Origin of the sequence: Lysinibacillus sp. RC79, from assembly GCF_041262405.1 — a bacterium.
In the GTDB taxonomy this organism is placed as follows: domain Bacteria; phylum Bacillota; class Bacilli; order Bacillales_A; family Planococcaceae; genus Lysinibacillus.
Genome location: NZ_JBGCCD010000009.1, coordinates 57,672 through 115,342 on the forward strand (window position 1 = coordinate 57,672; position 57,671 = coordinate 115,342).

Consider the following 57,671-nt stretch of genomic DNA (forward strand, 5'->3'; position numbering starts at 1 on the left):
GGTGATATTAAAACACTTTATAAAGCTCGCTCCAGTCAAGAAGCTTTCAAAAATGCTGAAGTCTTTTTTGAGGAAGAATATCTAGTAGATATGGCTATCTATCACTATCCTAAACCGATTATTGCCTGCCTTGATAGCATTGTCATGGGAGGTGGGATCGGTTTAACCTATGGGGCTACCCATCGAATCGTTACTGAACGGACAAAATGGGCTATGCCGGAAATGAATATTGGCTTCTTTCCAGATGTTGGTGCTGCCTATTTTTTAAACAAAGCACCAGGCTTTGTAGGATACTATTTAGCATTAACCGCTTCTGTCATCCAAGCTGCTGACGTTCTCTTTGCCAATGGAGCAGATAGCTATATGACGAGCGATAATCTACAAAAATTCCTTGCACGCGTTGAACAGATGGACTGGCATGCACAGGAAACAAACATAGCTTTAAACCAATTAATAGAGACATATTCAAGTAAAACATTAGGAAACAGTGAACTTGCCAGCCTTCAAAATGAAATAAATCAACATTTCTCAAAATATACAGTGGAAGAGATAATAGAGTCCTTAGACAATAACTCAAGCAAATTTTCACATGAAACAAAGCAATTACTTCTGTCTAAATCTCCATCTTCGTTAAAAATTACGTTAAAGCAACTTTTAGATGCGCGAGATAAAACATTAGAAGAATGCTTTGCGACGGATTTAATCTTGGCTAAAAACTTTTTAAATCACGAGGATTTCTTTGAAGGGGTACGTTCTGTCGTCATTGATAAAGATCGAAATCCACAGTATACCTTTAAAACATTAGCTGACTTTACAGATGAAGATATGGAGAAGTTCTTTCAAGATATCAGTGCGACAGTAAAAAAGTAAGAACGGTTAGATGTTATGTCAATAAACAAACACTGAAACCATCTACTATTTAATACGTAGATGGTTTCTTGATTGTAAAATATGAAGCATTTTAAAAGATGCAGACTTTACAAATATCTATACTTCGCTACTATACAAAAAGATAATGTCTAATCATTTTTAACACTTTGTCGAAATATAAAAACACTACTAATTATTCCAAGTCCACCAAATAACAAAATCCATTTTTTGTTGAAGGAAAGCCCATATATCAGAATTACACTACTAATAATTCCACTTGAAAATGCACTAAATGCCATGGAATTTTTTGTTGGTTTAGGGAATCGAATAGAGGTTCCCAAATTTTTATTTCCCCATTTACATGCTTCGTCCATGATAGTATGTAGCTTGTCTAACATCATTTTATCCCTCTTTCATTTTAATTATCAATTATGCCTCGGCATAATTGCGTCGGAATCGGCTTTGTGCAAGCACAAAGCACTCCTTTTTGATTTCGTGACATCCGCCGGAGGCTTTGGGCCAACGTGATGTTGGTCACTCAGTCGTGTGTTGTTGCTGCCGCTACGCTTTCGCACAGATAGATTGCCACAGGACGTGGCGTTCTTAGACTGAGTCCTCTATTTTTGCGGATGTTTTACACCCGCTGAAATAAGTTAAAATACGAAGAAAGAAAACAAAGCATTGGACAGAGCACCTAAAAAAGTTAACAATGCAATTGATAAACAAACCATTCCGGCAATCTTTTTCGTCTTTTGTTCTCTATTCTTTTTGGATATTAACATTAACCCTAAGATTAGTAGAACTATTGCTACAATGATATCAAACACTATAATAAAAGGTGCTGTTCCTTTTAGAAAGTCTATAATACTCCAAAAAAAAGTCATTGCTATCCTCCAATTTTATATTTGAAATAGAGCCTCTACTCAAAAATACTTGCTACCAACTGCTTAGTCATAAATTGAAATGCAGCAAAATGATCACAGTTCTTTGAAATTTCATCTTTACTTGCAATACTTGAAAGAAGTACAGTGAAAGTCGAAAATGCTAATTTTTCAGAAACCTTTAATTTAAGATTTGCTCGTTTGATTGCAGTACGAAAAAGATCGCTACTATCAAATGTTAGTTTTTCTTTCATTTCCTCCGAAAGCTTACTATAAAACGATGTGAAATCGGTCGTTTTTACGTCATAAAGAAATGGTTTACTTTCGTATTCATAGTAAAGCTCGAGTATTGCTGTTTCAAAACCGGACTTTTCAGGGCATTGTTCAATTCGTTTAATAAAATCCCCATAAATAGCTTCTTGAATGTCATACAAAACTTCAAAAAAAAGTTCTTCCTTGCTTGAATATAAATTATAAAAAGTACCCGTTGATATTTCTGTTTTTTTACAAAATGCTCCAATACTCGTTTCTTTATAACCTAGAGAAATCCAAAATGCCATACACTCATCTTTCAATTTACGTTTAATCAGAACTTTATCTTCTTCAGAAAATACTTTTTTTCCTCTTGCCAAAGGGAATACCTCCTTTGCGAATTATTTATATGAATATTCACATAATATATTCATAAGATACCATCAATTGGGATTCTTTACAAGGGATTAAAATATAATTCAGAAAAATTCCGGCAATAAGTCAACTATGTGGGGGAATCCAAACCAAGTAAACTCTTCAGATGTTTGGCTATTTGCTGATCCCAATATACTTACAATTCTTAGGTTCAATCTGTAATTCAGTAACGGCCTTTATTAAAGGTACAGGGTTGGGCTTATGCTTTTTACAATCGTAGAGCACTAAGTGTCAAAGTTTTTTTGAAAAATAGGTAAAAGCATATTGCAATTTTTATTAAATAAGAATAATATAAGCGTATAATTATATAATAATTTAATCACCTGTAACTGTTGGGTGTTTTTATTTTAAACAATATATAAGCAAATGATTATATAAGGAGATCAGATATGGAAAACACACTAATTGAAAAACAATTAAAGGCAGCAGCTGACTTGAACCGCATTAAATTACTTGCATGTATGAAGAACGGGGAGGTTTGTGTATGTGATTTTGTGGAGGTTCTAGGGATTTCACAGCCAGCAGTTAGTCAGCATCTTCGAAAATTAAAGGAGGCAGGCATTATTACTGAACGAAAGGTTGGTACATGGAAACATTATCGTTTAGTTGAAGATCAAACGCCACTTATGACAGGTATTTTAGAACAAATTGAGCCTGTAAAGGGATGCACTTGTGGCTCTGACTGTACACATATAGGGGAGGGAAATTAATGGGTAATGATTCTTTAACAAAACAGCTTTCATTTTTAGATCGCTACCTTACTCTTTGGATTTTTGTTGCGATGGGTATTGGCGTTTTATTAAGTATAACAATGCCAAATATTGGTGGAGCATTAGAATCCATGTCGGTTGGTACAACATCGATACCTATTGCCATAGGGTTAATTGTGATGATGTATCCACCTTTAGCGAAAGTTAAGTATGAAGAAATGTGGCGAGTATTTAAGGATTGGAAGGTACTTTTACTATCACTTTTTCAAAACTGGTTACTTGGACCATTCTTAATGTTCTTTTTAGCAATCATCTTCTTACGAGATTATCCAGAGTACATGGCTGGGCTCATTATGATTGGTTTAGCTCGATGTATTGCAATGGTAATCGTGTGGAATGATTTAGCGCGGGGAGATCGCGAATATGTAGCTGGTCTAGTTGCCTTTAACTCCATTTTTCAGATCTTAACATATTCGATTTTTGCTTACTTTTTCTTAAATGTATTACCTGGTTGGTTTGGTTTAGAGAATTTTAATGTGTCCATTTCAATGTGGGAAATTACGAAAAGTGTTCTTATTTACTTAGGAATTCCATTTGCTGCCGGAATTCTAACACGATGGATCGGTATCAAAACAAAAGGGAAACAGTGGTATGAAGAAAAGTTCTTACCAAAGATTTCACCACTTACTTTAATTGCACTGCTGTTCACCATTGTGATGATGTTTGCATTAAAGGGTGAAAAATTAGTCGAACTACCACTTGATGTTGTACGAATCGCTATCCCATTATTCATTTACTTCGTTGTGATGTTTGCTGTTTCATTCTTTTCTTCTCGTAAAGCAGGTGCATCTTATCCAGTAACAGCAGCCCTGTCGTTTACAGCCGCTAGTAACAACTTTGAACTAGCCATTGCTGTAGCTGTAGGTGTTTTTGGACTTCATAGTGGAGTAGCTTTTGCCGCTGTTATTGGTCCACTTGTTGAAGTACCAGTACTCATTGGACTTGTCTGGGTGGCCTTACGCTGGCAGAAAAAATATTTTAAAACTATTAAATTATAGGAGCACTAATATGACAAACACACTTTATTTCTTATGTACAGGGAACTCATGTCGCAGTCAAATGGCTGAGGGTTGGGCAAGAAAAGTATTACCTACTAATTGGACAGTCAAAAGTGCTGGTATTGAAGCACATGGAGTAAATCCGAATGCTATCAAAGCTATGGCTGAGGTAGGAGTTGATATTTCGAATCATACATCTGATCTAATTGATTTTGAAACATTAAACAATGCAACACTAGTCGTTACTCTTTGCGGAGATGCCGCAGATAAATGTCCAATGACGCCATCTCATGTTCGTCGTGAGCATTGGGGATTTGAAGATCCTACAAAGGCTTTAGGTACAGTAGAAGAGAAGTGGGCAGTTTTCCAAAACGTACGTGATGCTATTGGCAAACGTATTGAACAATTTGTAGCTGAGGAGTCGAAATAAAATGAAAAAAATTCATATTTATGAGCCAGCAATGTGCTGTTCTACGGGCTTATGTGGCCCATCTATTGACCCAGAGTTATTACGTATGTCATTTGTAATGAATAATTTAAAGAAAACAAATATAGAAGCTGAACGTTTTAATCTTACAAGCGAGCCCAATGCTTTTGTGGAAAATGAAGCCATCAATCAGCTTCTAGTGTCAGAAGGAATGGATGCCTTGCCTGCAACATTTGTAGATGGAGAATTACTTTGTAAAGGGAAGTATCCTACAAATGAACAATTTTCACAGTGGTCAGGACTTTCAGAAGAAGAACTATTACAAAAACCAAAAGTACGCTTTTCACTAAAAGGAGATGCGTAAAATGGAACGCTTTACAAGAAGTCAATTTCCTGATACACCTTTTCTCTTTTTCACAGGGAAAGGGGGCGTTGGAAAAACATCTGTTGCTTGTAGCTTGTCAATAGCACTTGCAGGTGAAGGAAAAAAGGTGCTACTAATTAGTACGGATCCAGCATCCAACTTACAAGATATTTTCGGTCAAACACTTTCTAATACCCCTACCAAAATTGAAAGCATAGACAATTTATTTGCGTTAAATTTAGATCCTGAACAAGCAGCACAACATTACAAAGAGCAAATGGTTGGCCCGTACCGAGGGAAACTGCCTGATGTGGTGCTACAAAACATGGAGGAACAACTTTCCGGCGCTTGTACAGTTGAAATTGCTGCATTTAACGAATTTGCATCACTATTAACAGATAGTTCAGTGGTTGAAAATTTCGACACAATCGTGTTTGATACAGCTCCAACAGGGCATACATTACGTCTATTACAACTACCTTCTGCATGGTCTACATTTTTAGATGATAACACTACTGGTACTTCGTGTTTAGGTCCATTAAAAGGACTAGAGCCACAACGTGAAATCTATAAAGAGGCAGTTGAACGTTTGAAAAATGCCAATCAAACGACACTAATGCTTGTGACACGTCCAGACGAGAACCCTTTAAAAGAAGCAGTACGTGCATCTCATGAACTGTTTGAAATTGGTATTCAAAATCAGATTTTACTAATTAACGGATATATGAAAAATGTTAGTTCTAATGATGAAATCGAGAAGGCATTCATTGCCCGCCAAACCGAGGCATTAGAGATGATTCCCAAAGAGTTAAAACAATTTGAACAATACTACTTACCGTTTGTACCATACTCATTATCAAGTATGGAGCGTATGCAGGCATGGATGACAGATCAAGATATCATACATGAAAATGAAGCAGATAAAGGTATGCGGATCCCTGAAGTTGAAGAAATGATTGCCGATTATTTAGAACGTAAACCGAAGCTTATTTTTACAATGGGTAAAGGTGGTGTTGGTAAAACAACAGTTGCTTCGTATATTGCCCTACGCTTAGCAGAAGATGGTATGCGCGTGCATTTAACTACGACTGATCCAGCAGCGCATTTAAATTGGACGTTCGGTGATGACAAAGTTAAAAATGTAACGGTAAGTCGTATTGATCCGAAGGTAGAAGTTGCAAATTATGAGGCAGAAGTGCTTGCAAAAGCAAGTGAAACAATGAATGAAGAAGGCTTAGCATTTGTGAAAGAAGACTTGGCTTCTCCTTGTACTGAGGAAATTGCAGTATTCATAGCATTTGCCAATGTTGTAGAAAATCATCAAGATGAAGTAATTATTATTGATACAGCACCAACTGGCCATACGTTGTTGTTACTAGATGCGACAGAAGCTTATCATCGTGAAATAAGCCGTTCGCAAGGTGACATCCCTCCAGCTGTTTCAAACTTGTTACCACGGTTACGTGATGCGAGTTATACAAGTGTAGCAATCGTAACACTTCCTGAAGCAACACCTGTTTTTGAAGCAACACGATTACAGGAAGATTTACAACGTGCTGGATTGTCTGTTGATTGGTGGGTTGTCAATCAGACATTTTCCTCTATTAAAACAACTAGTCCAACATTAATACAAAAACAACAAGCTGAAACAAAATGGTTTGAAGAAATCAAATCCGTAAGCAACAATCAATTCGTGGCAATTCCATGGGTAAAAACGCCACCAGTTGGAACAAAAGGTTTACATGAACTTAAAGGAGAGAAAATCAAATGAAAATGAGTCCAGAAGGTAAAAATTATTTAGAACAAGTATTAGCTGATTCTGCGGTGAAAACACTTCGCTTCTTCGGCATTCCGGGTTGCTGTGGTGTTAATTTAGGTGTGGGCTTAGAAGCACCAACAAATGAAGATGCTGTTGAGACAATTGAAGGGATCGAAGTTGCCATTCATCCTGATATTGCACCTCAATTAACTGAAGTCACAATTCATGCAGAAGAAGAGAATGGTGAACTAGGTTTAGTGTTAGTAGGATATTCACCAAAATCTTGCTAAGGTGGGATTTAAAATGAAAAGAGAAGATGATATTCGTGCAAATGTACGTGAAAATTATGCGAAAGTAGCCTTAAAATTAAACAATACACAAGGATGCTGTACACCAGCTTCTAGCTGCTGTAATCCGAATGACAATCAAAATATTTCCATTGAAGATATTTCGCAAAAAATGGGCTATACAAAAGAAGAGCTAGCTTCTATTCCTGACGGAGCTAATATGGGGCTTAGCTGTGGCAATCCACAAGCTATCGCGGATTTGAAGCATGGAGAAACTGTTGTCGATTTAGGTTCTGGAGGTGGTTTCGATTGCTTCTTAGCTGCACCAAAGGTAGGGAAAGAAGGTCAGGTAATTGGCATTGATATGACACCTGAAATGATCTCAAAGGCACGTCGTAACGCAGAAAAACCAGGCTTTGAAAATGTAGAATTTCGTTTAGGTGAAATTGAACATATGCCTGTTGCGGATCATACAGCTGATATTATCATTTCAAATTGTGTGATCAATCTATCCCCAAACAAACCACAGGTATTTAAAGAAGCCTACCGTATTTTAAAAACAGGTGGTCGTATAGCGATTTCAGATGTTGTGTTAACGGCAGCCTTACCAGAGAGTTATTTAACAGATATGAATTTATATTCCGGATGTATCTCTGGTGCTATTTCAATTGAAGAATATGAAATACTTTTAAAGGATGCAGGCTTTACAAATATCTCAATTGAACCAAAAGATGATTCAAAAGAATTTATCCGTGAATGGGAACCTAATTATGATTTAGAAAATTATATTGTCTCAGCTATTATTCAAGCCGTTAAATAGGTGATAAATAGCGATGACTGAACCGTGCTAGGTTTTAACGTAGGCATGTTAATTGCCTCACAACCTATTTAAAAACAAATAATTACGTCTAGCTTCATGCTAGACGTAAAAAATACACTATATATAAGAAAATGCTTATATTCAAAAATTTATAGAGAAGAAGGATTTATTTATGAAAACACTTAATGTTACATAAGGTCCAGCGTAGCTGTTCGATAAATACAGAGGTTGGAATATCATTTTTCTTGTTAATAGTTGATATTACTATACACACTCCCAATTCCGTGAAATACAATATATTCCAACCAAAAACCTCTCATAAATGTTTGCAATTACAATATAATGAAGAATCCATTTGAAGGATTTTCTGAATGAGAAAATCACAGTAAATACGAGTTACTAATTTGGTCTGAGGCAACTTATTTTTATGCTCTAAATTTATTTAGTTATGGTAAAAAAGGTTGTTGTAGACCCACTCGATATTCGTCTGATATCATAGTTGAGTATTGATTGAAGGAAGTAGATTAAGGGTATTTGAGGAGAATTTCTTCCCTCATTTTTAGTTATAAAAACTCTTAATCGGAGGAGAAATAAATGGTTAGTGAGAGAGAACAAATTAGTAAAAAAGTTGCATGGATTGCACTTGTATCAAACCTAATTCTAATGATAGGTAAAATCTTCTTTGGTCTTTTTGGGGGTAGTGAGGCTGTATTTGCAGACGGAATTCACTCTGGGGCAGATGTAGTAGCTTCGATTGCTGTGCTAGCAGTTGTAGGTATCTCTAATAAACCACCTGATAAGGATCATCCCTTTGGGCATGGTAAGGCAGAGGTAATTAGTGAAGCGATCGTTGGAATTATTTTAATATTAGTTTCACTATATATTTTAGTAGAAGCAATTTTAGCATTTTTTGAAGAACCCAGTGTACCACAGTATAGTGCATTGATTGCAGCCATAGTTTCTTACATAGCGAAAGAAATATTGTATAGATACTCCATAAAACAGGGGAAAAAGTGGAATAGTAAGGCTATTATAGCGATTGCGTTAGATCATAAAGGTGATATTGTTGCTTCCCTTGCAGCATTTATAGGAGTCCTCTTAGCGATTATAGGAAATGCAATTGGATGGACATTTTTATTATACGCGGACGCTATTGCAAGTGCTTTAGTAGCTTACTTTATTTTTAGAATCGCAATGGAATTAGTTAAACCTTCTGTTGATGTTTTAATGGAAAAAAGCGTGGATCAGGATCTTTTAGACGGTTATGAAGCCGCTATTCATGAATTTTATCAAGTAAAACGAATAGACAAAATCCGTGCAAGAGAACATGGTCACTATAAGATTCTAGACGTTCGTCTTTCACTTAATCATGATTTAACAATTAAACAAGGCCATGATATAGCTCGTGATATAAAAAATGAAATATTAAATAAATATCCAGATGTAGGGGAAGTCCTTATTCATATTAATCCTTACTATATGGAACCTGATCAAAACTAAATTACAAAATATTAAAAAGTCACCGGAGGATTGTGACCCTTAGTATTGATTTGAAGGTAAAGGGTTTAATTAGTATTACCTTACAATAGTTATGAGCATTAGAGGCGGTGTTAGGTATTAATAACCTCTATTCATGAAAGTAGCGCCGACAATAATTAAAAGAATGAATAGAACAACAATTAGCGCAAATGCTGAACCTGTGCCACTACCGTAGTATGACATAGTAATTACCCTCCTTTCTATAATTTATAATATGTATAGATGTCAAAAAGAACTGCGATATTTAACTTAGGATGCCTTAGTAAAATTTTTTTAAAAAGGTAAACATTATCAAAAACATAAAGTTAGGTGCTAACTATAGTCACATCAAACTAGCGTGCCTTTTTATTATATCTTGGGAGGTTGAGAATGATATTGAAAGAGAAAATATTAAAGGGTCACCGGAGGATTGTGACCCTAAGTATTGATTTGAAGGTGAAGGGTTTAATTAGTATTACCTTACAATAGTTATGAGCATTAGAGGCGGTGTTAGGTATTAATAACCTCTATTCATGAAAGTAGCGCCGATAATAATTAAAAGAATAAATAGAACGACAATTAGAACGAATGTTGAGCCGCCATTGCCGCCGTAATAGCCACCACCGTAATAGCAATTATTATTGTAATTACCCATATTACCGAAGTATCCCATGAAATTCCCCTCCTTTCTATGTCTATTGTATGTATACTTATAGAAAGCTAAGGAGGTATTCATCCTATTGGAAAAATTCATAGAATTAGGAGAGGTTGTTTTTTGTATAGTGAGCCGTTTAAAAAATAAAATATGATAGGTTAAAAATAATGTTAGCTAAAGGTCATATCCAATCGGGTATGGCTTTTTATTATGTATGGGACAATATTCTAACAGTACGATTAAAACATCATTACGTGTCTGATATTCTTTCATATGCATTGGATCTTTTACTTAATAGATTAGATAGCAATGGCTCACCAAAGTTAGGAAGGTCAATATCCCATTGGAATCGAGTTAATAACCACTTAACAAAAAAATCAAACTCCCTAAATCTTTATAAACTATAACTTGAAGAAAAAGAAATGTATTTGGAGAATGATTTTTGTGACTAAGCATATCCAACTTGATGAAAACGCATTTGTTAATACTAAATTACTAATTCAACAATTGGTTATTTGAACATTTATAACTAATAAATGTAACTATTAAAAATATAATAGCATATTTTTAATAGTTCTCATTGACAATGATTATCATTCTCTTTTATATTATTGACTACATTCATAATTTAATATTACTTTTGGAAAGAAGGCATTTTTATTAAAACACGTAGAATCATCTCAAAAATTCATTTATGGCTTAGTATGCTCGCAGGGGTTTTTATAGTACTGATTGGCTTAACAGGAAGTTTGCTAGTCTTTGAACCTGAATTAAACAGCATGTTGCATCCTGATTTGTATAAAGTAACAGAAGGAAAAAAAGTTACGTACCAGCAAGCCTTGAAGGTTGTATCAGAAGCACATCCAAAAGGTCAAATTGACCGAGTATATACTCCAAGTGAACCTAACGCTCGAGGAGTTTACTTATTCCGCCTTAAAGAAGGAGAAGAACAACTAAACATATTTGTCGATCCAGGAACAGGATACATAAATGGAACATTAGGGGATAAAGCATTATTCAACCTAATAACGGAATTTCATGAAAAGTTGCTGTTAAAAGATTTCAATGGTGAGAAAATCATCGGTATGATTGGATTTATTTTCTTTTTCATTACATTATCAGGATTATATTTATGGTGGCCAGGGATTAAAAAATGGGCACGTGGGTTTACTTTAAGACGTAATGCCAACCCGTATGTACGGCAATATGATCTACATAAAGTCATTGGTGGAGTTTCCATTCCGTTTTTATTGGTTGTTTCATTAACAGGAGCACTTTTTGCGTATGATGAAATGATTTTTGGTTGGTTTGGTGCAAAAGCAAAGACGATACCTCCAGAAGAGCAGCTTATCTCAAAAGCCCTTCCCAGTGGTAAGCTTCCACTTGATGAATTGTTCAGTAGGGCGGAAAAAGAAGTACCTCAAGGAACACTTATGCAAGTTAGAATGCCCAAAAAGGTGGAAAGAGGAACTCCAGAAGGCGCAGTGGAATTTCGTATCAGCGGTTCATTTGATCCAGGGAATGGAAATGTAAAAGTATGGTTAGATCAGTATAGCGGAAAAGTAGTGGGCAAGCTAGATCCACGTGTTAATAGTGGGCTTATGTATCAAACATGGCACCTTCCATTACATACCGGTAGTTTTGGTGGTTTATTTACTAAAATTTTGTATGCTATCGGTGGTCTTACTCCATCTATACTGATGTTCACTGGTGTCTATATGTGGTGGTATAAGAAAAAGAACAAGAAGAAACGGAAACAGAAAATCGATTCGAGAGCCGTAGCATAAACACATATATATAGGGATCTTTCATTAGATTAATACAAGTATAAAAGAAATTATATACACTCAATCATTTTAGAAATTCTTTAGTGTCAAAACCTTTTCAACTATTGATAAAGTAATGTACGAGAAAATACTGATATCCATAGAGCAATTTCTTTTGTCAAAAAACAAATATAAAAGAAGACCTAGAAGCATAAGATATCGCAGTCGAATGGAGAAAAAGTGAGGGTATCTACTTTAAAAATGTCTCATTTACTTTACATGATGTAGCATTAACCATTCAGCATTTTCGAAATAAAATAGTAAACTAAGTTAATAACAACATCTAATTATTGTAATTATGGGAGAAACATAGCCCATCAAATTTTCTATCAAAAACTAAACTGCAAATTTGCTTAAGAAGAATCCATTTTAAAATAGATTCTTCTTATTTTTTTATAGTAAAAACATTTGAGAGAACCACAATCTTATTTAAATAATAAAACAAAGACACTAAAGACTAAATTTTTTTGTCATTGAAGTATAGTTTAATCCTTGATACCCATGTACAGGTGTTTTGAGCAAACTTTATATTAATGAGGTCTGCCGACTGCTTAACATTACACTATTAATAATTTTGAATAAAACCAGATCTCATTGTTATTCACATTAGTAATCCATACATAAGTTGCAAACATCAGCACCACTAATTGATTCTAATGTTCATACGTGTGAAATAGTACGAGCACATAGAGAAGAAATATTAAGACATCCAGAAAAAGGTTTCTATATTGTCGGCGCAAAAAGTTATGAACGAACACCAACATTTTAAATGGCAACGGTTTATAAATAAGTCCGATCAATAACAGACTATTTAGCAGGCGAAAGGAAGCTTCGAAACGTGTGGAATTGGAGCTACCAAAAACAGGCCTATGCAGTAGTAACCTTTCTAATTGTGGATTTAAAACAAAGATGCGATGTTTAAAATAAAGTCGCGAAGCTTTGCCCCCTTTGGATATGTTATCTAAAGGGGGTTTTTGTGTCGAAAAGAAAAAGAACATCTAAAATCGATAAGTGGATTAAAGAGGGTCGAGGAACTGGTAGTGGGGCAGATTATCAGCCTTGGCTTAAAATTCAAGATGTTTCCTCATTAGGTCGGTCAACAAGATTGGTTTTAAAGTTCATTCTTTTTTTTGAGTACATTCCGGTTTAAGTTGTAATTATTCAGTAAAGGACACGCCATAAATAAAAGGTAGCGTATGATTCCCAGTTTTTCCATGAAAACGATATTTCTAAGATTTCATCTTTCGTAGGCTTTCGGTCCATATTACGTAATAATTTTATCGAATTAATAAGACCCACATCATCGATTGGGAAAGCTGTCTGGAACCTGAGACAGCGCATTAGAACATAATTGGCTGTCCAGGGACCGATTCCTCGTATTTTAATTAAGTTTTTTTCAGCATCTTTAAAGTTCATTGTCATTAATTTTTCCCTCGATAATTCTCCACCTGCCATTAATTTGGCAATCCCAATGATATATTCACTTTTTTTTACCGTCATTTTAATATCTGCTAGGTCGGTAGGTGTTAACTGTGCAATTCGATCGTACGATGGGAACACCCAATACTTTTTCCCATTCCATTCGATGGAATCGCCAAATCCTTCTACAAATTGCTTCTTTAAGGAGTACGCGAAAGCTAAGTTAATTTGTTGCCCTAAAACTCCCCAACATAAAGCTTCAAATAAATCGGGAATGCCGACAACTCGCAATCCATAGAATTTTCGGGTAGGCATTTTAAGTAATGGGTCTGCTTTTGCCATTTCATAAAATGGCGTTAAATCGTTATCAAGATCAAACCATTCATGAATATATTTTACAATCTCTTCCCGTTTCCAGTTTTCAATAGGTCTAGAATCATTTAGAAATTGAACAACCATTTGTTTATTATTGATTACGCTTACCTGTACTAAGGACCGAATTTCCCCGATGGCTATAACTTTTGTAATGATATCATTCTCTATTTCATACATGCATTCATTTTTTTCCCTTGTTAGATAGGCTAGGTTTGTATTCATGTCGAAATTTTCAGGTAGTGGGATTACAATATCATCATTGACTTCATACCATGTCACTTTTTCATTCTCCTCATCTTATTACGATTTTCTATTGCAATTTTACTTTATCACATAATAATCTTTACTAATTTTGTTATCTTGCTATTACATTCTAAACACCTTATTTTTTTCTATTTATGAGGTTATAGTGTTAGTTATCAAGAATGCTAAATAGGAGTGGATAAAAATGGCCCAAGATATAAGAACACGTGTCGAAAACTTAAATTGGGATTCAATTCAAAATGAATTAGATGAGCAAGGATTTGCAAAGCTTCCAGCGATTTTAACAAAAGAGGAATGTGAATTCTTCATAGAATTGTATTGTGAGGAAGAGTCATACAGAACGACAATCAATATGACGAGATATCGCTTTGGGAATGGGGAGTACAAATATTTTTCCTATCCATTACCTGAAATCATCCAAAGTTTAAGAGAGTCCTTTTATCTAGAATTGGCCAAAACAGCCAATCGATGGTTGGGTTATTTAAAGAAAACAGAACAGTTTCCAGATCATCTTCAAGATTTTTTGAACACCTGTGAAGAATATGAACAAACTAGACCGACACCCTTAATATTAAAGTATGAAAAAGGCGGGTTTAATTGTTTGCATCAAGATTTATATGGCGATATATTTTTCCCGTTTCAAGTAGTATTTGTATTAAATCAACGAGATAAAGACTTTTGCGGTGGAGAATCTCTATTAGTGGAACAAATTCCTCGTGCTCAGAGTAGGGGACATGTAATTACTTTAGAACAAGGCAGTGCGCTGATCTTTCCTACTAACCACAGACCTGTTCTAGGTAAAAAAGGATATTACAAAAATACGGTTCGTCACGGAGTAAGCACGGTTACTTCTGGAGAACGATACGGTCTTGGAATCATTTTTCACGATTCTAAATAAAATGAAACTTTGATCAGTGGGGGTTTTCTTCATCCCCCACTGATCATTAGTTAAACTAATCGGGCCTTTACGGGCTGTTCATCTCCCACCTAAACTTCTCCGATTTTTCTAAGTTTTGAGGTGGGAGTCTTACAGCCCGTTAATGCGGGATAAAAATTAAACTTCAATATCTTGCTATTCCATCCCCAGAATTGTACATTCTGAAATTATAGGGAGTATATTGTAAGGAGAGGTGAGATAAATGCCGGATAGTATCAATAACGGACAAAAAGAGAGCCATGATCATAGAATTTCGAATGATGTAGAAATGATAACAGATGAAAAGTGGCAAGCAATTATAAATAATGATACAGCGTACAATAATCAATTTTTCTACGCTGTAAAGTCGACAGGGATATTCTGTAAACCATCCTGTAAATCTCGCGTTCCGAAAAAAGAAAATGTATGCATTTTTCAAAACGTAGAACAAGCTCTCCGCGCAAATTTTCGCCCTTGTAAACGGTGCAAGCCCACTAATGAAAATCTGCCTGATAGCGAGTGGGTTGATTTAATTACCGAATACATTGATAAAAATTTCACAGAAAAATTAACGCTAGAATCGTTAGCAAATATTTGTCATGGGAGTCCCTATCATATGCATCGAACATTTAAAAAGATTAAAGGCATTACGCCGGTTGAGTATATACAACAAGTTAGAGTACACGCGGCTAAAAAGTATTTGATTCAGACAAATAAAGCGATTGGAGATATCGCTATATGTGTGGGTATGGCTAACGCGCCTTATTTTATTACTTTATTTAAAAAGAAAACTGGACAGACACCAGCACAATTTCGTCAAATGAGTAAAATGGAGGAAAAGTACAATGGAAACAAAGAATAAACCAACCCTTTATTGGTCTTTACTAAAGTTTAAGGATTGGAATTTTTATATTGCTTCAACTTCAAAGGGGCTTGTGTTTGTAGGTTCACAGAACAAACCATTCGATGAATTGTTCGAATGGGCTAAAAAACGCTTTCCAGGAAGTCTTCTTGTTGAAGATGATGAAAAGCTTGAACCCTATGTCGTTGAAATCACTCAGTATCTAGAAGGAAATCGGAAAACCTTTACTGTTCCATTTGAGTATGTAGGTACGCAATTTCAGCTAGCAGTCTGGAATGCACTTTGTGAAATTCCTTATGGACAGACGACATCCTATTCCGACATTGCAAATGATATAAAGAAACCAGCAGCTGTTCGTGCTATAGGCGCGGCTATTGGGGCCAATCCGGTATTAATTACTGTACCGTGCCATCGTGTAATAGGAAAGAATGGCTCATTAACTGGCTATCGGGGCGGATTAGAAATGAAGACACTGCTCCTGGATCTGGAAAAGCGAGCTTCATCTAGTAAAGAGTAATTATCGCCGTACAATGAATGGAGGTTCCGTCATGAAAAATGAATTATTTTATAAAAATCCGAAAACCATTCTGAATAAAGGGACTGGCTTTCTTTCTGGATATACTCATTCACTAAATCCTTATACAGGCTGTTCATTTGGGTGTTCCTATTGTTATGTACGCGAAATGCCTGTATCTCTTTTTCGAGAAGGGGAATGGGGAAATTGGGTCGATGTTAAAAACGGAGCTGCGAATTTATTAAAAAAGGAGCTCCATCGTGCTAAAGCCAAAGGGAATGTAACTATTTTTATGTCATCAAGTACAGATCCATATCAACCAATAGAGCATAAGGAAAAAGTAACGCGATCTTTACTAGAAGTTATGGTAGAAGATCCCCCTGACTTCCTATTAGTACAGACTAGAAGCCCACTTGTAAGTCGAGATATCGATTTACTGCAACATTTTAAAGATAAAGTTCGAGTAAGTATGACTATTGAGACAGATTCGGAAACGATACGTAAACATTTTACTCCAGAGGCACCCCCAATCCAGGCGCGCTTTAAGACATTGGAAAAATTAGCAGCTGCGGGAATACCGACCCAAGTTGCTATAGCCCCCATCTTACCGAGTGGGGAATATTTTCCTGAGAAATTGAAGCCATTCGTCGATCGGATATGTATTGATGACTACTTCAAGGGCGATGGCAGTGGTGGAAAACGCACAAGAAAACTTGGTATTGAGAAAAAATATGCCCAACTTGGTTTAGAAGAATGGTATGGACCACATGTAATTAATAAAGTATATAACCGATTTATTGAAATCTTTCCGGAAGATCACGTTTATGTGAGCCAGGCTGGGTTTGAGCCGTAAAAAAATAGGAAGTGATTTCATGTATAGATTTTTTGTTGCAAATACAATAAAAATAACTTAAATTTAATATATAGTTAACTATAAAGGAGTGTAATCAATGACAGTAAAATTAGCTAAGTGTAGTATAGGAGATTTAATAAAACTACAAGAAGTCAGTATCGAAACATTCAATGACACATTTAAAGATCAGAACTCACCTGAAAATATGAAAACTTATTTGGAGAAAGCATTTAATACTATACGGCTGGAGAAAGAATTGTCCAATCCAAATTCGGAATTCTATTTCATCTATTACGACGAAGAAACCGCTGGCTATTTAAAGGTAAATGTCAATGAGGCTCAATCAGAACAAATGGGGGATGAATCACTAGAAATTGAAAGAATTTACATTAGAAATAAATATCAAGGAAAAGGACTTGGAAAACATTTAATCAACAAAGCGATGGAAATAGCTGTAGCACAAAACAAAAAAAACATCTGGTTAGGTGTTTGGGAAAAGAATGATAATGCCATAGGTTTTTACAAGAAAATAGGTTTTATCCAAACTGGGGCTCACTCTTTTTATATGGGTGATGAAGAACAGATTGATATCATCATGACAAAAACACTTATATAAAATATTTATGGTAGAAACGTTGATATAACAACATTTCTGCATTCTGTTTTAGTCATTTTCTATTTTTCTTCATGGCTTCTGCCACTGCAGAAGCATTAGGATCCTCTTCTTTAAAAAGCTTGCTTATAATATTTGCGTAATCAGTAGCATTACGATTTTGATTTAATTTATAGGCAGCTTGAACTTCTTTTATTTTAATTCTAAATCCTTTTGAAGCCTTATTAAAGGCAATTAATCAAATAATGGGAGATAACGTGAATATTTATGGTGCTAGTAGTGGATTACATATTCTACTGAAACCAAATAATAGTATGTCCGAAGGTGACTAATAGAAAGAGCAAAAATGGAAGGTGTAAAGTTATATCCAACGTCAATTTTTTATGCGATCCCCAAAAAACAACCAGCAAAAGTTTTGCTTGGGTTTGCTAACTTAGATGAAGAAGAATTTGATCAATATTGAGTTGTAGAATAGCTATTCAATACGCTAGAGCAATTACCATCAATCGATGTGCAGGACACCGCAGCATTAGATGCGCTCATGCCCAGATCAGAGAAGATTAGGACTAACTTTAAGGTGCCGAAAAAATAATGATTTAAATTATGATACAATTGCGCCCCCTGAACACAACAGGTGGGTGCTATTTGACGCTTACCTTTATTCTTTCTTGCTATAATATTGTGCTGCGGATGAATCCTCATCATTTGGTATAATAAAGAATAGATTTTTTGGAACGGAGCGATTGATATGAATGGAGCGCAAAAAGCGTTTTTTGAGGAAAAGGAGCGTTCACTTGGTGTTCGTCTAAATGATGTGCAGACGCAGGCGGTGTTGCAAACGAATGGCCCGCTGTTACTATTGGCATCTCCCGGTTCAGGAAAAACGACGACGATTATTATGCGTATTGGCTATATGATTGAGGCGCTTGGTGTGAATCCTTCTCGCATAAAGGCTGTCACGTTTAGTAAGGCATCGGCTGGTGATATGAAGTCACGTTTTGCAAAGTTTTTCCCGCATTTGCCACCGGTTGATTTTTCGACGATTCATAGTTTAGCATTTCAAGTTGTGCGGCAGACACTTGAACGTCAGGGCATTTCGTACGGCATCATTGAAGAATCGGACAAGCCTGGTGTTGTTTCAAAAAAACGAGTGCTTCGCGAGATTTTTGAACAATTAAATGGCTCAAAAATTACCGAAGATCAGTTAGACGAGCTACTGACGTACATAACGTTTATCAAAAATAAAATGCTGCCAGAACAGGAATGGGCAATTGCAGAAGTAAAGGTACCAAGAAAAGTCGAGATTTTACAGCGTTATGAGGAATATAAACGCACAGGTAGTGACCGTTTGTTAATTGATTTTGACGATATGCTATTAATGGCGAATGATATTTTCACGAAAAATCGAGAGGTGTTGGCGCAATACCAACGCCGCTACGATTATTATTTAACGGATGAAAGTCAGGATACATCGCCAGTTCAACATGCGATCATCGCGAAGCTCGTCGCAGTCCATCAAAATTTATGCGTCGTTGCAGATGAGGACCAGGCCATTTATAGCTGGCGCGGTGCAGAGCCAGATTATTTGTTGAATTTCCGAAAGATATATCCGGAGGCGCATGTTTTACTTATGACGCAAAACTATCGTTCATCTGCAACGATTGTAGAGCCAGCCAATATATTCATTCAGCGAAATAAAAAGCGTTATAACAAACAAATGTTTACGGAAAATCCTGCAGCAGAGCCAATCTCGTTTAAAATCTTAGAGAATTACAATTTACAGGCCAAATATATAGTAGATCAGTTAAAAAATCTGTCTAAGCGCGGCTCCACGGCAATTTTATATCGAAATAATACGTCAGCCATTCCACTTATGGACGCGTTTGACAGAGCTGGTTTGCCTTTCTATATGAAAGATTCCACGATTCGCTTTTTCTCGCATTGGGTCGTGGAGGATATTATGAACTTCATGCGTCTAGCGTACAATACAAAAAATATCACGGTATTTGAAAAAGTTTACAGAAAAATGAATGCTTATATTACATCAACGCAATTGAAGGCGCTACAGAAAATGCAGGAGGATGGCTGTGTATTCACACAGTTGTTAGAGCATGTTGAGTTAAAGGATTATCAGCCTGAATATATTAAGCGGATTCGCAAAACGTATGATAGCATTCAATTTGATAAAACTACGCCAACAGCCATGCTAGAGCATATTCGTTATGACTTTGGTTATGAGCGTACCTTAAAGAAAATGAGTGAGAAACTCGGTTTTAATTATGAAAATTTATTAGATATTGTGAATGTACTTGGTTTAATTGCTCGTCATACGCCGACGATGACAGAATTTGCGGGCCGTTTGAAGCAGCTTGAAAATTTAGCACGTTCGTCTCATATAAAAAATGAATTGAATGCAATTACACTGACAACATTGCACAGTTCAAAAGGCTTGGAATTTGACCGTGTGTATTTGATTGACTTGATTGAGGGGATTTTACCTAGTGAGGCAGAAGAAGAAATCGAGGAAGAAACACGACTCTTTTATGTCGGTATCACGCGTGCGATTCGCCATTTGGAATTAATTTCGTATAGTAAGCGCTTTAAAACAAGTGTGGTGCCATCGATTTTCATTAAGGCGTTAAAACAAATCGTTTCACCGCAGGAATTGCCAAAGAAAACGCCGGAAAGTCCGAGGAAAGCACTGAAGCAATACAGTAATGAGCGGACGATTACAACCGAGTCAGTGTTAATCGTTGGCTCAAAAGTAAAGCATGTGATTTTTGGAAAAGGGGAAATATTAGCCGTTACGAGAAGCACGATTGAATTGTCATTTGCTACGGGGATTAAGCAGTTTTTGACGGATACATGTTTACAGCAAGGCTATTTAGAAAAGATGGAAGATTAAATGAAGCGTATTCGGGATTTTTTCGAATACGCTTTAGAATTAGCTGAAAAATGTGGACTACTCTGAAGTTAGTTTAATATCAAATATTGCTTATGAAATATTTATTATTTATGAAAAGTGAAAGGCTTTAATAAAAGTGTCTAGAAACATCAGTTGTAACCACTCAATCGAGTGGTTACTTTTTTTGTGCATAAATGCAATAATCTTGGGTTGGTTCAGCTGATTAAAGAATTGTTGTTTGAAAGGAAGAATAAAAAACAGTTAGTAGTATATAAACGATTATTATCTTTTTCATTTTTTAATAGACCTTTTTACGTTTTCGATTTGTATTGTGATATCGGAGGTGGGGTAGTTCGATAGGTTTTTCTATTATTTCTATTTATAAAATGGTTACGACAACATTTGGAATAGTTTCAAAGTAACCAATGGCTTTAAGTGCTTACTTTGTGAATGTAGTCAAAGCAGGAGCAATTAAAATATTCACTAAGCCTAGTTTTACTTGTGGTGATAATCTTTTCAATACAATGTTGTTTTAGTACTTTATATTTAAAAAGATTTCGATATGGACCGTTGGAAGGTATACACAGAAAATGGACTAACTTGTCAGTCAAAGACGGTAACAAAACAAATGACCAGGTACTCATTAAAAAGTGAGTACCTGGTTTTTTGTGCCTATTCATCATAAGTTAAACGTTTTGATTATGCTAAAAAACTACACTCCAAATAGAATGTAGTTTCAATGTTTATTATTTTATTTTCACTTCATTTAAATAGAAATCATACAATTGATTGATGGAACCACTTGACAACAAAGGAACAGCTTTTTCAATTTTATTTCTTTCCCAATCAAACCAACGTAATTCTAATAATTTATCTATTTCTGAATCTGAAAAACGTTTTCTTATTTCTTTTACAGGGTTTCCGCCGACAATAGTATAGGGAGGAACATCTTTTAAAACAACAGATCCTGCTGCAACAATCGCGCCTTCACCAATAGTAACCCCAGGCATTATCATAGCATTCATACCAATCCAAGCATCACTTTTAATAACAGTATCTCCCTTAGGTTCATAAGAGCGTTCTATTTGTTCTGTAAATGGGTATACCGTTATCCATTCAGAATGGTGATTATGATTACCACCCATTAAAATGATAACACCGCTTGCGATACAAACATAGTTTCCAATAATCAATTTATCCAAATGCCAACCAAAATCATTAATAGGATTAAATAATTTACGTGACTTGTCATCGCCCCAAAGATATCTAACGCAGCCATCTTCGAAATTTTGATTACCATAATAACCTGAGTAGTATGAGTAGTTACCTACTTCAATAAGTGGATTTGTTACTAAATCTTTTAGATATTTTATTTCCGACCAATGATTATATAGTTGATTGTTCATCATCTTTACCTCGCTTCTAAGTAATTTAAATTTTTAATATTTACTTAGAAGCTTAATCTCACAGCAACATTTTTAAATTTTCTTAAACGACGTATCATCGTCCTCAACCTCTCATTCTTAATGAAGATATAGTAACTAAAAAAAATAGATAAGTCAATTAAGAATATAGGTTGATAGTATTTATTATTTCAATATCTTTAACGACTTTTTTATCAAGATTTAATCTATATAGCATTGATTTTTTATGTATTCAAAAAGATTTCTTTGTCGGTATTGATGCACCAAATATTGGTAGTTTCGTTGCACCTAAACAGGCAAAAGACCGCCATAAAAGTGTCATAGCAGATTTTTGTCTATTTGTAATATGGTAACTAAACAACAACACTTGGAATAGTTGCAAAGAAACCAATGCCTTTAATAGTAATACATACATAAGTTGCAAACATTGTGTTAACTTTCTGTTTTGGGATTTTAAATGAGGTAAGCTTGACATATAAATAAAGAAATGTAGTTATTCAGTACAATTTATATCTATCTGAAATATAAATTTTTACAGTACGTAGAACGAAAGAGAACATTTAGTTGACCTTATTGCAAAGCTGCTTTTCATACAGCATAGAGCCATTAAAAGTACTTATTTCTCTCATTAGGAAGGGTGATGGCCAATTATGAATAGACATTCTTTTGGAGTAGACCTTAAGAAAATTTTATTGCTGGTTGGATGTCTTGTATTAATGATGATACTTGGTGCTTGTACAAATGAAAAAAAAACAAGTCAGTCAGAATTTAAAAAACAATATTTTGAAGGGAAAAGTGATAATTGGTATGTAAAAATGGTAAGCGAAATGGATAGCAACAGGAGCTATATCATCTCTTATATTGGAGAAGGAAATAAACCATTAAATTTTAAATATGAAATATATGAATCTTCACACAACCCAGCATTTGGCGATGGCGAATTTAAAATCCAAGAGGAATTTGAAATTCATGTAAACTGCGGTGGACCGTGTGATGCCCTTCCTAATAGTGTACCTATTCAAATTAAATGGGAAGGTAAAGAAGAAAAAGTTGTAATTCGTAATAAAAAATAGAATGTTGTCAATAACATCGTTCTATCCTATACTTTTTGAATTATTTTCTATTTGAATTATTTAGCAGACATTACATCAAATCTCGGCAAAAACACAAGTTGGACTAATCTACCAATCTGATGGAACGATTGCTCTACAAGTGTATGTACAACTGCATTATCAGTATTTAATTGACCCTAAGTTATTTCAACAAGCTCAGAACGCCGCATACCTGTAGTTGCTAGCAACTAAAACAATTGCCATATTCCTAGGTGCTAAACGGCCTTCAGCTCGCTCTAAATAAGCTAAAAAGCGAAGTAGCACTTGCAATGTCTTATAAGTAGGTAATTTCTTATCAATTTCGGCTTTTCAATACCAATCAATATTTTCATTCACACCAGTTTTAACGAAAGAACGTAAGGATGAAATTTTACAAATCAATTGAAGATGGAGCCAAATGATCATTTTTAACACGTTCATGGATATACCAACGAACAAGTGCTTTAGTAATATCATTTGGTCTAATAATCGATTATGTGACTCTAGAAAGGCACAAAGCTGTTCAGATCATATTCGTAGTCAACAAGTGTATTGTCCGAGCGATTTTTTTCAACTTCTAAATACATAAGAAACTCATCGATAGTAGCATTGAGTAACATAAATAACACCTCCGATAAATCACAAAAATTGACAACTTGTTTAAACGGAGGTAATTATCGTTCAAAAAATCGATAAACGGTTCACAATAAATCATTGAGGAACTTGCAATAAAAGATATTGTACGTGGACATGAATCTACGGACACCCGAAAAGTCATTAAACAATAAGAAATAGTTGTTGATGGATAAGACCAATCTCAATTGGATAAAATATTTGTGAACTTAAAAAGTTCAAATTTCAAGGATTGGGAGGACTATATATGTCATCTGAAATGGGAGAAATACATCGTACTGGTCAAGACATTAACGACGAAATAGTACATTTTGGTGGGCAAGCTGAGAGTATTTTTAGTTCATTGGCTGAACAAGGTCGACTTTCAATACAAAAGAAAGCAGACGAATTAGCTGCACAGTATCTTGAAAGTAATCCTAATCCAGACTATTATGATTGTGTTGAAATTGTAGCAGAGGGAGTTTTGACAGCAGGGAACGAAATAAAGGCTAGCAGTGGTTCTTGGGGAGAATCAGTAGATGCAGCACTTGGTGCTGGTGTTCAAATTCCAGCAGCAAAAATAGCTTGTAAAAGAATAACGATGTTGTCTTAACATTAATTTTTGAAAAAGCGTAGGCGTAAAAAGCTTATGCTTTTTGATATTTATTGATTTCTTTTATCCTCTCCTCAATAGTAATTTTAGTTGTCTGGACATTCTTGTCCAAAATGTCTACTAAAAATACAGATATTATGGGGAATTGACGTATCCAAGCCCTCCTGCACGCCAAATATTTTTAGTTTACATAATATAAATACCTTGGTCACAACTTTCTAATTATCGGATGCTTCCCATAATTTATCGTTCAAAAGGGGATTATTCGTTTGAATAATACTAATTATCGTTTAATCTAGATTCTCCTTAAGACGAATAAAATATTCAGCGTAACAATTAATTGCACTTCCAATTGTCAGACAAAAATCTAACCTAAGCCAGCAGATGCAGCATGAAGAGGATCGCTAGAAGAGTTAAGTGTAAAGGTCAAGGATTGTATCGCAGAAGTTAAATTTAATGGCAATCAATATTTTTTCTTATCGGAAATAATTGAAGGGGATTTTGGAACTGGGCAAGATGAAGAGTACACTGACAAAAACAAAGATAGAGGAACTTATTTACCAATATAGGTAGAGGTCGAAAAAATGTTGTCGATCGATGTTAAGTCGAAAGAAGCTGCTTTAAAGGTTCATTCTATATTCAAGTAGAAAACAACCGGTTGCAGTGTAATGTTACTGAACAATCTGAGAAAAGAAATTATTAATCACTGAGTTAAGTTGACCCTGAATGAGGGAGGATGTGACGGTCAACCAACGCCACAACCGAATAAGTGCGTGCGATACACTTTGTGCAAGTAGAGGTTACTTATTCATAAAAACGTAGCGTCGTCACACGCTACAGCAAACTAATGAACATATTAGGATGTAATTAACATCCATTGCAAAACAAACTTTTTGGAGAATTTTATTATTTTTCGAATTACTTGATTTATTACCTTTTTTAGGAATACTTTGTTATTACTTAATATGTGAGCTAATAAGAATAAGTGTAATTCCCGTAAATAAGCAAATGATTCTCGCCACAGGAATTTTATCAGCTAGTCCAAATAATGCAATTGCAGTCGTTACGATTAATACTGTTGGACCAACCAAAGCAAGCATTGTATTAATATAGAATGCTTTTTCTAAACTATTAAACTTTAGCATCAACAATCCAGCACTTACTTCAATACTTCCAGACAATACACGTAAAATAACCATAGCAAGAACCGATTTTTCAATAATTGTCATCATCCAATCTTTATAGATAATTTTCTCTTATATATAATTCCATCATTAGGATAATTATAGACTTCTGTTTTAATGAAATACTAAAATCAATATATGTATGATTCGTATCAAATATTCTTGTTATATTATGCTATATAGTGTTAATTTAATAAGTGACTTTCTAGTTAAAAGTTCAAAGAATTTATTAATTGAATCAGTTTCATAAATCCATTTTTTGTTTTTGAAAGGAAATAGTATAGGTGCATATAATAAAATCCTAAAGATTTATGGGAAAGATATATTCATTCAAACACTATCTAGAGATCATATACACTCGCAAATGCCATGAAATTTGAAGTGGATAGCAACGATTAAATACAAAATTGTTGCCCCAATTAGCTTCGAAAGATTCAAATTCAAATAGATAAGTATCATAAATCAAACAGAGGTACCAAGTGAATGTAAGAACGGCAAAAATGGTATAGCATACTACACAAATGATCATTGTTTGTAAGAATTAAGTAAAAGGTGGAATTCAGATGACTGAAATAATAGAAAATTTAAGTAAGAATAGTAAACCTTATATTCATCAGATTGGTGATTTAGATAATTTTAATAAAGTATATGCACTACTTAATCATACATCTGATATGCAAGAAAACAATTTTTATCCAATGATTGATGGGAAAAATTGTTTGAGTGTTGAAAGTTTATTTAAAGAATTTGCTATAAATTTTAAATTCCCGGATTATTTTGGTGAAAATTGGGATGCTTTCGATGAGTGTATGAATGATTTAGATTGGTTAAACTGTGAAAAATATGTATGTTTATTAAAAATTTTGATCAATTGTTGTCTAGAGAAGTGCATGATGAGTTTGAGATATTTATTGATATACTAAAGATGATGGTTGATGAATGGGCGACTGGAAGAATGGATACTTTATTGTCACCAAATACGACTTCATTTCAGGTTGTAATTCATAGTGAAAAAGAAATAAAAGACTTATAGAATTGAAGGTATCTAAGTATGGAATTAATATAATTGAGTAGATTAATTTTTAACTTCTTTTCTAAAATTTATATGGTAGAGGCAGACTCCTGTATATAAGGGGGGGCAAAAAATTCATCCAACCAGTTGTCGGTATTGCACCAGCGACTGGTTACCTCTAAACCAGTTTTTGGATTCTAGAAGGCTAATTTGCGTTTCACTCGATTTTTTCAGTTCGAGGGAAATCGACGGTTGAAAATGAAATTGGCCTAGGGGACAGCAGTTGGTAGCAGCATCTAAGAAATACGGAAATTGAAAAAACTCACTCAGGAAGGATTAGCTGAAAAATGCTGACTGCAAACTTCAGTCGTATCTTTAAATTTGACAATCTAAATTTCGATAATAAGTATTTTGAAAAAGAGTTGTTTATGATCTTGCAAAATCTAATAAAAGACTAAAGTGAAACCGAAATACGCTTAGTATTTAATATTGCTAATGCTATATTTAATACATAAAAATATTGAAGAAATTAGGAAAAGCTGTGGTCTATAGTTGTAGAAAATTAAGGAGGTGTTCACCCTAAATTATTTCAAATCTAGAAACATGGAAGGCTTTTATTGTGCGCTGTGAGAGCGATCGAGATGGGCAACTGTACGTGATACTGAATCTCGATACGTCTCACAGCGTTATTTTTAATGTAAATGTCTAAAATTTCTTGGCTCAAGAATTTAAAAAAACTAGAAGTTCTTGTCCATACACAAACAATAGGAAAGCCTCCACTTCTTTTGTTTTAGTTTACATAATATAAATACCTTATTCATAATTTTTTAACGGTTGGTTCCTATAATTTAATGTTCAAAAGGGGATTATTCTTACAAATTGTTGTAATGTCGTTTACAGTATATTTGCCAATATTATAAAAAATATTCACATAAGCAATACATACGTAAGTGACAAACATTATGTTAACTTTCTGTTTTGAAAATTTGAAGCCATTTTTCCTTCTTTGAGATATCTCTTTTCTCACAGATTGTTGATATACTAGAGAAATTCAAAATGTAATTATTTTGGTTTCAGCTTTTCTATTACTATTAACAATAGGAATAAAACGTCTTAAACCTAAAAGAGATCATTAAACAAAAGCAAATATCCTTCAGAAGCATCGTTTGGAAAGAAAGAGGATTGAAGTAAATAAATATAGTTAGAGACGATTGTTTGCAAATACTGACAGTGGATAAAAACGAACTATTATAATTAAAAAACTTTAAATGTTCGTGTTTTAATAACGAAAGTGCTATTCGTCCATCGGCTGGATACTTCATCGATTGAATAGAACACGAATGTTATATGTAAAGTTAACTAACTAATAAAGACTGTTTTTCCATGTAGAGGACTTATTGTTAGGGGAAATTAGGCCTATGGTACATGTATTACTTGAAGTCTAAGAGGGGAATATTCCCCTCTTCTTTTTTACTTTTTTTATACATTGTTATGGTGAATCATAAAATCTTTGTCAGGCAGGAAACAATAAGGAAGCTAGTAAAATTGAAAATAATTTAGAAGACAGTAAAAGTTACAATTATTAAGAGAACAACCCGTTTAAGCATTTTTCTTTGTTCGTGAGTAGGTTTTTTAGTTTTGCCTAATGAAGCTTGAAGTGCAGACATTAAGTCAGTCACATTTTTTTTATTTTTAGGAGCAAATTTATCAAAAATCAGAATTCTTCCATCCTTCTTTAAAACTCTTATCATCTCTCCAAAGCATTTATTTTCATCAGGAACAACCGAGAGAATTAAACTCGCTACAATATAATCAAATGATTCATCTTCAAAAGCCATTTTTTGAGCATTAATTTCTAAAAATTTGATAGCAGAGCGCTCGAATTTACTTTTAGCTTTATTTAACATATCAGGAGAAAAATCAATTGCTGTAATATCATAATCAACATAGTTGATTAATTCTAAATCAGCTCCAGTAGCAATACCTACATATAAGATTTTTTGTTTGCTTTGAAAAGGTACTTCTTGAAAAATCTTTTTTCTAGTCTTTAAAAACAAATTAAAACTAAGTAAAAAAGCTTTGATGATTATTAAGCAAAACATTATCTTTTCAATTATCATTAAAGTTGTTGCGCTAGTGTTGATTTTCCCTGGATGGCTAACTCTATGGCTAGCAGTTTTAAGTGATACAGGGGCTGCATTAATTGTTATTCTAAACTCGCTACGCTTACTACGAGTAAAGTAAAGTAAAATAGAAAGATTATTTGACAGAACCATTAATTATGGTTCTGTCTTTTTAGTATGAAAATCAAATAATTTTTTATAAATCTAAACGTTTTGATAATGATGTAAAAAGTCAAATAGTTTTAGACTTAATGAATGTCTTATGAATGCTTGATATAAAAGGATTGTTAAATATTAGTGTCCAAAACTAATTGTCTTAAAAATGGACAAATAGTTTTGGACTTTTATGTTTTGCAAGTGTGGCGAGTGCAAATGCTGCAAGTAAAGAAGTTACAGTGAAGCTTAATGGTAACAACTTACAATTCGATGTTTCGCCATGACGATGTGTTAGAAGGATAGCATCTACATCTTCGAAAATGTGAAGTGAAACAGTCAATGAAGTCAATGGATTTCTGCGATAATTTCTAGTGAAAGGGACAGGTGAAAGTTTACCAGCTTCACTCAACATCGGATCAATCAGTAATCATTTTCCATTTATTGAGATAATTGATGTAGCATGTCGAATATGCTGTACTGAAATGGGCATAAAAGCATCTCCTCTAAACAATTTAGTAACTACAAAAATAAATTCGTATGTATCTTCCAAAAAAACATATTTGTTTTCTTTTCAAAAATATATGAACCTAGCGTTAAAACACAAGTGAAAAATTGCAAGCCATCCAAAACAGTTTTGGGGTTCAGTTCAACTTTGTTCAAAATGAGATTAATTTTTAGCAGTAAAATCAATTAAAGTATAGCTTTTTTGATCAATTTTTTTATTAAACTAACAAAAATACTTGCAACACTTATTATAGTACTGTACAGTACTAATTATGACAAGGGTAAAATTAATGAATCAAAAACGTGTGATTGAAGTAGCTGCAACATTATTTTTAGAAAAAGGGTTTGCTTATACAAGCATGGATGAATTAGTTCGTGTAAGCAAAGTTTCAAAGTCTAATGTGTATTATCACTTCTCTAATAAGGAAGAATTGTTGGAAGGGGTCGTTGATTATTGGATTGAAATGTATCAATCTGCAATTGATGGCTTACTATCTCAAAACCAATTATTAGTAGAAGATCGTATCCAACTGTTTTTAAAGCAATTATCACAAGGAGTTCAGACGAGAGAATATAAGGGGAGCTGTCCATTTATTACGCTTTATATTCAAAGCCCTACAAATGCCACAAAAGTAAAAGAAAAAATAGGTCTTTTTTTTGCAGGATTACAAACGAAAGTTTCTCTATTACTTAAACAAGGGGTAGAGAATGGTGAATTTAGAAAGACAATTAATATTGACGAGGTTGCATCTCTTTTTATTACAAATCTTGAAGGAGCGCTATTTATTTCAGAAACACTGAAGGATGCAACTGTAATCATGAAAACAGCAGAACATTTTTTTAACTTGCTTCGATAAAAGAAGCATTTTTTTTACATCAGATTAGTACTAAATAGTACTAAAAGGAGGATTTATATGAGAACAGTATTTTTAACTGGTGGAACAGGTTTTATTGGAAAGCAATTAGTGAAGGAATTAGCCAAAGAGCATGTTACAATTCTTCTATTAGTGAGATCGAAAAGTAAAGCAACACGCATTTATCAAGAAAGAGGTATCTTAAAAGAGGCAGTTATGCACTTTATTGAAGGTGATTTGACGAAAATAGACTTAGGTCTAAGTGCTGAAGATAAGGAGAGGGTATTGAAAACGGATGTGATTATTCACGCAGGAGGCCCCATGGATATTCAAGCGACAAGCAAAGAGGCAGCTTCCGTATTTTTGAATGGTGCCCAACATATTAGTGAATTCGCTAAAAATATTCATCAATTGAAGGGATTGCAACAATTTATTCATGTTGTAGGCTATATGAGTCCCTTTGATGATAAAAATAGCAAGATTGCGATAGATGTGTTTAAAGAAGGAAACAATTTTTTGAAAATAAAAAATCCATATGAGAGAACAAAGTTTTTAGCAGATCTTTATATCCGTCAGCAGGCATCAACAGTAGGTTATCCGCTTTCAGTAATTAATCCACCAACTGTAGTTGGTAGTAGTAAAACAGGGAGTACGGAGCAAACAGGAGGCTTAGGCTTGCTTGTGAAGAGTATGCGAAAGGGGCTCATGCCAGTGATCCCTGGAGGTAAGGAATATAGATTACCACTTATTGCAAACGATGAACTAGCAAAGTTTATTGTGCAGGTTTTCAGATTGGAACAACCAACTATACAAACATATACACTTGTTGAAGATAAACAACATGATCAGAATATTTCAGAATTATTAGATGCTATGTCAGAAAGTATGAATATGACTGCACCTAAAATTTCTGCCCCATTGCCATTTATGAAAGCACTTATGAATAGTGGCGTAAGCAAAATAACCCAAATTCCTGCTGATGGGCTGAACTTTATTACAAATCGAACATTTTCAAATGGTTCAGCGAAAAAGATTATGGGAGAAGATTGGTTTAAGGAGACAAATGTAATGAAATTTTTCCCAGCCGTAATAGCTGATCTGGATTATCGCATGATGTATCAAAATGGCCAGCACAGTCATTTATTTAAACGAACATTATGTAATAATACTACCATTTACCAATCACAAGGAGAGGGTAAACCGTTTATTTTATTACATGGTTTATTAAGTGATGGAGAGGATTTATTTCCTTTAGGGAAAGAGCTTCATGAAAAAACGGGTCGACCTGTATGGATCATGGACCTTCCAGGTTTGGGACGTTCTCCTTTTAAACGAGAGAAAAATCTTTTAAATATCTATTTGAATGTAGTGAAAAAGTTATTGGAGAAAGCTACTAACGGTGCCCATCTAATTGGCCATTCATTTGGTGCGTATATTCTTTTGGAAGCATTAGTACAAAAGTACATAGATAAGAAGTATACAATTACTTTACTTCAGCCACCTGTTGCTAAAAAAAATGCTAAATCGATAAATGTTCCTCAATTTTTGAACAAATGGACATTGAAATTGGCAACTACTAATTTGATAGAGCGTTATTTATTAAGTAATGGTTTATTTGAAAGTACGGAGAGCATCCCTGAACATTATATTGAAAAAATAAGTAACAGTTTTACTTCTCCTAGAATTTTAAATACTACGGTTCAGCTTAACAGTTTACTATTGAAAAACGTTCAAGGTGATTTGAATGAAGTAACAAAGTATAATCTTCGCATTATTTGGGGGGATTATGACAGAGGCTATTCTGCTCCTTCGCATCTTGGTAAGGTTGATTTTGTTCCATATGGTCATCATTTTCCTCTTAACCATCCGAGTGAAACGGCTAATTTGGTAATAAAAAATAGTAGTACTAGCAGATGAGAGTGTGGGATAAATAAAAAGCGTGTAGTAAGATCGTTGTGTCTTTGAAATAAAGTCGTACTGTTTGAAAAAAAAGATTGTCTACATGAACGCTGGATATATTTACTTAAGAATCTTGGATTAAAAGAGCAGGTGAAATGATTGTGGCTTTAGTTGAATAAGGCTCATTTATTTGATCGAATTTTTTGTAAAATTCCAATCAATACTAGCTAAAATGGAGGTTTTGCATTTGTTGTTGTTAAATAGGGATTGAATACCCTTTTATTCTTTATTACAAACCAACTAAAGCTAGCAGTCCATTTAAAAATAAGGAAGATCACACATTTAATTACTCTAAATTAAAGCTTTAATGATTATTAAACTAAACATTATCTTTAAGGTTATTGCTTTAGTGTTGGTTTTCCTTGGATGACTTACGCTATGGCTAGCAGTTTTAAGTGATACCGGGGCTGCATTATATGTAATAAAAGAAAAGCATGTTTTAAAGCATGCTTTTCTTTTATTATTTTCAAAATAATATAGAGTGCTGTACAGTAAAGTTTAATTATATATGTAAAAGTAGTCTAAAACTAATTGTCCCTAAAATTTTTAAAAATTTAAGAAGTCCAAAACTAAAGGTTTAAAATCAAGGAAAAATATTTTATTATTAAGGACAGAAAGAATTTTGAAGCTAGAAATTAAATGATAAATACAATATTTCCTCATGTAAATTTTTGGTGTCCAAAACTATTTGTCTCAAGTGTCCAAAACTATCTGACCTTTTACAAATGAAGTGAAGTTTAAATTACTTAAACTTTAGTGTCTTATTAATTTGCCTTTAGTGACCATATACACAGAGCTATTTAAAATTTATGTTTTTTCATCTGTCTATAAAAATAAAATGTCTAAAGTTCTTGTCCTCATTTAAAATAAAGTGTCTAAAAGTTTTTGTCCAAAGAATCAAAACACTTTAAAATCCTCGTGCAAAGAAAGTGGGTTTGTGGCAGTGTCTAAAAGTTCTTGTCCATATACAATATACATTGTACAAGGGAAGTACACATATCCAAGCCCTCCTCCACGCCAAAAAATTTTAGTTTACATAATATAAATACCTTGGTCACAACTTTCTAATTATCGGATGTTTCCCATATTTTATCGTTCACAAGGAGATTATTCGTTTAAATAATGCTAATTATCGTTTAATGTAGATTTGTCCAATATTCATAAAAATTATTCATAAGTGTGAACAAACTAAGCTGGTTGATACCTTATCTTAACAAAGGATAAAAAGTTGATATGGAGTATTTCTCCTTATCAACTTTTTTAAAATAAGCTGTGTTAAATTTTAATTTTCTTTTATTATTAATAACTGTTTATATTAATAATAATGATTCCTAATACAATGAAAAAGAGTCCTTAACTGTCATATAAAAACAGTTAAGGACTTTTTATGAAAATTCTTCGCTATATTGGTAATGTATGTTATATTACAAATATAACATACATTATACAGAAAGGAGGGTGGATCCCTTTGATTATTCATTTAGAGTTTGAGTCTAAAACACCAATTTATATACAGCTTATGCATTGTATTATTGCAGGTATTGCAAAGCAGGAGCTTGTTCCAAGTGAACGATTACCATCTGTTCGTTCATTAGCAGCAGATTTAGGAATCAATTTACACACGGTGAACAAAGCGTATAAAGAGCTAGAACAAAAAGGATTTATTTTAAATCATCGTCAAAAAGGAGTTGTGGTTAATCCAGAGGGAGTTCCAAAGGCAGATGTATCTTTTCAGGAAGAAATGAAAGAAATATTACATCCCCTTATTGCAGAGGCCATTTGTCGGGATGTAAATAAAGAAGATTTTATGAAGCTTTGTGAAGAGATTTTTACTTCATATGTTCACGAGGGGGAAAGCTAACCGATGGATCATATCATTTGGATTTCAATTATTTTATTCATACCTATTTTTATTAGTTTGATTGGTATGCCGTATTGGACACGACGTACAGAGAGTTTTGGAGTTTCTATTCCGTCTGATGTCTATATGGATGAAAAACTAAAAAAAATGCGAAAACAATATGCTTCAGCTATGACAGCTTTTAGTATTGTTATACTATTTATTTTTTATTTTATCGTAGGAAAGTATTCTCCAAACGATGGAGAGACAATGGGGATTGTTTTATCGATCACTATACTTGGTTTTATGATTATTTCATTTTTAATCTATCTAGTGTTTCATAAGCAAATGAAACAACTCAAAGAAAAGGAGAAATGGAATGAACAAAGACAACAGAAGATTGTACTACAAACAAATTTTTATCAGCAAAAATTAATTCATTCTAATTACTGGTTTTTAATTGCTTTTGCTTTAGTAGCTGTCACGCTATTTATTACCTTTACGCAGTATGGAAGAATCCCTGAACGGATTCCAATGCAATATGATTTCTTTGGTGTGGTTACCAATTGGGCAGAAAAATCATATCGATCTGTCTTAATCATTCCAATAACACAAATCTATATGATTGCTTTATTCATGTTTATTAATTGGATGATTGGTAGATCAAAACAACAGCTGAATGCTCAAAATCCAGATGGATCAATAGAACAAAACATTATTTTTCGTAGAAGATGGTCGGTTTTCCTAATTGCTAGTGGAATCTTGCTTACAGCTCTTTTTAGTGTAATCCAGCTATCATTTATTTATTCGATTTTAACAACTTATATGACTGTAATTTCGTTAATGATTACAGCAATCATGATTATTGGTGTGATTGTACTTGCCATTACAACTGGGCAGGGTGGAAGTCGTGTGAAAAATGTAAGAACAACAGATGGTACAGTGATAAATCGTGATGACGATCATTATTGGAAGCTTGGTCAATTTTATTTTAATCGAAAAGATCCCTCATTGTTCTTAGAAAAACGTTTTGGAGTTGGCTGGACAATGAATTGTGCAAATCCGCTTGCTTGGTTAATTTTAATCGGAATTATTGTAATAGCTGCTGGCTTACCAATATTACTAAATAGATAGGAGAGGGGAAAATGGACGTTTTTGCAGAGATATATTGACCTCGACTAATATATGTTCTTTTGTAATATAACAAAAGAAACAAAGAGACATAATTTAATGACTTTCAAACTAAAATCAAGGGGGATTACTTAGCTGTAGAAGCTATTAGATAAAGATAAGAATCCGATCGGTAATAATAAGATAAGGAGATGAAAGAATGGGAATCCTGGATATTAAAAACTTTTCAAAAGTGTATAAAGATGGAAAAATAGCAGTCGATAACATAAGTTTATGTGTTGAAAATGGCGATGTTTTTGGATTTATAGGTCATAATGGAGCTGGGAAAAGTACAACGATCAAATCAGTAGTAGGAATACTAAATTTTGAGGAAGGCGATATCTACATTGATGGGCATTCTATTAAGAAAAAGCCTCTTGAATGCAAATCGAAATTTGCTTATATTCCTGATAGTCCCGAATTATATGAACATTTAACAGGAATCCAGTATTTAAATTTTGTAGCAGATATTTTCGGAGTGCCGGAAGATGTTCGAGTAAAGAGAATAAAAGAATATTCTGGAATGTTTGGAATAACAGAAAGTCTAGGGAATCTAATATCCTCTTATTCTCACGGAATGAAGCAAAAGTTAGCAATAACTGGAGCTATTATTCATGAACCAAAGCTTTTGATTCTGGACGAGCCATTTGTAGGTCTTGATCCAAAAGCAGTAGTTGTTTTAAAAGAGGTAATGAAAAAAATGACTGCTAAAGGGAATGCAATATTTTTTTCAACACATGTCTTAGATGTTGCAGAAAAGCTTTGTAATAAGGTGGCTATGATTAATCGTGGAAAGCTAGTTTATAGTGGTACGATGGATGAAATAATACAAAATCAAACATTGGAAGAGTTCTTTATGAAGGAGTTAAAAGATGAGTCATTTTCTTATTCTTCTAAAAGTTAGGATTATTTCACAGGCGAGACTTAATACCCTAAAAGGTAAAGCCAGCATTGGTGATAAAATGGTTATTATCGGTATATCTCTTCCGATTGTTATCTTGCTAGCGTATTTTACAAGTCTTGGATATATGCTGAATGAATATAATATGAGAGAACACATACTTGCATTTTCATTTTTATTGAGTACTCTTATATCATTATTTATAGCATTTTTTAATGCTAGTGATGAGTTATTTGGAAAAAGAGATTATGACACATTAATGTCACTTCCTATTAAAACATCAATAATAGTTGTAAGTAGATTCTTTTATATATATTTCTTGAATACGGTAGTATCTTTAATAATCATGCTTTTAATGGGAGCAGTATATTTCTTTACAGGAACAGTAAGCGGAGTTTTTTGGATAAAGATACTGATTGGAATACTTACAGTTGCATTAGTACCATCAATTGTAGCGTCAATTGTTAGTATATTAGTTTTAGAAGTTTCATCGAGAGCAAAATATTCTCGTGCGTTTTCTTCAATTAGCTATATGTGTATTTTTTTATTTTTAGTATTAGCACCAACATTGAGTGGTTATAAATTTGATTCAAGCGATATGAAATTGATATTAACAAATGTATTGAATCAGTTTAACCAAGTGTATCCAATGTTTTATTTGTATAATAAAATACTGGAAACAGGAAAAGTGGAAGATTTTCTTATATATATAGCAGTTTCATTAGTATTAACAGTGATTTTCATTATTGGTCTTTCGTTTGTATACAAAAGACTAAATACTAAAATTCGATCAATGAGTAGTAACAAAAAATATGAAGTAAAAATATTAAAAAGATCAAGTATTTTAAAAGCATTATATGTGAAAGAAATCAAGCGACTATTTTCGTCCGCAATGTACTTAATGAACAAAGCATTCGGAATGATCATGATGGTTATTTTTACGATTTCTTTAATGATTTCAATCACAAAAGTGATGGAAAAAATTCCGTTAGATAATATTAATACAGTAGAGATTCTGTATGAAATAACACCGTATATATTGTCATTGATGGTATGTCTATCAAATACAAGTAGCGTGTCTATTTCACTTGAAGGTAAAAATATTTGGATGATCAAAACTTTTCCATTGTCGAAAGAAATGGTTGTAAAGAGTAAGATACTTGTTAATCTTACGGTTACAATACCTCTTACGATTATAAACGGAATAATAATCGGAAGAGTGTTTGGAGCAACATTATTTGATTCCATCATATTAGTACTTCTTCCATGTGCATTTGCATTATTTTCAGCAGTATACGGAATTGCTATTAATTTAAGATATGTAAATTATAGTTGGCAATCAGAGCTCCAAGTAATAAAGCGGAGTGTATCAAGTTTATTGGGGATGTTAGGTGGAATGATTCTGGTACTCATTGCAGCAGTTCCAAGAGTACTATGGTCAGGTTCGATAGTAGGCATATATGATGTTGTTATTATTTTATGCTTGGGCATCGTAACTAGCAAGTTATATGCTAAAACAATAAATGGTGAGCCTATTTAATTGGGGAAGAGTAGTGTGAAAACGAAATTAATAAATATTACTGAAAAAAGTAAGCTAAATAAAGATCGCAATTAATTGAAAAATCTATTAAAAAAATAAAGTGTTCCGCTCACTCGTTTTCATTACTGTTTGTGTCGTGAAGCGGACACGGGAGAGAATGGAGATTATTATGAATAAATCTAAAAAGTCAGTAAGTACAATTCCTTGGATATTTTGTGCCTTGTTTTTTGTGTTTTCAATTATTGGTGTACAAAATATATCGGATGAGATTCCTATTACCTTCAACATGGCCGGTCCCAATTTGAACGGCAGTAAATATTTTATCTTTATTTATCCTGTATTGTCATTTTTTATAGGGATTACTGCATTAGGTGGATTAGGGAAAAAGAAAAATACTAAATTACAAGGAAACTTACTATTTATAATTATAGGGAACTTAATAGTAGGTGGATTTATGGTTTATACAATCTTATCAAATTGGAATATGTAAATAGAGATATTCGTGGGCTTAAATTTAAAGATAGTATAAAAAGCTTTATGCATTCGATTGGTAGACATGATTTTGTAATTAGTATTATCAGCGATAATTATTTTAAGTCAGTCAATTGTATGCATGAAATATCTGAAGTAATGCGCTTACGTGAATATAAAGAAAAAATGCTATTAGTAATATTAAGAGATTCAGATATTGAACTCTTACCTATAAGATCAGATGTGCCAGCTCATTTTGCTGCAAATATTTATTCAATGGACGAACAAATAAACTACATATATTACTTATTGGGAAAATAAAAAAGCTGATTATTTAAATATGATTAGCAAAATAACACAGGAAATAAGCAAAATATAACCTTTACAAGAATTAAAAAGGGTAAAAAATATTTCAAGTAATATAAGCGAATTTTTGTACTTCGGGCTCCTCATATTTAAGCAGTCGGGAAAAATGTTGAAATTCTTACTGAATATGAGGGGAAAATAATCTTAGCGCGAAATGGTCATTTATTGGGTTGTGCATTTCATCCGGAATTAACCGGTGATTCAAGAATTCTAGAATATTTTGTATCCTATGGTATGGCTTGCAAAATCTGTTTTCATATAGTACAGTATGGTTAAAATTTAAATAACTGAACACGATGATGGGAAGTAGTAGCAAGCACGTTTTTTTTAGAGAGTCAGCGGTTGGTGGAAGCTGATAGAAGCACTTGTGAATCCGTCCTGGAGTTGCACAGTCGAAGTAATGTAAGTAGGCTGTAGCCGGCTGAAATGCCGTTATGAAATAAGTGGATTAGGTATATGCCTAATCAATTAGGGTGGCAACGCGGGTAGCTCTCGTCCCTTTTTAGGGATGGGGGCTTTTTTGTGTTTATTTTTATTCAAAACGGAGCTATTCGAGTTTAGCTTGTAACGCAATTACACCAAGACTTAATGGATGCAATGTCATTATACTACTGGAGGTATGACTTATGTTAGATATTAAACGCGTACGTGATAATTTCGCGGAAATTAAAGAAATGCTATTAACACGTAATGAAGATTTAGGAAACTTAGATGACTTTGAGGATTTAGATGCAAAGCGTCGTGAGTTAATTGCTAAAACAGAAGAATTAAAAGCAGAACGAAATAAAGTATCTGAGCAAATTTCAATTATGAAACGCAACAAGGAAAATGCAGATGAGGTTATTGCTCGTATGCGTCAAGTAGGCGATGAAATTAAAGAGCTAGATGTTCAACTAAATGATGTTGAAGAGCGCTTTAAAGATATGATGATGCGCTTGCCAAACATTCCACACGAATCTGTACCAGTAGGCACAACAGAGGACGACAATGTAGAAGAATATACTTGGGGCGAAATCCCAACATTTGATTTTGAAATTAAAGCACACTGGGATCTTGCTATAGATTTGAAGATTGTGGACTTTGAACGAGGTACAAAAGTAACAGGTAGCCGTTTCTTATTCTACCGCGGGCTTGGAGCTCGTTTAGAACGTGCATTAATGACATTTATGATGGATTTACATGCAGAGGAGCATGGTTATGAGGAAATGCTACCACCTGTCATTGTTAATCGTGATAGCTTGACGGGTACTGGAAATCTTCCTAAATTTGAAGAAGATGTATTTAAATTAGAGGAAACAGATTATTTCATGATTCCAACGGCAGAGGTACCTGTAACAAACTTCTATCGTGATGAAATTTTACTGGCTGATGCTTTACCACAAGGCTTCGCTTCCTATAGTGCGTGCTTCCGTTCAGAGGCAGGCTCTGCGGGCCGTGATACACGTGGTTTAATCCGTCAGCACCAATTCAACAAAGTGGAATTAGTACGCTTTGTAAAACCAGAGGAGTCATATGAACAGCTAGAGTTGTTAACAGGTCATGCTGAAAAAGTACTGCAATTACTAAGCTTACCGTATCGTAAACTAAAAATGTGTACTGCTGATTTAGGTTTTACTTCAGCGAAGAAATATGATTTAGAAGTTTGGATTCCTGCACAAAACATGTACCGTGAAATTTCTTCTTGCTCTAACTTTGAGGATTTCCAAGCACGACGAGCGAACATTCGCTTCCGTCGTGAGCCAAATGCAAAACCAGAATATGTTCATACATTAAACGGTTCAGGTCTTGCTATTGGACGTACAGTTGCTGCTATTTTAGAAAACTACCAACAAGCAGATGGAAGCGTAGTAATTCCAGAAGTTTTAAGACCATACATGGGTGGTAAAAAAGTAATTGCACCAAAATAAATAACAGGGAAAAGCTATTTTAGATATCCTTTAACAGGTAATTATATTACCTCTTTCTCGATTTACAGATGCTTAAATAGTATCGGGTGGAGTAAACGCCGTGGAATTGAAAAAATGCTTTATTTCTTAAAGGAAATTTAGCGAGACTAAAAAAGATGTTACTATAATCAAGGATGGGGTGCATTAGAAAAAATTAAGAAATGACATTTTGCAGCTCGCATTTTCCACTATTCCACAAACGGGCGCTTTTCTGAAATAAGGAAAGCGTCTTTCTTCATGGAAAGCACCAAATTGTTGAATAACTCATATATGAGTATTGGATATTTATGTTAAAATTGAAAAATGGACGGGGAGATTAAATTATGGATATTATCACATTCGGTGAAAAGAAAGAAGATAAAGAATACATAAGGAGACCTGCTGTTTATTGTTTAATGTTCTTTAGTAGTTAATAAAGTTTAATTACTTCTATATATCTATACATTCCACTTAACATAACAGATTCATCTCTTATAATTTTGAACCTTTGCTCATTTTAATTTGACAATTCCTCAATTTGTTAAAAGACAGAGCCATACTTGAAGGTTCTGTCTTTTAACTTTTAAAAAAGGCTTATCGAGAAAGATGATTTTAAATTTCGTGTCTTATTAATTTATACACAGAGCTATTTAAAGCATGTCTTTTCATTTGTCCATAAAAATAAAGTGTCTAAAAGTTCTTGTCCATATACAGATATTATGGGTAGTTGACGTATCCAAGCCCTCCTCCACGCCAAATAATTTTAGTTTACATAATATAAATTATAGGAAGTTACGTCTCAATGAAAAGTATACTAATAATATTGAGACAAAACAGCTGTAAAAGGATATCAAAATTTAAACTTTGCTTCGATGTCTTCTTTTATTAATTTAAATAAAATTGTCATCCTTATAGTTGAATTAAAAAGAATCCATTTTTACATGCTTGATTAAAATGGATTCTTCTCAAGCAAATTTACATTTAAATTGTTAAACATGCGATTACTTCAATTTCAACGAGTACATCTTTTGGATGACGACTCACTTCTACCGTTGATCTTGCTGGGCGATGATCACCCAAATATTAGCTATATTCCTGATTATTAATTGAAAGCTGTTGGGATTCTAAAATAGTCCCTTATGTTCTTATAACTTGATTGGTTTGAATTACAATATCATTCTCTACGACTTCATTTGATAACGGATTAACAGGAATTTGACCAGATAAAAATAGTAAATCTCCTACTTGAACTTTTGAGAATATGGTTAAATTGATTTTGGCTCTTTTGAAAAAACTAAATATTCCGAAAACACAAATGATACTATGAAATGTTTTCTACTGTTTCCTCATTTGTAATTCCATCATTTTTAACAGTTACTTTCCTTGTAAATGCACTTACAATTAAACTTACTAAAATATTAACACTCAATGCAAGGAAACCAATGTTGATATCTTGTATATAGGATGGCCAGCTTGGGAACAGCTTACTTAGATGAGCACCTGTAGCTGCTTGCCAACCTACAATCGTAACACCCACAATAATCCCAGTAAACACACCTTGTAAAGTTAATGGATTTTTCTTCAAAAGGCTACATACAACCGCTGGTACAAATTGAGTAACTAGACCATACCCCATTAAGAATAATAACGTAATTGCTCCACCACCACTAAAAGTAAAGTAAAGTGCAACAAGTGCAATCACTGGAACTGAATAGCGAGCAATGATACCAATTTGTTGATCGGTAGTTTGAGGGCGAATAGGTTTTACAACATTTTTCGCAAGTAATGTAGCTGCAGACATCAAAATCAATGAACCTGGAACAATTGCAGTTAATAACCCTGCTGCTCCAATAAAGCCAACGATGACTGGATTAAATGTTTGCGTGGAGATTTTAAATAAAGCTAAATCCACAGCGCCTCCTTCTAACCCTGGAACTTGTAAAATTGCTGCTGCTCCAACAAATAAGATAAATAATAAAAATAATGCATAGATAGGAAGCATAATCGCATTTTTTCTTAGGGCATTTCCATTTTTCGCTGAAAACGTAGCAACAAATGTATGAGGCCACATATAAAACCCTAAAGATGTTAACATCATCGTTGAAATATACCATGAGGTGCTAAAACCTGAGTCTGGAAGTGTTAGAAACCCTGGTTTAACAGCTTCAATTGCTTCCCACATTGGTTGAATTCCACCATAATAATGTATAGGTAAGTAGATACCAAGGAATAACACGACACCAAGAATAAGAAAATCTTTCATAACAGCAGTCCAAGCCGAGCCATGAATTCCTGAAACCACAACATAAGCAATCATTGCAATTGTGCCAATCCAAATTGTTATTTTCGGATCAATCGCTCCATAGGAAGCTTCAGAAACGATAATGCCAAGACCTTTTAATTGAATGATTAAATAAGGAATTAGAGCTGCTAACCCTACCACGGCTACGAGCATGCCGAGAATTTTACTATTATATGCCTTTTCAAAAAAGTCAGATTGTGATAATAAACTATGTTTCTTTCCATAAGCCCATATTTTAGGTGTTAACCAGTAAGCAATTACATAGTTCAGCATCATGATATTGTAAAATGCTACGCCACCTTTTCCATACATCCAACCACTTACCCCTAAAAATGCATTAGTTGTATAAATTTCACCAGCCATTAATAAGAAGATGAAGATAGATCCAAATCCACGGCCTCCAACACTCCATTGTTCTAGGCTCATATCTTTACCTCTACTTGCCGTAATGCCTAAAAATAAAGCAATCACTAAGAAAATTGCAATGATTCCAACTGAAATGATCATATTATTCCGTCTCCTCTTTTGCATCAGGATTTATACGATGTACTAAAATCATTAAACCTGTTCCTAAAAAGATCCATAAAACCATCCAAAATAATAAAAATGGAAGACCTAAGACATATGGTTCGGTACTTTTAATAAAAGGAACTCCTAAAGGCATTCCGAAATATGCAATGAACGAGAGTAAATAGCAGAGCCTTTTTTGTGTCATTTTTCCTATCTCCTTTTTAATCAATTATGCCTCGGCATAATTGTGTCTAGAATCGGCTTTGTGCTTGCACAAAGAACTCCTTTCCGATTCTGTGACATCCGCCGGAGGCTTTAACTTCTTTCAGCTGGTGTTTGGACATCCGCTGAAAGAAGCTTAAATCGGCATTTAACTCACCACCTATAGAGGTTGGAGACTTCTGTAGCTGACGCTTCACTTTCGGTACAAAAGACATTTGCTGAAAGAAGTTAAATAAATTTTATTCATTTATTAATTGCTGGAATCCGTTATCAATAAATAGACTAGTTATATCTCTTTTATCAGGAGTAAAATGAACTTGTTTTTCACTATCTAGAAAATCAATTGTGTATTGTACAGTAGCCGCCACACCTAGTTTTAAAGCATCTTCATCTAGGTCAAAGTAAACATTATGGTGTTCGGCCCCAATCCCTTCTTCGAGGTTTTGTATGCCAACGAATGCAAACACACCTGGGAAGTATTTTTCATAAAACGCAAATGATTCTGATGCCATCCAAGCGGGGATTGAATGTAATGCATCTGTACCAATTGCATTTTTCACTGCATCGATCGCAATTTGAGCACAATCTTTTTGATTGTAGACAATTAAATCCGATTCTTTAGGTTCTGTAATAAATTCATAGGTACAATTATGCAGGTCACAGACTTTTTCTAGGATTCTCTTAAATCCATTTGCTGCATGGGTACCTTGGTTATAATCTAAAAATCTGGCTGTTCCTGAGAACTGTAAACTTTCCGGAATTATATTTGCTACTGAACCCGAATTAATCGTTCCAATTGAATAGGTAATTGTTTTAAAAGGATCTAGAATATTTAACCTCATCGCTCTTAAATTGTTATAAAAATCGGTAAAACAGTCTAATGGAGCAACTGACAAATCTGGTCTTGAACCATGTCCACTTTTTCCTTTTATTAAGACATCAAAAACAAAAGAAGCTGCCATTCTTGGGCCTGGATCAACAGATATTTTCCCAGTCGGAAGATCAGATTTTAAATGGATACCCCAAATTCCGTCTCCTCCGATTTCATGTAATCGTTTACAGAGATTATAAATCCCTCCGCCCATTTCTTCCCCTTGTTCAAAAGCGAGAAGCACTCTTCCTTTAATTTTGTCTTTGTGTTGAGTCAAGATTTTCGCTACACCCAAAAGCATCGCTGTATGTCCATCATGCCCACAAGTATGAGCAGCTTGGTCAGACTCAGAAGATACTACTTTTTTCTTTTTTAAATTATTTTTCTCTTCCTTCATCGGAAGTGCATCTAAATCTGCCCTAAGAATTAAAGTTTTTCCCGGTTTTCCCCCTTGAATATAACCAATAATTCCGCCATTAGGGACCATTTCATAATGAATGCCTAATTTAGTTAACTCCTCTGTAACCACTCTCATTGTTCGTACTTCTTGTAATCCGATTTCAGGATGTCTATGGAGATCTCTTCTTATCTCAATTACATAATCTTCTATTGCTTTTGCAGCTTTTAATGCATTAAGCTCAAATTCGATTGTTTTCATTCTCTATACACCTCTTCCAATTGATTTTTAGATTCGATTTCTTGAAATTCTAATGCGATTCTTTCAAGTGCTTCTTTTATAAGTGGTCTTGGTGATGGGATACAGATTCTTTGGAAGTCTTCACCTTCAATTCCAAACAAGTGACCATCCTCAAGTAACACATTGGCTTTGTTATAGATACGATCATGAACCTCTTGAGCCGGAAGACCATATCCACTAAAGTCCATCCACATCACGTATGTTCCTTCAGGGATTCTAACTTTGACTGTAGGCATTTTTTTAGCTAAGAAATTTTTCACATACTCTATTGTGTCGTCAATATATTCTGTTATTTGCTCTAACCATTCCTCTCCTTCGTTATAGACAGCTATAAGAGCTGCAATTGTAAACGGTGATGGTAACTGCATTCCCATTGTGTCGCTAAAGATTTTTCTAATCTCAGGGTTTGAAATAATAACATTTGTACAGTGCAGACCTGCAACATTAAATGTTTTATTGATGGCTGTGCACGTGATGATATGATCCGTACTGTTTGTAACATTTGCAATTGGTATAAATTTTTGTTTTTTTCTAATGAGATCCCCATGAATTTCATCAGCTACAATAATTACATTATTTTTCGCACATATATCTGAAAGCGTTTTTAATTCCTCATATGTTAAAACTCTTCCAGTCGGATTGTGTGGACTGCAGAGAATGAACATTGTTGTATTTTCTTCTTTTGCTTTGGCTTCAAAATCCTCAAAATCAATTGTGTAATACCCTTCAGCGTCACATTTCAACGCATTATTTCGAACAACTCTTCCACTTCCCTCTATCGCAGCTGTGAACGGCGGATAAACAGGACGTTGAATAATGATACCTTCACCAGGATTAGTTAAAGCTTTTATAGCTATATTCAAGGCATGTACTGTTCCAGGGCTATATACAATCTCTTCTCTTTTGATAATCCAATCATGTCTCTTTTTAAACCAATGCTGAATGGATTCAAAGTACGCATCTGGAAAAACAGAATATCCAAAAATACGATGATCAACTGTTTTATGTAGTGCATCTATCAATGGTTGCGGTACGGGTAAATCCATATCTGCTGTAAATAGTGGAATGGTCTCAAAGTCATACCTTTCTGTATAACCCATTGTTTTGATTAAATCTTTGCCATCCCACTTTAAGGAATAAGTATTTCTGCGATTAACCACTTCATCAAAATTATATTTCAATGCTTCTCCCCCTCTTGCTTGTGTTCAACTTTTCTACTAAAAGGCTATTTTTCTAACGTTTATATTAAATTTTTCTCAGTTTAACACCTTAACCGTAAAATCGTCAATTTAAATTTCTGAATATTTTTAAAATTAACTAGATTCTAAACAAATGTTAAAATTAATTTGCTATCAATTATGGGGAGGGGGATTCATTGTGGATAAAGAGAAGGTTTTTTATGAGCTAATGGAAACGATTTACGAGACATCTAGACTTATTAGTTCCTACGAAAATATTCCAAGAAAATATGGAACAGAAGATGAATTGTATATGATAGAAGTTCATACACTCAACTTAATTGGAGATCAAGTAAAAACGACTACTTCTGAAATTGCAGAAATTAAAAATTGTACAAAAAGTGCTGTTTCTCAAATGGTTGATAAACTAATTAAAAAGGGTTTAGTAATTAAATATAGAAATCTGGACAATTATCGAGAATTGAATATTGAATTAACACCAAAAGGCAAAATAGTTTATGAATATCATAAAAATCTAGATTTAGAGGAATATCGGAGTCATTTGAAAAACCTCGAGCAATTTACAACTGAAGATTTTCAAAAGTATATTACAGTCTTAAACTTAATCAATCAAAGGACACAAAGCGTGCTTAATGACAAAAAATCAAAGGCGTATTAATTTTTTTTGCTCCTCTATACTATTTGATAATAAAAGGAGTGTCTCAAAGTCTAAATTGAACTTTGAAACACTCCTTTTTTACGATATAAATTGCTGTCATTTTTGCCTGAATCTCTAGCTCTTGTTTTAAACGAAGATTTCCTCCCTTCCTGGTGGCCGCTTCAGGTACAGTTAACTCTCCATTTCTTTCAATGAACTAATTATAGAAATAATTTTCTGTTGTGCATTCTCCGCTTCAGGGATTGGCATAACAACAAACACATGATTCATTTTAGGATAAACAAAAGTATTGATTTCAATTCCCTGTTCAGTTAGCTTTTCATCAAGTCTTATTGCATCTGGATATAAACATTCGTGTGTTCCTATAAAATGAGTAATCTTCCCAAGTCCTTTAAAGTCACCGTATATTGGACTAATCAATGAGTCTTTTAAATCTTTATCAGCTGCCCATATCTTTGTAATGACTTCCATTCCTTCACTAGCTAACATCGGATCCTTTTCTTCATATTCAGCTATAAGAGGATTTTCAAAACTCATATCAACACATGCAGACAATAAAATAATATCTTTCGGTTGAGGTAAATGGTTCATCTTTAAAAGATGAGCCAGGCCAAGTGATATATTGCCACCTGCCGAATCTCCCATAATCGTTAATTGATTGGAACTTTCAACAGATTTAAGAATTTCTTTATATAGATTTAGGATTTTAGGATAGGTATCTTTATGGTTAAAATGAGGTGCTTTAGGATAAATGGGAGCAATTATTTTCGCATTCAAAGATTGCGCCATTTTATCCAAGAACCACCAGTGAAAATTTAAAGGTTGATTCGTCCAAGCACCACCATGTAAATATAAAATAACTTTTTGCTTCAAGGACTGTTGATCATTTAATGTAAAAACCTGCATGTCCTCGAATGCCCTCTCCTTAACATCACTTAAAAATTGAACATCATCCCCAATAACATAAGGCTTACTATTTTCAGTTCCTCTTTCTTTAACAAACTGTTTGGTGTTTTCAATACTAGAAAAACTCTTTTTATTACTTTCGGAAGTTAACAATTTTTCAAATTGAACACTTTCTTCAGAACGTTCTCCGTTATAAATTTCTACACTCATTTTTTATTTTCTCTCCTTTAAACATTTTTATTGTTCATCTTGTTGTTTCATAACACATTATGATTTGAGATAGCCATGTATCTCTTTATCAAAAGTCTTTAACAAGTTGGATAGAATGTCTTAATTGAACGGAGGCGTTTAATATCTATACTGCATCGTTTAAAGTATAAAGGCTGAACTATGCTTCAAGGTCAAAATAAAAAATTTAAAATTTTCTTTTCCATCTCATAAAAAAGTGAGCATGGGCCTCCATTTCAACTATTATAACAAATGTATTCCCTGAATTATTCCATTCGACACCTATAGCCATGTTTCTTTTAGGCTGTTTTCTAAAAGATTGTTGCTGTTAAAACATACAAACAGAGTTAATCTACAAAATGTGTAGAATCAACTCTGTTTGTATGTTTTATATATCGTAAATCGAATAATTAACTAAAGCACCCCGTTACTTTATTACAATATTTCACAATCTCAATCTTCCTTAATACTAATTCTGTTTGGTTAATCAACTGTAAACTCCGCTGTCAAATGATACTTATCATAGTCCCCAGCGTTTCTAAAATCCAGTATATCTTTTACTATACGGTATTCACCGTTATCTAGGCTTCCATAGAGCCAATCCCAATCAACTTTCCATTCCTTTACACTCGAAGAATCCAAGCTATAGCCAATATCCGTAAAAGCGGGGTTCCCAACTAAGGCAAATGGAACTTGGTACCATTTCCCCTTGATTTTCTTTTCCAACAAAAAATGTTCACCATAGCTGATTTGCTTGTCGGAGTTATTCTCAAATGTCACCGTCAATCCAGTAGAAGAGACCGTTCCTACCTTTACAATCATCGTTACTCCATCAATGCTGTTGACAGTTCCGTATATTGTAGGTTCCCAGTCAGTTGTCGGTTCTCTTGTTTGACCTTCTGGTTCTTGGGAACAACCGACTAATGCAAAACTAATTACCGCCAATACTATAAAAATCCTTTTCAAATTGTCTCCCCTTTTAATATTTAGACATTGATTTTGGAATAAAGTTTCAACACTAAACTGCACCGTTAATTGAATAGCAACAATCCTTTAGAAAACTGCCCTCTTTTATTTGTAGTTGCTCTATCTCTAAATGTTCCTGTATGTAACTTACTTACTGACTTCCCTCTTTAGCTCGAATTTACCCAACCAAGAACGCGCGTTCGCTACCCCGTGAAATTAGCATTTTTCTTGAAAAATTTTAAAAAAGACAGCGAGCTTTGCATTCACGCTAAGATCATTTTTCGTGTTGAAAGTATAGTGGACACTCACCCAATCATCCCTAGCCTTCTATGAGATTTGTGTTCCTCAGGCCTATGCTTTGCCTTCATCTTCCTTCTGATTCCGCGTCACCACAGACCCATTGCTATCGGCTAACCATTACTTCTATCTTCCCGCTTCTGAACCTTCCACCCTATAGTTTCAAGGAGTTATCGGAAAAATTACAAGCGCTATCCTCCCAATATGATGGCGCAATAAAATCGTCTAGAGAAGCAAATGTTTCACTTGCCAAAGTTAATAATGGTTACCCTCAACTACAAGCAGGTGTAAATAAGCTATATGAAGGTTCATCAAGCTTAAAGCAAGGATTGCAAACAGCTGCTAACGGTTCCAGCCAAATTGCAAACCAAACACCTACCCTTGAGTCAAGTTTAACGACTATTAACGAAGGACAACAGCAAATGCTTACTGGACTAACGGATTTAGCTGATAACATGAAAACCTTACAATCTGGGTTATCAGAAAGCACGAGAGGCTTAAACGAAGTTAGCACAGGTTTAACCGATGCCCAAGATTATTTGACGGGTCTTAGTGAATCAAAGGCCTCTGAAAAATTCTATATTCCACAAGATGTTTTAGAAAGTGATGATTTCCAAAAATCCTTGAATATGTATATGTCTGATAATAGAAAAATAGCTAAAATGAGCATTATATTAGCTGTTAATCCTTATTCAAAGGAAGCAATGGCCATTGTAAAGCAAGTAGAACAAGAGGTGCAAGCGATCATCAAAAGTGGTGAGCTAAATGCGAAGGTCGGAATCGGTGGGAGAACATCTCAGAATGTGGATCTTGAAAAGATTGCTAGCGAAGACTTCACTAAAACAGCAACGATTATGCTGATTGGGATCGGAATCATTCTAATCTTTATTACTCGTTCATTATTGAAACCGTTTTTTATTATAGTATCTCTAGTATTAACCTACTTTACAGCACTTGGAATGAGTGAATTTTTAAGTACTAAACTATTACATGTAAATGAGCTAGGATGGAATGTACCATTCTTTAGTTTTATTATGATTGTAGCGCTAGGCGTAGACTACAGTATCTTCTTATGATGCGTTATAAAGAGATGGATGGTCATTCTACGCAAGCGTTTGTGGATGCTGCACGTCATATCGGTGGAGTTATTATATCTGCAGCTATTATTCTTGGCGGTACATTTGCGGCATTGATTCCATCAGGGATCATTACACTTATTGAAGTAGCAATGACTGTTATTCTCGGTCTTTTCTTACTTAGCTTTGTTATGTTACCGATTTTCATACCAGCATTGTTAAGTGCTGTGGATCGTATTCGCCGAATAGGAATAAAACACGTGGATAAGTAAGTTAAGTAGATAAAATTAAAGAATAGTAAATATCAGATAAGCGCAAGAAATCAACGTTTCTAACATTGATTTCTTGCGCTTTTTAAGGTTCGCCTCTATATTCTGCAGCTAACAAGAGCTTTTGTAAGCATTGAACCTGCCTTAAGACGGTCCATGAACCATACTTATAAATAAGCTTACTGTGTTATACGTGTACCTGCTTTTCCTTCTAATGCAGCTACTGCTTCATCCAACGAACAAATAATTGCCTCTTTACCTAATTTTGCAAATTCTATAGCTGCTTGCATTTTTGGTAACATACTACCTGCTGGGAATTGTCCTTCTGCAACATACTGTTCAGCTTCTGCTACTGTAATGCGGCTTAATTTTTGCTCATTTTCTTTCCCAAAATTGATATATACATTTGGTACATCTGTTAACATCATGAAAACTTCCGCATTCACTTGTTGTGCAAGCTTTAATCCTGAACGATCTTTGTCAATGACTGCTTCAATACCTTGTAGTTGACCACTTTCTTCACGATATACAGGTATACCGCCACCACCAGATGAAATAACAATCGTTTCATCGATTAAACGTTTAATTTCATCTATACCATGAATCACTTTTGGTTCTGGTGAAGGGACAACTCGTCTGTATCCCCGTCCTGCATCTTCTGTCATAGTAAAGCCTTGTTCTTCTAAACGTTGCGCTTCTTCTTCTGAGAAAAACACACCGATTGGTTTAGTCGGATTTTCAAACGCTTGATCATCCTTGTCCACTTCAACCATTGTTAACAATGTAACCACATTTGTAGTAATGCCTCGTTCTTTAATATGGTTTTTTAAAGCTGTTTCCATCATATAACCAATGAAACCCTGTGATTCAGCGTTACAAACATGGATTGGTAGTGGTTCAATAACGTTTTTAGCAGCTTCATTTTGGGCAATAATATTTCCCACTTGCGGACCATTGCCGTGTGTAATGACGATTTTATGCCCCGCTTCTTTCATTTCTATCATATGGCGTGTTGCAGATACTACGTTTTTGAATTGATTTTCATAAGTTGCCTCTTGCTTTGGCTGTAAAATTGCATTACCGCCCAACGCAATAACTACACTTTTCCCCATTTCTTTCACTCCTTAATTATCGACATGTAAATGCCATAAAGCGTGTCCATCCCAGATGAAGAGCCTACTTCTATAAGACTTTTCATGCTTTCTAAAGATGGATCATGCTGCAATGCTGTAATCTTCGAACTAAATATACCGTCTATAGCACAGGTTAAGAAACGCTTACTGACAATGGTTGTTATAGGTTCCTTGATGAGAGCTTTTAGTGTTTCGAGATGTTTATGTTCGATAAAATTATTTAGAAAATGCCCGTACAATATGCCGACCAGTATATCGTCACCAGTTGGTGTTAAACCTTGCCCGCGTCCAATAAAGTAACGGAATGTCTCGTCAAGATTTTGGGTTGGATCGTTTAATCTATTGATCAAGGCCAACACACGTGCTGATTCAAAATCTGTTGATTCATATGATGTAAATGAAATGTATTGAAAATTTTCTTTTAATTTATTTATATTTGCATGTTCAAAATCCATATATAACGGCAGTACTTTTACATTAAATACCATTTCGAAACGGTTATGAAAAAGACGATTATTGCGAAATGTTAATGTATCGCCTACCCTAATATGGGTCTTTACCGTTTGTTTAGTTTGAGGATCAAGCAAGATCCCGAACGGAAATGTCCCATTTTCATTGGTACCAACAAATATCAATTCATCATTTTGATCAACAATATTTAAACCTTTTTCAAATATACTGTGCACGGTAAAGGTTTTTTCTTCATTCAATAATTGAAGTGCGATTGAACCAATCGCACTTGCTTGTAAAATCATCCTTTAAAACCTAGCTTTTCAGCATATGCCGTGATTGCCTTCTCAAAACATTCGATTGGCGGATGGACTGTACCGGCACCAATTTGTCCATAACCTGCAATTTTATGTGCTATCCCTGTATTGATGACTGGTGTGATACCTGTTTCAACAACTTTCCGTGCATCAATACCTAAACATGCGCCTTTAAAGTCCCAAGTTGGGATGACAAAGTTCGGGTTTTCGCTAATACAGATTTCTGTCATTTGATTACTTGTTTCAAGCGCATCATTAAATCCACCCGTACCAACAAAGCGTGTTACTGCAGGGGCTGCAATCATCGCCATACCTCCGACACCGATTGTTTCTGTAATCGCTGAATCACCGATATCTGTGTTTGCATCTTCTGCTGAGTAACCAGTGAAATATAATCCTTGCGGGGTATTAACAGGACCAGTAAACCATTCGTCTCCCATACCCGCAATACGGATACCAAAGTTTTCACCGTTTCGGCACATTGCAGTAACAACTGTACCGTGTTCGATTGTACGTGCTGCATCCATCATCGCTTTGCCAGTCGCCATAGCAATATTTAAGAAAAATTGGTCTGTGTCAGCTAAGAATTGGATTACTTCTGTACGTTGTTCTTTTTCAACGTCTTCTAATGATGCAATTACTGGAGATAGTTCTTTTAAAAATGCAAGTGATGCTGCAATATTACGCTGGTGGAACTCATCACCCATTGCAATAGCTTTAGCAATCAATACGTTGACGTTCAAGCCTCCATCAAAAGTTTTTAATGCTTTACTTAATACTGGACCTAATACATCTTTCATCCAGTGTAAACGATTGATGACTTGCTCATTATAAGCGCCGAAGCGTAATACTGCACCGATCCCTTCGTTCATTTGACAGTACGCTTCGTTACCACTCTCTTTGTTAATAACGACAAGGACTGGCATGTTAGGTGAAGTGATACCACCCATTGGTCCAACTGCATTCACATGGTGACATGGAATGAATTTGATCTTATCGTTTTCAAGTAATTCACGTGCATTCTTTTCGTCTTCTGCCCATCCTTCAAAAAGGATTGCTCCAACACAGGAACCTTGCATAGGATCTGTCATGTTTTCATATTTAATTGGAGGTCCAGCATGTAATAGCACGTAATCTTGTAATTCAGGAATCACAGATTTAGCAGGTACAACATCCGTTAAAAATGGTGCTGCTGCTATGATCTTCTGGATAACGGCTTCGTTCGCTTCATTTATTGTTTTGAAACCCATTAGATTGTACCTCCTTCATAATAGTTTAAGAATTGAAGTACTTTCATTAACTTCTCATCGCCACCAGCAATTGGACGCCAGTTAAATTGAACACACTCTGAGCCACTTTTTTGAACAGCTTCCGTAAAGCTTTTTAGCCCAATATTGATAACGCTTGGTTTCATATTGATTAAGGACATAATTTTCTCATCCACTACTAAGCTTTCTTCTGTATAGTCAAATTTTTGTACATCAGTAATTGGTTGTTCCACTTTACCGCCTACAAGTTGGATTGCTGTACGAACCATTTGATCGTTTGTCTTACAGATAATGGCCCCACTATCTTTTAAAATATCAATTTGTTTATCATAACCTTGGATGTCTTGTGCAGTACCTACAACCGTTGCAAGCACTGCAAGTTGACGACCATCTTGACGTGCACTGTCCAAAATACGTTTGATTGTTGGTGCTAGTTCACTAGCCATATCTTCATGACCACCGTTACCGATAACGTTATCAATCATGATTACGGCTGTTTCAGGGTCGTTGACGGATTTTTCAAGCATTTCGATACGTTTTTCAGGATCAATCATCGGATGTGGTTTACCTTTTGTATAAACATCATCACCTAAATCAATGATTTCATGATTTTTTGTTTTTAAAACATAGCTATCGTTCTTTTCTTCCGTCATTGTATCTTTGAAAGCATCTCTGACTAGCATAGCTGCTTCAGATGCTAATGTACCGCCTGAATAATAGCCTTTAATACCAACTTGTGATTCTTTTAATAAAACGTTTACATGTTCAGCTGTTGTCGGTTCAAAATTTGGTTTGTCCCCATTTGATAATTGGACAGCTACAACCGCTGCTTCTTCAAGTGTATAAGCATGATAGATGTTCTCTTCTTGATAGGATGGTTTGTCACCTAAAAATAACGTTACAACTGATTTGTCAATATTTCTTAATAAGTTTAATACTTTGCGCTGTACTTCCTCTGCAGGTGGTTTGGAGATCACCGTAATCACTTTTACTTTCGAATCTTGGTTTAACGCTTTAATGCTATCTAACATTGTGATAGCACCGACTTCCGTCGATAAATCACGTCCACCTGTACCTAAAGCGTTTGTTACACCTTTACCAAAACGGTCAATGATTGTTGTCACTTCTTGGATGCCTGTACCTGATGCACCAACAATACCAATATCGCCTTCGTTTACGTTATTTGTAAAGGCAAGAGGTACGCCATGAATAAGTGCAGTACCACAGTCTGGACCCATCACTAATAAACCTTTTTCATGCGCTTTTTGTTTCAATTTCACTTCGTCTTCTTTAGAAACATTGTCGCTGAACATGAATACATGTAAGCCTTCGTTCAATGCGTTTTCCGCTTCCATTGCTGCATATTGACCAGGAATAGAAATTAACGCTAAGTTCGGATTGTTAGCAAGCTCCAATGCACGTTTCCAGTTATGTGCTTCTTGGCCTTTAGACGCGTCTTGTGAATCAGACTCACCTTTTAATGCTACCTCTACTTCTTCTTTCACTTCGTCTACTTTTTCTTCTTGATCTGTATCTACAACGATAACGATATCATTTGGCTTTGCATTTTCTAATTCATCCGTGCCTAAGCCTGAAGATTTGAAAATATCTTTATTCGCTGGTGTTCCCATCATGATTGATACTTTGTTTACACCGTCAATTGCAGATAGCTTATTTGATAAAAGCATTAACACGATAGAGTCTTTATAAGTGTTTTCTTTTATAATTGTGTATAACATGATGATCCTCCAATTTATTATTCTGCAAATCTATTTTTTCCGTGATAACGATCGTAATGAATATCGTCTGACACAAGATAGTTGTATATGTCGTCTACGATTTCAATACCTTCTTCATCATATTCCTTACTTCTTAATATACCGCGTTCACCTGGGTAATAAATTTCTCCATAACCCTCTGCCGCTGGCTGTGTTTTTAATTCATTGAGCATTGTTGTAATTTGTAGTTTGAAAGCATCTAAATCTGTAAAATATGCAGGGTTAATCACGATATGAAGTTGACCTAAATCGCGCCCTTTTGTTAAGTCCTGATACATGGAAGACACATGTATACCGTGTGGAACTCCAAGAAGGCTACCCGATAAAATATCCACCATCATCATTAATCCATACCCTTTTGGACCTGAAATTGGCAGGAGTGCATGAACATCTCTTGCATTCGTTGTTGGTGCACCAGTTGCATCTACTGCCCATGTATTTGGAATCGATTCATTTTTACTTCTTGCGTCTAAAATTTTGCCCCATGCTTGGACAGTTGTCGCCATATCAAATGTGATGATACGGTCATCAGCGGATGGTGCACTAAAAGCAATTGGGTTTGTCCCAAAGTAAGGCTCAGTTCCTCCAAATGGCACGACCATTGGATCTGATTGACACATACTTAAGGCAACCATATCTTGCTCTGCCGCCATTTCAACAAAGTAACCTAATGCACCACTATGCGAAATGTGTTTCATACCAACAACGGCAATACCCGATTTTTTTGCCATTTCAATTGCTTTTTCCATCGCTTGTTTGGCAACTTGGTGACCTGGACCATTATCTCCATTAAAGACAGCAGATGCTGGTCCTGTTTGTTCGAATGTGTAGTTTGGATTTGCTGTAATACCACCTTTTGCAATTCGTTCAGAATAGTATTCAACACGTACGGCACCATGGGAATGAATACCTCTATGATCGGCGTAAGTTAATACGTCTGCAACATCATGAGCCGCTCCTTCATTTAATCCCGCTTTCATAAACTTTTGTTTCATTAAATTAAATAGTTCTTCCTTAGATACACGCATCTTGTTAACCCCTTTAATATAATGTTAGATTCTTAAAAACCATCATATACTGCATTCTGACCGCACTATGTGAATGAACACTACCTTCATTCACATAGATATGTAAGTCAGTTGATTTGTTGTTTAAGTAAACATGCTTTCACTAATCGATCTTTCTTTGCTGTTAGAGACTAAAGATGTACTTTTTTATAGATCAATGTCTCTGTTCGCATCTTTAGAATAAATGTATGAGAATGGTTCATCTAAACCAATTGCATAAGTTGCTTGCGGTACATAAGCGCCCATAAAAATATAGTCACCTTTATCAACTGGCATCCATTCGTTGTCTAAGTTATACATACCTCGCCCACTTAATACGTAAGCACCGTGTTCCTGAACATGTGTTTCAATGTAACCATGTGAAGCACCTGGTTTGAATGAAAGAATATGAATGTTCATGTCATATCCGATTTCTTTCGGTAATAAGTCTTGGATTAATACTTCTTTCATACCTTCATATGCCTCTTGTTCGATGTCGTTCACATTACCTGTAACGACTTCTGGTGTATACCCTTTAAGAGGTTGTCCTTTAAGAGGTTGGTACCGTTTTTTGTATAAGAATAAGCGGCTATCTTCACCGTTATTATTATTTTCAAAAGTCAACTGTAAGTGTGGCGGTACATATAAGTACCCACCTTCTGTTAATTCGTATTTTTCACCAGCCGCATAAGCGGTGATTTTGCCATACACAACGTATACAAATGATTGAATACCATCACCAGCGAAACCAGTTTTGTTTCCGCCTTGATTTTTTACTGTTACTAAGTAATCTACAAATCTTGCACCTAAACGTGGGGATCCTAAGATTGTTACATCACAATCTTTGAAGCCAGGTACAACATTATTAACTAGGCCGTCTGGTGTGATTACCGCATAATTGTCTTTTTTAATTACAGAACGTGATTCTAATAAACCTTCTCTGTATCCTTGAATTTGATTTAAGTAACCCATGAGTATCTGGCTCCTTTTTCATTATTTTTATTCTTTATATGCTAGTTCATAAAGTACATCGCTTAATACTTCAATACCCTTAACAAGGTCTTCTATCTTCGTTTCTTCACTAATATTGTGGCTAATTCCGCCAATAGATGGTACAAATAACATGGCTGTTGGAACATATTTCGCAAAG

53 protein-coding genes, 6 pseudogenes and 1 other annotated feature (2 of these 60 cut by a window edge) are annotated in these 57,671 nt (G+C 34.5%); of the genes and pseudogenes, 35 read left to right on the forward strand and 24 right to left on the reverse strand.

The window, feature by feature from the left end:
* Window positions 1-870: the 3' portion of an enoyl-CoA hydratase/isomerase family protein gene (locus ABH968_RS11020; protein ID WP_370044078.1), read on the forward strand. It extends 195 nt beyond the left edge of the window; only the last 870 of its 1,065 coding nucleotides appear in the window; its start codon lies off the left edge, out of view; its stop codon occupies window positions 868-870.
* Window positions 871-1,019: 149 nt separating this feature from the next.
* On the opposite strand, the gene ABH968_RS11025 is transcribed toward ABH968_RS11020, so the two are convergent.
* From ABH968_RS11025 to ABH968_RS11035, 3 genes are all read right to left on the reverse strand, one after another.
* Complete coding sequence (locus ABH968_RS11025; protein ID WP_370044079.1) at window positions 1,020-1,271, reverse strand: hypothetical protein; 252 nt, start codon at window positions 1,269-1,271, stop codon at window positions 1,020-1,022.
* A gap of 252 nt (window positions 1,272-1,523) precedes the next feature.
* Window positions 1,524-1,754: a hypothetical protein gene (locus ABH968_RS11030; RefSeq protein ID WP_370044080.1), complete on the reverse strand. Its 231-nt coding sequence runs from the start codon at window positions 1,752-1,754 to the stop codon at window positions 1,524-1,526.
* Window positions 1,755-1,789: 35 nt separating this feature from the next.
* Entirely contained in the window at window positions 1,790-2,383 is a 594-nt protein-coding gene (locus tag ABH968_RS11035) for a TetR/AcrR family transcriptional regulator (protein ID WP_370044081.1), read from the reverse strand.
* Window positions 2,384-2,827: 444 nt separating this feature from the next.
* Between ABH968_RS11035 and ABH968_RS11040 the strand changes: the two genes are divergently transcribed.
* From ABH968_RS11040 to ABH968_RS11075, 8 genes are all read left to right on the forward strand, one after another.
* Entirely contained in the window at window positions 2,828-3,148 is a 321-nt protein-coding gene (locus tag ABH968_RS11040) for an ArsR/SmtB family transcription factor (RefSeq protein ID WP_370044082.1), read from the forward strand.
* Window positions 3,148-4,206, forward strand: coding sequence for an ACR3 family arsenite efflux transporter (arsB, locus tag ABH968_RS11045; RefSeq protein ID WP_370044083.1), 1,059 nt, complete (start codon window positions 3,148-3,150; stop codon window positions 4,204-4,206). The genes ABH968_RS11040 and arsB overlap by 1 nt, the downstream gene beginning before the upstream one ends.
* 10 nt (window positions 4,207-4,216) lie before the next feature.
* The gene (arsC, locus tag ABH968_RS11050; protein WP_370044084.1) at window positions 4,217-4,636 is read left to right on the forward strand and encodes an arsenate reductase (thioredoxin); all 420 of its coding nucleotides are present in this window, start codon (window positions 4,217-4,219) and stop codon (window positions 4,634-4,636) included.
* Window position 4,637: 1 nt separating this feature from the next.
* Window positions 4,638-4,997, forward strand: coding sequence for an arsenite efflux transporter metallochaperone ArsD (arsD, locus tag ABH968_RS11055; RefSeq protein WP_370044085.1), 360 nt, complete (start codon window positions 4,638-4,640; stop codon window positions 4,995-4,997).
* A gap of 1 nt (window position 4,998) precedes the next feature.
* Window positions 4,999-6,768: an arsenical pump-driving ATPase gene (gene arsA / locus ABH968_RS11060; protein WP_370044086.1), complete on the forward strand. Its 1,770-nt coding sequence runs from the start codon at window positions 4,999-5,001 to the stop codon at window positions 6,766-6,768.
* Window positions 6,765-7,046, forward strand: coding sequence for a Fe-S cluster assembly protein HesB (locus tag ABH968_RS11065; RefSeq protein WP_370044087.1), 282 nt, complete (start codon window positions 6,765-6,767; stop codon window positions 7,044-7,046). The genes arsA and ABH968_RS11065 overlap by 4 nt, the downstream gene beginning before the upstream one ends.
* 13 nt (window positions 7,047-7,059) lie before the next feature.
* Window positions 7,060-7,863: an arsenite methyltransferase gene (locus ABH968_RS11070; protein ID WP_370044088.1), complete on the forward strand. Its 804-nt coding sequence runs from the start codon at window positions 7,060-7,062 to the stop codon at window positions 7,861-7,863.
* A gap of 594 nt (window positions 7,864-8,457) precedes the next feature.
* Window positions 8,458-9,363, forward strand: coding sequence for a cation diffusion facilitator family transporter (locus tag ABH968_RS11075; RefSeq protein ID WP_370044089.1), 906 nt, complete (start codon window positions 8,458-8,460; stop codon window positions 9,361-9,363).
* A gap of 117 nt (window positions 9,364-9,480) precedes the next feature.
* Here the strand turns inward: ABH968_RS11075 and ABH968_RS11080 are convergent, their stop codons facing one another.
* Both ABH968_RS11080 and ABH968_RS11085 read right to left on the reverse strand, forming a co-directional pair.
* Complete coding sequence (locus ABH968_RS11080) at window positions 9,481-9,585, reverse strand: YjcZ family sporulation protein (RefSeq protein WP_370044090.1); 105 nt, start codon at window positions 9,583-9,585, stop codon at window positions 9,481-9,483.
* A gap of 313 nt (window positions 9,586-9,898) precedes the next feature.
* A complete protein-coding gene (locus tag ABH968_RS11085) occupies window positions 9,899-10,054 on the reverse strand; it encodes a YjcZ family sporulation protein (protein ID WP_370044091.1) in 156 nt (51 codons plus the stop codon).
* Between the two features lie 668 nt (window positions 10,055-10,722).
* Here ABH968_RS11085 and ABH968_RS11090 point away from each other — a divergent pair.
* From ABH968_RS11090 to ABH968_RS11100, 3 genes and pseudogenes are all read left to right on the forward strand, one after another.
* Entirely contained in the window at window positions 10,723-11,823 is a 1,101-nt protein-coding gene (locus ABH968_RS11090; protein WP_370044193.1) for a PepSY-associated TM helix domain-containing protein, read from the forward strand.
* A 664-nt stretch (window positions 11,824-12,487) separates the two neighbouring features.
* Window positions 12,488-12,789 (forward strand): annotated as a pseudogene (locus ABH968_RS11095) (hypothetical protein); the annotation flags it as partial.
* A gap of 49 nt (window positions 12,790-12,838) precedes the next feature.
* Window positions 12,839-12,970, forward strand: a pseudogene (locus ABH968_RS11100) (TnsA endonuclease N-terminal domain-containing protein); the annotation flags it as partial.
* A 53-nt stretch (window positions 12,971-13,023) separates the two neighbouring features.
* Here ABH968_RS11100 and ABH968_RS11105 read toward each other — a convergent pair.
* Window positions 13,024-13,935: a DNA glycosylase gene (locus ABH968_RS11105; RefSeq protein ID WP_370044092.1), complete on the reverse strand. Its 912-nt coding sequence runs from the start codon at window positions 13,933-13,935 to the stop codon at window positions 13,024-13,026.
* Between the two features lie 169 nt (window positions 13,936-14,104).
* Here ABH968_RS11105 and ABH968_RS11110 point away from each other — a divergent pair, with 169 nt between their 5' ends.
* The 7 genes and pseudogenes from ABH968_RS11110 to ABH968_RS11140 all read left to right on the forward strand — a co-directional run.
* Complete coding sequence (locus ABH968_RS11110) at window positions 14,105-14,818, forward strand: 2OG-Fe(II) oxygenase (protein ID WP_370044093.1); 714 nt, start codon at window positions 14,105-14,107, stop codon at window positions 14,816-14,818.
* 241 nt (window positions 14,819-15,059) lie between these two features.
* Window positions 15,060-15,698: a bifunctional transcriptional activator/DNA repair enzyme AdaA gene (gene adaA / locus ABH968_RS11115; RefSeq protein ID WP_370044094.1), complete on the forward strand. Its 639-nt coding sequence runs from the start codon at window positions 15,060-15,062 to the stop codon at window positions 15,696-15,698.
* Window positions 15,682-16,215: a methylated-DNA--[protein]-cysteine S-methyltransferase gene (gene adaB / locus ABH968_RS11120; protein ID WP_370044095.1), complete on the forward strand. Its 534-nt coding sequence runs from the start codon at window positions 15,682-15,684 to the stop codon at window positions 16,213-16,215. Before adaA ends, adaB begins: the two co-directional genes overlap by 17 nt.
* Before the next feature lie 31 nt (window positions 16,216-16,246).
* Complete coding sequence (locus ABH968_RS11125; RefSeq protein WP_370044096.1) at window positions 16,247-17,065, forward strand: SPL family radical SAM protein; 819 nt, start codon at window positions 16,247-16,249, stop codon at window positions 17,063-17,065.
* A gap of 97 nt (window positions 17,066-17,162) precedes the next feature.
* Window positions 17,163-17,681: a spermidine/spermine N(1)-acetyltransferase gene (gene paiA / locus ABH968_RS11130; protein WP_370044097.1), complete on the forward strand. Its 519-nt coding sequence runs from the start codon at window positions 17,163-17,165 to the stop codon at window positions 17,679-17,681.
* Window positions 17,682-18,426: 745 nt separating this feature from the next.
* Window positions 18,427-20,583: an ATP-dependent helicase gene (locus ABH968_RS11135; protein ID WP_370044098.1), complete on the forward strand. Its 2,157-nt coding sequence runs from the start codon at window positions 18,427-18,429 to the stop codon at window positions 20,581-20,583.
* Between the two features lie 495 nt (window positions 20,584-21,078).
* Window positions 21,079-21,237: pseudogene (locus ABH968_RS11140) on the forward strand (DUF418 domain-containing protein); the annotation flags it as partial.
* A 92-nt stretch (window positions 21,238-21,329) separates the two neighbouring features.
* Here the strand turns inward: ABH968_RS11140 and ABH968_RS11145 are convergent.
* The gene (locus ABH968_RS11145) at window positions 21,330-21,989 is read right to left on the reverse strand and encodes a CatB-related O-acetyltransferase (protein WP_370044194.1); all 660 of its coding nucleotides are present in this window, start codon (window positions 21,987-21,989) and stop codon (window positions 21,330-21,332) included.
* A 668-nt stretch (window positions 21,990-22,657) separates the two neighbouring features.
* Between ABH968_RS11145 and ABH968_RS11150 the strand changes: the two genes are divergently transcribed.
* Window positions 22,658-23,080, forward strand: a complete 423-nt coding sequence (locus ABH968_RS11150) for a hypothetical protein (protein WP_370044099.1) — start codon at window positions 22,658-22,660, stop codon at window positions 23,078-23,080.
* A gap of 521 nt (window positions 23,081-23,601) precedes the next feature.
* Here the strand turns inward: ABH968_RS11150 and ABH968_RS11155 are convergent.
* The gene (locus ABH968_RS11155; protein ID WP_370044100.1) at window positions 23,602-23,718 is read right to left on the reverse strand and encodes a site-specific integrase; all 117 of its coding nucleotides are present in this window, start codon (window positions 23,716-23,718) and stop codon (window positions 23,602-23,604) included.
* A 260-nt stretch (window positions 23,719-23,978) separates the two neighbouring features.
* Here ABH968_RS11155 and ABH968_RS11160 point away from each other — a divergent pair, with 260 nt between their 5' ends.
* Complete coding sequence (locus ABH968_RS11160; RefSeq protein WP_370044101.1) at window positions 23,979-24,323, forward strand: hypothetical protein; 345 nt, start codon at window positions 23,979-23,981, stop codon at window positions 24,321-24,323.
* 956 nt (window positions 24,324-25,279) lie between these two features.
* Here the strand turns inward: ABH968_RS11160 and ABH968_RS11165 are convergent.
* On the reverse strand, window positions 25,280-25,555 hold the full coding sequence (locus ABH968_RS11165) for a YqhV family protein (protein WP_370044102.1): 276 nt from the start codon (window positions 25,553-25,555) through the stop codon (window positions 25,280-25,282).
* Window positions 25,556-26,070: 515 nt separating this feature from the next.
* Between ABH968_RS11165 and ABH968_RS11170 the strand changes: the two genes are divergently transcribed.
* The gene (locus ABH968_RS11170; RefSeq protein ID WP_370044103.1) at window positions 26,071-26,430 is read left to right on the forward strand and encodes a barstar family protein; all 360 of its coding nucleotides are present in this window, start codon (window positions 26,071-26,073) and stop codon (window positions 26,428-26,430) included.
* A 1,645-nt stretch (window positions 26,431-28,075) separates the two neighbouring features.
* Here the strand turns inward: ABH968_RS11170 and ABH968_RS11175 are convergent.
* Window positions 28,076-28,639 (reverse strand): class I SAM-dependent methyltransferase, encoded by a 564-nt coding sequence (locus tag ABH968_RS11175; protein WP_370044195.1) that lies wholly within the window; start codon window positions 28,637-28,639, stop codon window positions 28,076-28,078.
* Here ABH968_RS11175 and ABH968_RS11180 point away from each other — a divergent pair.
* The 11 genes and pseudogenes from ABH968_RS11180 to serS all read left to right on the forward strand — a co-directional run.
* Window positions 28,578-28,763 (forward strand): annotated as a pseudogene (locus tag ABH968_RS11180) (hypothetical protein); the annotation flags it as partial. The gene ABH968_RS11175 and the pseudogene ABH968_RS11180 overlap by 62 nt on opposite strands.
* A gap of 829 nt (window positions 28,764-29,592) precedes the next feature.
* Window positions 29,593-30,159 (forward strand): TetR/AcrR family transcriptional regulator, encoded by a 567-nt coding sequence (locus ABH968_RS11185; protein WP_370044104.1) that lies wholly within the window; start codon window positions 29,593-29,595, stop codon window positions 30,157-30,159.
* A gap of 57 nt (window positions 30,160-30,216) precedes the next feature.
* Complete coding sequence (locus ABH968_RS11190; RefSeq protein ID WP_370044105.1) at window positions 30,217-32,073, forward strand: alpha/beta fold hydrolase; 1,857 nt, start codon at window positions 30,217-30,219, stop codon at window positions 32,071-32,073.
* A gap of 1,510 nt (window positions 32,074-33,583) precedes the next feature.
* Window positions 33,584-33,976: a GntR family transcriptional regulator gene (locus ABH968_RS11195; protein ID WP_370044106.1), complete on the forward strand. Its 393-nt coding sequence runs from the start codon at window positions 33,584-33,586 to the stop codon at window positions 33,974-33,976.
* A gap of 3 nt (window positions 33,977-33,979) precedes the next feature.
* A complete protein-coding gene (locus tag ABH968_RS11200; protein ID WP_370044107.1) occupies window positions 33,980-35,089 on the forward strand; it encodes a DUF1648 domain-containing protein in 1,110 nt (369 codons plus the stop codon).
* Between the two features lie 202 nt (window positions 35,090-35,291).
* Window positions 35,292-36,029, forward strand: a complete 738-nt coding sequence (locus ABH968_RS11205) for an ABC transporter ATP-binding protein (RefSeq protein ID WP_370044196.1) — start codon at window positions 35,292-35,294, stop codon at window positions 36,027-36,029.
* A complete protein-coding gene (locus ABH968_RS11210; protein WP_370044108.1) occupies window positions 35,998-37,566 on the forward strand; it encodes a putative ABC transporter permease subunit in 1,569 nt (522 codons plus the stop codon). Before ABH968_RS11205 ends, ABH968_RS11210 begins: the two co-directional genes overlap by 32 nt.
* A gap of 169 nt (window positions 37,567-37,735) precedes the next feature.
* On the forward strand, window positions 37,736-38,056 hold the full coding sequence (locus ABH968_RS11215) for a hypothetical protein (protein WP_370044109.1): 321 nt from the start codon (window positions 37,736-37,738) through the stop codon (window positions 38,054-38,056).
* A complete protein-coding gene (locus ABH968_RS11220) occupies window positions 38,044-38,358 on the forward strand; it encodes a TIR domain-containing protein (protein ID WP_370044110.1) in 315 nt (104 codons plus the stop codon). The genes ABH968_RS11215 and ABH968_RS11220 overlap by 13 nt, the downstream gene beginning before the upstream one ends.
* Window positions 38,359-38,517: 159 nt before the next feature.
* Entirely contained in the window at window positions 38,518-38,679 is a 162-nt protein-coding gene (locus ABH968_RS11225; RefSeq protein ID WP_370044197.1) for a hypothetical protein, read from the forward strand.
* A gap of 11 nt (window positions 38,680-38,690) precedes the next feature.
* Window positions 38,691-38,906, forward strand: a binding site (T-box leader).
* A gap of 123 nt (window positions 38,907-39,029) precedes the next feature.
* Entirely contained in the window at window positions 39,030-40,310 is a 1,281-nt protein-coding gene (serS, locus tag ABH968_RS11230) for a serine--tRNA ligase (RefSeq protein ID WP_370044111.1), read from the forward strand.
* Window positions 40,311-41,309: 999 nt separating this feature from the next.
* On the opposite strand, the pseudogene ABH968_RS11235 reads toward serS, so the two are convergent.
* The 5 genes and pseudogenes from ABH968_RS11235 to ABH968_RS11255 all read right to left on the reverse strand — a co-directional run bounded on the left by ABH968_RS11235 (window position 41,310) and on the right by ABH968_RS11255 (window position 46,111).
* A pseudogene (locus ABH968_RS11235) lies at window positions 41,310-41,630 on the reverse strand (Rid family hydrolase).
* Between the two features lie 19 nt (window positions 41,631-41,649).
* Window positions 41,650-43,137 (reverse strand): sodium:solute symporter family protein, encoded by a 1,488-nt coding sequence (locus ABH968_RS11240; protein ID WP_370044112.1) that lies wholly within the window; start codon window positions 43,135-43,137, stop codon window positions 41,650-41,652.
* A gap of 1 nt (window position 43,138) precedes the next feature.
* Window positions 43,139-43,345 carry a DUF3311 domain-containing protein gene (locus ABH968_RS11245; protein WP_370044113.1) on the reverse strand — a complete coding sequence of 69 codons (207 nt, stop codon included), beginning with the start codon at window positions 43,343-43,345 and terminating at the stop codon, window positions 43,139-43,141.
* A gap of 256 nt (window positions 43,346-43,601) precedes the next feature.
* Window positions 43,602-44,891 (reverse strand): amidohydrolase, encoded by a 1,290-nt coding sequence (locus tag ABH968_RS11250; protein WP_370044114.1) that lies wholly within the window; start codon window positions 44,889-44,891, stop codon window positions 43,602-43,604.
* Window positions 44,888-46,111 carry a MalY/PatB family protein gene (locus ABH968_RS11255; RefSeq protein ID WP_370044115.1) on the reverse strand — a complete coding sequence of 408 codons (1,224 nt, stop codon included), beginning with the start codon at window positions 46,109-46,111 and terminating at the stop codon, window positions 44,888-44,890. The genes ABH968_RS11250 and ABH968_RS11255 overlap by 4 nt, the downstream gene beginning before the upstream one ends.
* Before the next feature lie 196 nt (window positions 46,112-46,307).
* Here ABH968_RS11255 and ABH968_RS11260 point away from each other — a divergent pair, with 196 nt between their 5' ends.
* Complete coding sequence (locus tag ABH968_RS11260) at window positions 46,308-46,787, forward strand: MarR family winged helix-turn-helix transcriptional regulator (RefSeq protein WP_370044116.1); 480 nt, start codon at window positions 46,308-46,310, stop codon at window positions 46,785-46,787.
* Between the two features lie 171 nt (window positions 46,788-46,958).
* Here the strand turns inward: ABH968_RS11260 and ABH968_RS11265 are convergent, their stop codons facing one another.
* Together ABH968_RS11265 and ABH968_RS11270 are read right to left on the reverse strand one after the other, a co-directional pair.
* On the reverse strand, window positions 46,959-47,903 hold the full coding sequence (locus ABH968_RS11265; RefSeq protein WP_370044117.1) for an alpha/beta hydrolase fold domain-containing protein: 945 nt from the start codon (window positions 47,901-47,903) through the stop codon (window positions 46,959-46,961).
* Between the two features lie 501 nt (window positions 47,904-48,404).
* Window positions 48,405-48,887 (reverse strand): immunoglobulin-like domain-containing protein, encoded by a 483-nt coding sequence (locus ABH968_RS11270; protein WP_370044118.1) that lies wholly within the window; start codon window positions 48,885-48,887, stop codon window positions 48,405-48,407.
* A 752-nt stretch (window positions 48,888-49,639) separates the two neighbouring features.
* Between ABH968_RS11270 and ABH968_RS11275 the strand changes: the two are divergent.
* Window positions 49,640-50,532, forward strand: a pseudogene (locus tag ABH968_RS11275) (MMPL family transporter).
* A gap of 176 nt (window positions 50,533-50,708) precedes the next feature.
* Here the strand turns inward: ABH968_RS11275 and arcC are convergent.
* From arcC to allC, 7 genes are all read right to left on the reverse strand, one after another.
* Complete coding sequence (gene arcC, locus ABH968_RS11280; RefSeq protein ID WP_370044119.1) at window positions 50,709-51,641, reverse strand: carbamate kinase; 933 nt, start codon at window positions 51,639-51,641, stop codon at window positions 50,709-50,711.
* A 5-nt stretch (window positions 51,642-51,646) separates the two neighbouring features.
* A complete protein-coding gene (locus ABH968_RS11285) occupies window positions 51,647-52,417 on the reverse strand; it encodes an oxamate carbamoyltransferase subunit AllH family protein (RefSeq protein ID WP_370044120.1) in 771 nt (256 codons plus the stop codon).
* On the reverse strand, window positions 52,414-53,679 hold the full coding sequence (locus ABH968_RS11290; protein WP_370044121.1) for a YlbE family protein: 1,266 nt from the start codon (window positions 53,677-53,679) through the stop codon (window positions 52,414-52,416). Before ABH968_RS11290 ends, ABH968_RS11285 begins: the two co-directional genes overlap by 4 nt.
* The gene (locus ABH968_RS11295; protein WP_370044122.1) at window positions 53,679-55,436 is read right to left on the reverse strand and encodes an acyl-CoA synthetase FdrA; all 1,758 of its coding nucleotides are present in this window, start codon (window positions 55,434-55,436) and stop codon (window positions 53,679-53,681) included. The genes ABH968_RS11290 and ABH968_RS11295 overlap by 1 nt, the downstream gene beginning before the upstream one ends.
* A 17-nt stretch (window positions 55,437-55,453) precedes the next feature.
* Window positions 55,454-56,503: an ureidoglycolate dehydrogenase gene (allD, locus tag ABH968_RS11300; RefSeq protein WP_370044123.1), complete on the reverse strand. Its 1,050-nt coding sequence runs from the start codon at window positions 56,501-56,503 to the stop codon at window positions 55,454-55,456.
* Window positions 56,504-56,689: 186 nt separating this feature from the next.
* Window positions 56,690-57,493 (reverse strand): (S)-ureidoglycine aminohydrolase, encoded by an 804-nt coding sequence (gene allE / locus ABH968_RS11305; protein WP_370044124.1) that lies wholly within the window; start codon window positions 57,491-57,493, stop codon window positions 56,690-56,692.
* A gap of 27 nt (window positions 57,494-57,520) precedes the next feature.
* Window positions 57,521-57,671, reverse strand: the final stretch of a protein-coding gene (allC, locus tag ABH968_RS11310) for an allantoate deiminase (protein ID WP_370044125.1). 1,079 nt of this gene lie beyond the right edge of the window; the window shows 151 of its 1,230 coding nt (coding positions 1,080-1,230); the start codon falls outside the window, past its right edge; the stop codon is at window positions 57,521-57,523.

What these genes read in the sequence shown, in the direction of transcription:
- ABH968_RS11165 (WP_370044102.1), bottom strand. Translation starts at nt 25,555, where the DNA reads ATGATGACAATTATTGAAAAATCGGTTCTTGCTATGGTTATTTTACGT.
- ABH968_RS11210 (WP_370044108.1), top strand. Translation starts at nt 35,998, where the DNA reads ATGAGTCATTTTCTTATTCTTCTAAAAGTTAGGATTATTTCACAGGCG.
- serS (WP_370044111.1), top strand. Translation starts at nt 39,030, where the DNA reads ATGTTAGATATTAAACGCGTACGTGATAATTTCGCGGAAATTAAAGAA.
- ABH968_RS11175 (WP_370044195.1), bottom strand. Translation starts at nt 28,639, where the DNA reads ATGATAATTGAAAAGATAATGTTTTGCTTAATAATCATCAAAGCTTTT.
- ABH968_RS11025 (WP_370044079.1), bottom strand. Translation starts at nt 1,271, where the DNA reads ATGATGTTAGACAAGCTACATACTATCATGGACGAAGCATGTAAATGG.
- ABH968_RS11030 (WP_370044080.1), bottom strand. Translation starts at nt 1,754, where the DNA reads ATGACTTTTTTTTGGAGTATTATAGACTTTCTAAAAGGAACAGCACCT.
- ABH968_RS11185 (WP_370044104.1), top strand. Translation starts at nt 29,593, where the DNA reads ATGAATCAAAAACGTGTGATTGAAGTAGCTGCAACATTATTTTTAGAA.
- allD (WP_370044123.1), bottom strand. Translation starts at nt 56,503, where the DNA reads ATGCGTGTATCTAAGGAAGAACTATTTAATTTAATGAAACAAAAGTTT.
- ABH968_RS11285 (WP_370044120.1), bottom strand. Translation starts at nt 52,417, where the DNA reads ATGATTTTACAAGCAAGTGCGATTGGTTCAATCGCACTTCAATTATTG.
- ABH968_RS11145 (WP_370044194.1), bottom strand. Translation starts at nt 21,989, where the DNA reads ATGAACAATCAACTATATAATCATTGGTCGGAAATAAAATATCTAAAA.
- arsB (WP_370044083.1), top strand. Translation starts at nt 3,148, where the DNA reads ATGGGTAATGATTCTTTAACAAAACAGCTTTCATTTTTAGATCGCTAC.
- ABH968_RS11110 (WP_370044093.1), top strand. Translation starts at nt 14,105, where the DNA reads ATGGCCCAAGATATAAGAACACGTGTCGAAAACTTAAATTGGGATTCA.
- ABH968_RS11160 (WP_370044101.1), top strand. Translation starts at nt 23,979, where the DNA reads ATGTCATCTGAAATGGGAGAAATACATCGTACTGGTCAAGACATTAAC.
- paiA (WP_370044097.1), top strand. Translation starts at nt 17,163, where the DNA reads ATGACAGTAAAATTAGCTAAGTGTAGTATAGGAGATTTAATAAAACTA.
- allE (WP_370044124.1), bottom strand. Translation starts at nt 57,493, where the DNA reads ATGGGTTACTTAAATCAAATTCAAGGATACAGAGAAGGTTTATTAGAA.
- arcC (WP_370044119.1), bottom strand. Translation starts at nt 51,641, where the DNA reads ATGGGGAAAAGTGTAGTTATTGCGTTGGGCGGTAATGCAATTTTACAG.
- arsA (WP_370044086.1), top strand. Translation starts at nt 4,999, where the DNA reads ATGGAACGCTTTACAAGAAGTCAATTTCCTGATACACCTTTTCTCTTT.
- arsD (WP_370044085.1), top strand. Translation starts at nt 4,638, where the DNA reads ATGAAAAAAATTCATATTTATGAGCCAGCAATGTGCTGTTCTACGGGC.
- ABH968_RS11240 (WP_370044112.1), bottom strand. Translation starts at nt 43,137, where the DNA reads ATGATCATTTCAGTTGGAATCATTGCAATTTTCTTAGTGATTGCTTTA.
- ABH968_RS11265 (WP_370044117.1), bottom strand. Translation starts at nt 47,903, where the DNA reads ATGAGTGTAGAAATTTATAACGGAGAACGTTCTGAAGAAAGTGTTCAA.
- ABH968_RS11190 (WP_370044105.1), top strand. Translation starts at nt 30,217, where the DNA reads ATGAGAACAGTATTTTTAACTGGTGGAACAGGTTTTATTGGAAAGCAA.
- adaB (WP_370044095.1), top strand. Translation starts at nt 15,682, where the DNA reads ATGGAAACAAAGAATAAACCAACCCTTTATTGGTCTTTACTAAAGTTT.
- ABH968_RS11200 (WP_370044107.1), top strand. Translation starts at nt 33,980, where the DNA reads ATGGATCATATCATTTGGATTTCAATTATTTTATTCATACCTATTTTT.
- ABH968_RS11250 (WP_370044114.1), bottom strand. Translation starts at nt 44,891, where the DNA reads ATGAAAACAATCGAATTTGAGCTTAATGCATTAAAAGCTGCAAAAGCA.
- ABH968_RS11150 (WP_370044099.1), top strand. Translation starts at nt 22,658, where the DNA reads ATGAATAGACATTCTTTTGGAGTAGACCTTAAGAAAATTTTATTGCTG.
- ABH968_RS11065 (WP_370044087.1), top strand. Translation starts at nt 6,765, where the DNA reads ATGAAAATGAGTCCAGAAGGTAAAAATTATTTAGAACAAGTATTAGCT.
- ABH968_RS11215 (WP_370044109.1), top strand. Translation starts at nt 37,736, where the DNA reads ATGAATAAATCTAAAAAGTCAGTAAGTACAATTCCTTGGATATTTTGT.
- ABH968_RS11085 (WP_370044091.1), bottom strand. Translation starts at nt 10,054, where the DNA reads ATGGGATACTTCGGTAATATGGGTAATTACAATAATAATTGCTATTAC.
- ABH968_RS11155 (WP_370044100.1), bottom strand. Translation starts at nt 23,718, where the DNA reads ATGTTACTCAATGCTACTATCGATGAGTTTCTTATGTATTTAGAAGTT.
- ABH968_RS11135 (WP_370044098.1), top strand. Translation starts at nt 18,427, where the DNA reads ATGAATGGAGCGCAAAAAGCGTTTTTTGAGGAAAAGGAGCGTTCACTT.
- ABH968_RS11170 (WP_370044103.1), top strand. Translation starts at nt 26,071, where the DNA reads ATGACTGAAATAATAGAAAATTTAAGTAAGAATAGTAAACCTTATATT.
- ABH968_RS11075 (WP_370044089.1), top strand. Translation starts at nt 8,458, where the DNA reads ATGGTTAGTGAGAGAGAACAAATTAGTAAAAAAGTTGCATGGATTGCA.
- ABH968_RS11040 (WP_370044082.1), top strand. Translation starts at nt 2,828, where the DNA reads ATGGAAAACACACTAATTGAAAAACAATTAAAGGCAGCAGCTGACTTG.
- ABH968_RS11070 (WP_370044088.1), top strand. Translation starts at nt 7,060, where the DNA reads ATGAAAAGAGAAGATGATATTCGTGCAAATGTACGTGAAAATTATGCG.
- ABH968_RS11245 (WP_370044113.1), bottom strand. Translation starts at nt 43,345, where the DNA reads ATGACACAAAAAAGGCTCTGCTATTTACTCTCGTTCATTGCATATTTC.
- ABH968_RS11290 (WP_370044121.1), bottom strand. Translation starts at nt 53,679, where the DNA reads ATGGGTTTCAAAACAATAAATGAAGCGAACGAAGCCGTTATCCAGAAG.
- ABH968_RS11125 (WP_370044096.1), top strand. Translation starts at nt 16,247, where the DNA reads ATGAAAAATGAATTATTTTATAAAAATCCGAAAACCATTCTGAATAAA.
- adaA (WP_370044094.1), top strand. Translation starts at nt 15,060, where the DNA reads ATGCCGGATAGTATCAATAACGGACAAAAAGAGAGCCATGATCATAGA.
- ABH968_RS11295 (WP_370044122.1), bottom strand. Translation starts at nt 55,436, where the DNA reads ATGTTATACACAATTATAAAAGAAAACACTTATAAAGACTCTATCGTG.
- ABH968_RS11080 (WP_370044090.1), bottom strand. Translation starts at nt 9,585, where the DNA reads ATGTCATACTACGGTAGTGGCACAGGTTCAGCATTTGCGCTAATTGTT.
- arsC (WP_370044084.1), top strand. Translation starts at nt 4,217, where the DNA reads ATGACAAACACACTTTATTTCTTATGTACAGGGAACTCATGTCGCAGT.